This is a genomic window from Paenibacillus sp. USHLN196, assembly GCF_037144955.1.
GTDB lineage: Bacteria > Bacillota > Bacilli > Paenibacillales > Paenibacillaceae > Paenibacillus > Paenibacillus xylanexedens_C.
On record NZ_JBBCYH010000005.1, the window covers coordinates 394,420 to 452,090 of the forward strand.

At 44.9% G+C, this 57,671-nt stretch carries 57 protein-coding genes (2 of these 57 only partly in view); 11 read left to right on the forward strand and 46 right to left on the reverse strand.

Annotated features, from left to right (window positions below):
- From yqeH to spoVAC, 8 genes are all read right to left on the reverse strand, one after another.
- A protein-coding gene (gene yqeH / locus WFI24_RS15265; protein WP_145323357.1) for a ribosome biogenesis GTPase YqeH crosses the window boundary here: on the reverse strand, positions 1-27 show its 5' portion. It extends 1,101 nt beyond the left edge of the window; only the first 27 of its 1,128 coding nucleotides appear in the window; the start codon lies at positions 25-27; the stop codon falls past the left edge of the window.
- Entirely contained in the window at positions 24-551 is a 528-nt protein-coding gene (locus tag WFI24_RS15270) for a YqeG family HAD IIIA-type phosphatase (RefSeq protein WP_145323359.1), read from the reverse strand. The genes yqeH and WFI24_RS15270 overlap by 4 nt, the downstream gene beginning before the upstream one ends.
- Positions 552-660: 109 nt before the next feature.
- Positions 661-2,874 (reverse strand): DUF4129 domain-containing transglutaminase family protein, encoded by a 2,214-nt coding sequence (locus WFI24_RS15275; RefSeq protein WP_336762039.1) that lies wholly within the window; start codon positions 2,872-2,874, stop codon positions 661-663.
- Positions 2,871-4,118 (reverse strand): DUF58 domain-containing protein, encoded by a 1,248-nt coding sequence (locus WFI24_RS15280; protein ID WP_336762041.1) that lies wholly within the window; start codon positions 4,116-4,118, stop codon positions 2,871-2,873. Before WFI24_RS15280 ends, WFI24_RS15275 begins: the two co-directional genes overlap by 4 nt.
- A gap of 3 nt (positions 4,119-4,121) precedes the next feature.
- Positions 4,122-5,078 (reverse strand): AAA family ATPase, encoded by a 957-nt coding sequence (locus WFI24_RS15285; RefSeq protein ID WP_062835567.1) that lies wholly within the window; start codon positions 5,076-5,078, stop codon positions 4,122-4,124.
- A gap of 206 nt (positions 5,079-5,284) precedes the next feature.
- Positions 5,285-5,635 carry a stage V sporulation protein AE gene (spoVAE, locus tag WFI24_RS15290; protein WP_336762044.1) on the reverse strand — a complete coding sequence of 117 codons (351 nt, stop codon included), beginning with the start codon at positions 5,633-5,635 and terminating at the stop codon, positions 5,285-5,287.
- A 5-nt stretch (positions 5,636-5,640) separates the two neighbouring features.
- On the reverse strand, positions 5,641-6,657 hold the full coding sequence (gene spoVAD, locus WFI24_RS15295; RefSeq protein WP_336762046.1) for a stage V sporulation protein AD: 1,017 nt from the start codon (positions 6,655-6,657) through the stop codon (positions 5,641-5,643).
- Positions 6,654-7,106: a stage V sporulation protein AC gene (gene spoVAC, locus WFI24_RS15300; protein ID WP_336762256.1), complete on the reverse strand. Its 453-nt coding sequence runs from the start codon at positions 7,104-7,106 to the stop codon at positions 6,654-6,656. The genes spoVAD and spoVAC overlap by 4 nt, the downstream gene beginning before the upstream one ends.
- A 636-nt stretch (positions 7,107-7,742) precedes the next feature.
- On the opposite strand from spoVAC, the gene WFI24_RS15305 reads away from it, so the two are divergent.
- Entirely contained in the window at positions 7,743-8,816 is a 1,074-nt protein-coding gene (locus WFI24_RS15305) for a M42 family metallopeptidase (protein WP_336762047.1), read from the forward strand.
- Between the two features lie 170 nt (positions 8,817-8,986).
- The gene (locus tag WFI24_RS15310; RefSeq protein WP_076214284.1) at positions 8,987-9,307 is read left to right on the forward strand and encodes a hypothetical protein; all 321 of its coding nucleotides are present in this window, start codon (positions 8,987-8,989) and stop codon (positions 9,305-9,307) included.
- Between the two features lie 232 nt (positions 9,308-9,539).
- On the opposite strand, the gene WFI24_RS15315 is transcribed toward WFI24_RS15310, so the two are convergent.
- Positions 9,540-10,247 carry a metal-dependent hydrolase gene (locus tag WFI24_RS15315; protein WP_336762051.1) on the reverse strand — a complete coding sequence of 236 codons (708 nt, stop codon included), beginning with the start codon at positions 10,245-10,247 and terminating at the stop codon, positions 9,540-9,542.
- A 276-nt stretch (positions 10,248-10,523) separates the two neighbouring features.
- Between WFI24_RS15315 and nirB the strand changes: the two genes are divergently transcribed.
- The 4 genes from nirB (at position 10,524) to WFI24_RS15335 (ending at position 15,003) form a co-directional block, all read left to right on the forward strand.
- The gene (nirB, locus tag WFI24_RS15320) at positions 10,524-12,953 is read left to right on the forward strand and encodes a nitrite reductase large subunit NirB (protein WP_145323373.1); all 2,430 of its coding nucleotides are present in this window, start codon (positions 10,524-10,526) and stop codon (positions 12,951-12,953) included.
- Positions 12,954-13,006: 53 nt separating this feature from the next.
- Positions 13,007-13,333, forward strand: a complete 327-nt coding sequence (gene nirD / locus WFI24_RS15325; RefSeq protein ID WP_336762053.1) for a nitrite reductase small subunit NirD — start codon at positions 13,007-13,009, stop codon at positions 13,331-13,333.
- A gap of 49 nt (positions 13,334-13,382) precedes the next feature.
- The gene (locus WFI24_RS15330) at positions 13,383-14,165 is read left to right on the forward strand and encodes a formate/nitrite transporter family protein (protein ID WP_145323377.1); all 783 of its coding nucleotides are present in this window, start codon (positions 13,383-13,385) and stop codon (positions 14,163-14,165) included.
- Between the two features lie 208 nt (positions 14,166-14,373).
- Positions 14,374-15,003, forward strand: a complete 630-nt coding sequence (locus tag WFI24_RS15335; RefSeq protein WP_336762055.1) for a YfbR-like 5'-deoxynucleotidase — start codon at positions 14,374-14,376, stop codon at positions 15,001-15,003.
- A 1-nt stretch (position 15,004) separates the two neighbouring features.
- Here WFI24_RS15335 and WFI24_RS15340 read toward each other — a convergent pair whose 3' ends face one another.
- Entirely contained in the window at positions 15,005-15,826 is an 822-nt protein-coding gene (locus WFI24_RS15340) for a response regulator transcription factor (RefSeq protein ID WP_336762056.1), read from the reverse strand.
- Entirely contained in the window at positions 15,819-17,696 is a 1,878-nt protein-coding gene (locus WFI24_RS15345) for a sensor histidine kinase (RefSeq protein WP_336762058.1), read from the reverse strand. The genes WFI24_RS15340 and WFI24_RS15345 overlap by 8 nt, the downstream gene beginning before the upstream one ends.
- A gap of 177 nt (positions 17,697-17,873) precedes the next feature.
- Here WFI24_RS15345 and WFI24_RS15350 point away from each other — a divergent pair, with 177 nt between their 5' ends.
- The 3 genes from WFI24_RS15350 (at position 17,874) to WFI24_RS15360 (ending at position 20,977) form a co-directional block, all read left to right on the forward strand.
- On the forward strand, positions 17,874-19,178 hold the full coding sequence (locus tag WFI24_RS15350; RefSeq protein ID WP_336762060.1) for an ABC transporter substrate-binding protein: 1,305 nt from the start codon (positions 17,874-17,876) through the stop codon (positions 19,176-19,178).
- 100 nt (positions 19,179-19,278) lie between these two features.
- Positions 19,279-20,151: a carbohydrate ABC transporter permease gene (locus WFI24_RS15355; protein WP_017687164.1), complete on the forward strand. Its 873-nt coding sequence runs from the start codon at positions 19,279-19,281 to the stop codon at positions 20,149-20,151.
- A gap of 1 nt (position 20,152) precedes the next feature.
- Positions 20,153-20,977: a carbohydrate ABC transporter permease gene (locus WFI24_RS15360; protein WP_336762062.1), complete on the forward strand. Its 825-nt coding sequence runs from the start codon at positions 20,153-20,155 to the stop codon at positions 20,975-20,977.
- A 167-nt stretch (positions 20,978-21,144) separates the two neighbouring features.
- On the opposite strand, the gene WFI24_RS15365 is transcribed toward WFI24_RS15360, so the two are convergent.
- Genes WFI24_RS15365 through WFI24_RS15380 form a run of 4 tightly spaced genes read right to left on the reverse strand, consistent with a single transcriptional unit; the run spans position 21,145 to position 26,303 of the window.
- Positions 21,145-22,473: an MFS transporter gene (locus WFI24_RS15365; RefSeq protein WP_336762064.1), complete on the reverse strand. Its 1,329-nt coding sequence runs from the start codon at positions 22,471-22,473 to the stop codon at positions 21,145-21,147.
- 21 nt (positions 22,474-22,494) lie between these two features.
- The gene (locus tag WFI24_RS15370; protein ID WP_336762066.1) at positions 22,495-23,130 is read right to left on the reverse strand and encodes a TetR/AcrR family transcriptional regulator; all 636 of its coding nucleotides are present in this window, start codon (positions 23,128-23,130) and stop codon (positions 22,495-22,497) included.
- A gap of 59 nt (positions 23,131-23,189) precedes the next feature.
- The gene (locus WFI24_RS15375) at positions 23,190-23,957 is read right to left on the reverse strand and encodes an ABC transporter ATP-binding protein (protein ID WP_336762068.1); all 768 of its coding nucleotides are present in this window, start codon (positions 23,955-23,957) and stop codon (positions 23,190-23,192) included.
- Positions 23,958-23,969: 12 nt separating this feature from the next.
- Positions 23,970-26,303 (reverse strand): ABC transporter permease, encoded by a 2,334-nt coding sequence (locus WFI24_RS15380; protein WP_336762070.1) that lies wholly within the window; start codon positions 26,301-26,303, stop codon positions 23,970-23,972.
- 314 nt (positions 26,304-26,617) lie between these two features.
- Between WFI24_RS15380 and WFI24_RS15385 the strand changes: the two genes are divergently transcribed.
- A complete protein-coding gene (locus WFI24_RS15385; protein ID WP_336762071.1) occupies positions 26,618-27,043 on the forward strand; it encodes an Rrf2 family transcriptional regulator in 426 nt (141 codons plus the stop codon).
- A 157-nt stretch (positions 27,044-27,200) separates the two neighbouring features.
- Entirely contained in the window at positions 27,201-28,058 is an 858-nt protein-coding gene (locus tag WFI24_RS15390; RefSeq protein WP_336762073.1) for an SDR family oxidoreductase, read from the forward strand.
- A 143-nt stretch (positions 28,059-28,201) separates the two neighbouring features.
- Here WFI24_RS15390 and WFI24_RS15395 read toward each other — a convergent pair whose 3' ends face one another.
- The 31 genes from WFI24_RS15395 to WFI24_RS15540 form a co-directional block, all read right to left on the reverse strand.
- On the reverse strand, positions 28,202-28,747 hold the full coding sequence (locus tag WFI24_RS15395; RefSeq protein WP_442956225.1) for an RNA 2'-phosphotransferase: 546 nt from the start codon (positions 28,745-28,747) through the stop codon (positions 28,202-28,204).
- A gap of 23 nt (positions 28,748-28,770) precedes the next feature.
- Positions 28,771-29,211 (reverse strand): Imm48 family immunity protein, encoded by a 441-nt coding sequence (gene imm48 / locus WFI24_RS15400; protein ID WP_336762078.1) that lies wholly within the window; start codon positions 29,209-29,211, stop codon positions 28,771-28,773.
- A gap of 179 nt (positions 29,212-29,390) precedes the next feature.
- Complete coding sequence (locus WFI24_RS15405; protein ID WP_336762080.1) at positions 29,391-30,287, reverse strand: nucleotidyl transferase AbiEii/AbiGii toxin family protein; 897 nt, start codon at positions 30,285-30,287, stop codon at positions 29,391-29,393.
- A 37-nt stretch (positions 30,288-30,324) separates the two neighbouring features.
- Positions 30,325-30,906 (reverse strand): hypothetical protein, encoded by a 582-nt coding sequence (locus WFI24_RS15410; RefSeq protein WP_336762081.1) that lies wholly within the window; start codon positions 30,904-30,906, stop codon positions 30,325-30,327.
- Positions 30,907-31,321: 415 nt separating this feature from the next.
- Entirely contained in the window at positions 31,322-31,582 is a 261-nt protein-coding gene (locus tag WFI24_RS15415; protein WP_336762083.1) for an SMI1/KNR4 family protein, read from the reverse strand.
- Positions 31,583-31,786: 204 nt separating this feature from the next.
- Entirely contained in the window at positions 31,787-32,473 is a 687-nt protein-coding gene (locus WFI24_RS15420; RefSeq protein ID WP_336762085.1) for an Imm3 family immunity protein, read from the reverse strand.
- Between the two features lie 12 nt (positions 32,474-32,485).
- Positions 32,486-32,899, reverse strand: coding sequence for a deaminase domain-containing protein (locus tag WFI24_RS15425; RefSeq protein WP_336762086.1), 414 nt, complete (start codon positions 32,897-32,899; stop codon positions 32,486-32,488).
- 16 nt (positions 32,900-32,915) lie between these two features.
- A complete protein-coding gene (locus tag WFI24_RS15430) occupies positions 32,916-33,143 on the reverse strand; it encodes an Imm3 family immunity protein (protein WP_336762257.1) in 228 nt (75 codons plus the stop codon).
- 583 nt (positions 33,144-33,726) lie between these two features.
- Positions 33,727-33,876, reverse strand: a complete 150-nt coding sequence (locus WFI24_RS15435; protein WP_336762088.1) for a hypothetical protein — start codon at positions 33,874-33,876, stop codon at positions 33,727-33,729.
- Between the two features lie 381 nt (positions 33,877-34,257).
- Positions 34,258-34,722 (reverse strand): DUF600 domain-containing protein, encoded by a 465-nt coding sequence (locus WFI24_RS15440; RefSeq protein WP_336762090.1) that lies wholly within the window; start codon positions 34,720-34,722, stop codon positions 34,258-34,260.
- A 15-nt stretch (positions 34,723-34,737) separates the two neighbouring features.
- A complete protein-coding gene (locus tag WFI24_RS15445) occupies positions 34,738-37,965 on the reverse strand; it encodes a DNA/RNA non-specific endonuclease (RefSeq protein WP_336762091.1) in 3,228 nt (1,075 codons plus the stop codon).
- A 2-nt stretch (positions 37,966-37,967) separates the two neighbouring features.
- Positions 37,968-38,402, reverse strand: a complete 435-nt coding sequence (locus WFI24_RS15450; RefSeq protein ID WP_221821865.1) for a DUF4280 domain-containing protein — start codon at positions 38,400-38,402, stop codon at positions 37,968-37,970.
- 15 nt (positions 38,403-38,417) lie between these two features.
- Positions 38,418-38,933, reverse strand: coding sequence for a hypothetical protein (locus tag WFI24_RS15455; RefSeq protein ID WP_100528552.1), 516 nt, complete (start codon positions 38,931-38,933; stop codon positions 38,418-38,420).
- Positions 38,933-39,421, reverse strand: coding sequence for a pentapeptide repeat-containing protein (locus WFI24_RS15460; RefSeq protein ID WP_336762094.1), 489 nt, complete (start codon positions 39,419-39,421; stop codon positions 38,933-38,935). The genes WFI24_RS15455 and WFI24_RS15460 overlap by 1 nt, the downstream gene beginning before the upstream one ends.
- 15 nt (positions 39,422-39,436) lie before the next feature.
- Positions 39,437-40,039, reverse strand: a complete 603-nt coding sequence (locus tag WFI24_RS15465) for a hypothetical protein (protein ID WP_336762096.1) — start codon at positions 40,037-40,039, stop codon at positions 39,437-39,439.
- Between the two features lie 36 nt (positions 40,040-40,075).
- The gene (locus WFI24_RS15470) at positions 40,076-41,491 is read right to left on the reverse strand and encodes a phage baseplate assembly protein V (protein WP_336762097.1); all 1,416 of its coding nucleotides are present in this window, start codon (positions 41,489-41,491) and stop codon (positions 40,076-40,078) included.
- Positions 41,492-41,655: 164 nt separating this feature from the next.
- Positions 41,656-42,120, reverse strand: coding sequence for an antitoxin YezG family protein (locus WFI24_RS15475; protein WP_336762099.1), 465 nt, complete (start codon positions 42,118-42,120; stop codon positions 41,656-41,658).
- 289 nt (positions 42,121-42,409) lie between these two features.
- Entirely contained in the window at positions 42,410-42,622 is a 213-nt protein-coding gene (locus WFI24_RS34515; protein ID WP_442956226.1) for an Imm3 family immunity protein, read from the reverse strand.
- Positions 42,623-42,854: 232 nt separating this feature from the next.
- Complete coding sequence (locus WFI24_RS15480; protein WP_336762101.1) at positions 42,855-43,556, reverse strand: endonuclease V; 702 nt, start codon at positions 43,554-43,556, stop codon at positions 42,855-42,857.
- Positions 43,537-43,995, reverse strand: a complete 459-nt coding sequence (locus WFI24_RS15485) for a toxin-antitoxin system YwqK family antitoxin (protein ID WP_289389923.1) — start codon at positions 43,993-43,995, stop codon at positions 43,537-43,539. The genes WFI24_RS15480 and WFI24_RS15485 overlap by 20 nt, the downstream gene beginning before the upstream one ends.
- A 455-nt stretch (positions 43,996-44,450) precedes the next feature.
- Positions 44,451-45,140 carry an Imm3 family immunity protein gene (locus tag WFI24_RS15490; RefSeq protein ID WP_336762105.1) on the reverse strand — a complete coding sequence of 230 codons (690 nt, stop codon included), beginning with the start codon at positions 45,138-45,140 and terminating at the stop codon, positions 44,451-44,453.
- A 23-nt stretch (positions 45,141-45,163) separates the two neighbouring features.
- Positions 45,164-48,772 (reverse strand): deaminase domain-containing protein, encoded by a 3,609-nt coding sequence (locus WFI24_RS15495; protein WP_336762106.1) that lies wholly within the window; start codon positions 48,770-48,772, stop codon positions 45,164-45,166.
- Positions 48,747-49,184 carry a DUF4280 domain-containing protein gene (locus WFI24_RS15500; protein WP_133385614.1) on the reverse strand — a complete coding sequence of 146 codons (438 nt, stop codon included), beginning with the start codon at positions 49,182-49,184 and terminating at the stop codon, positions 48,747-48,749. Before WFI24_RS15500 ends, WFI24_RS15495 begins: the two co-directional genes overlap by 26 nt.
- 16 nt (positions 49,185-49,200) lie before the next feature.
- Positions 49,201-49,731, reverse strand: coding sequence for a hypothetical protein (locus tag WFI24_RS15505; RefSeq protein WP_133385615.1), 531 nt, complete (start codon positions 49,729-49,731; stop codon positions 49,201-49,203).
- Entirely contained in the window at positions 49,713-50,819 is a 1,107-nt protein-coding gene (locus WFI24_RS15510) for a pentapeptide repeat-containing protein (protein WP_336762112.1), read from the reverse strand. Before WFI24_RS15510 ends, WFI24_RS15505 begins: the two co-directional genes overlap by 19 nt.
- Before the next feature lie 20 nt (positions 50,820-50,839).
- Positions 50,840-52,255, reverse strand: coding sequence for a hypothetical protein (locus tag WFI24_RS15515; RefSeq protein WP_336762114.1), 1,416 nt, complete (start codon positions 52,253-52,255; stop codon positions 50,840-50,842).
- Between the two features lie 15 nt (positions 52,256-52,270).
- Positions 52,271-52,909 (reverse strand): hypothetical protein, encoded by a 639-nt coding sequence (locus WFI24_RS15520; RefSeq protein ID WP_253502185.1) that lies wholly within the window; start codon positions 52,907-52,909, stop codon positions 52,271-52,273.
- A gap of 34 nt (positions 52,910-52,943) precedes the next feature.
- Positions 52,944-53,717: a DNA and RNA helicase gene (locus tag WFI24_RS15525; protein ID WP_336762120.1), complete on the reverse strand. Its 774-nt coding sequence runs from the start codon at positions 53,715-53,717 to the stop codon at positions 52,944-52,946.
- Positions 53,718-53,748: 31 nt separating this feature from the next.
- Positions 53,749-56,400 (reverse strand): molecular chaperone, encoded by a 2,652-nt coding sequence (locus tag WFI24_RS15530; protein ID WP_336762122.1) that lies wholly within the window; start codon positions 56,398-56,400, stop codon positions 53,749-53,751.
- 32 nt (positions 56,401-56,432) lie between these two features.
- Entirely contained in the window at positions 56,433-57,122 is a 690-nt protein-coding gene (locus WFI24_RS15535) for an iron-dependent peroxidase (protein ID WP_336762124.1), read from the reverse strand.
- Between the two features lie 7 nt (positions 57,123-57,129).
- Positions 57,130-57,671 carry the 3' end of a normocyte-binding protein gene (locus WFI24_RS15540; protein ID WP_336762260.1) on the reverse strand. The gene runs 751 nt beyond the window's last position, so the window shows 542 of its 1,293 coding nt (coding positions 752-1,293); its start codon lies beyond the right edge, outside the window — the gene reads right to left on this strand; it ends in the stop codon at positions 57,130-57,132.

Consider the following 57,671-nt stretch of genomic DNA (forward strand, 5'->3'; position numbering starts at 1 on the left):
AAGGTTGCCGTTATGCGGTTCTGTCATTTCTTCTTTTCCTCCTCAAGCCATAAGCCTTTCCTGCGTAAACTCGTTAGAGCAATCCGTTCCACGCGTCGATTGAAGCGGGTCATGAAGCCTTCGTCCCCAATGGAGATTGGCAGTACCAGAACGGTATATAGACCCATTCGGTTCCCTCCATAGACGTCCGTAAGCATCTGATCGCCTACTACAATCGTTTTTTCAGGAGTTAACTCCATCATTTTCATTGCTCTACGAAACGGTACATTCGATGGTTTGCGTGCACTATGCACAAACTGGATATCCAGCGGGGTCGCAAACAGGGATACACGATTCAAATTGTTATTGGACACAATCATCAGCTTGAAACCTGCCTCTTTCACACGTGCAAACCATTCAATCAGTTCGGGCGTAGCGTCAGGGGCTTTGGCTCCAACGAGTGTGTTATCCAGATCAGTTATAATTCCACGGTAGCCTTGAGCGTACAGCTCTTCCAGATTAATGTCAAAAACCGTGTCTACACGCAGCTTGGGCATTAACATTTTAAACAAAGAAGTCACCTCAGTTTCATACGACACACTATATCACAAATCCGTCTTTCCTGAAAATGCATACAGCGCCTAATGGCATAGAAAAAAGGAAAAACGGGACGGGCAACAACTATGCCCGTTCCGCTTTCAGTTCCTTCCGCAGCTTCAAGGCTGTCTGATAGACACCCTTCCAATCGTCGGCAGTTACGGACGCCGGACTGTAGCGAGTCTGTTCAAACTTCGTGAGAAGCTCATGCAACGTAGCTTCTGCAGCTGGCTTGGCCTGACTCCAGCGGGTTACCGATTCACGAAGTGTCTCGTCTCCGCTCCGGGTCAGACCTTTGCGTTTCACATATTGAATCCAACGCTCGGTCTCTGCCACCACCTTCTGTTCAGGGGTGAGCGGTCCACCTGTCCGCAGACGAAGCAGGAGGAATCGCAAGGAGAAGCGATTACGCCAGAACATATATGCTATCCACAATGCGATGATGGCTCCTGCAGCCCAGATGACAAAAGTCGGGATGGTGGACGAGGCCTGCTCTGGTGCAGGAGTCTGCTCTTCCTCTTGTACCGGCTCCTCTTCTGGCTGTTCTTCAGGCTCATCTACAGGCTGTACATCAGGTTGTTCCGTGAGCAAAGGCATATCAAATCCTGGGGTTGCTTCAACAGGAATCCAGCCATACTCACCAAAATAGACCTCTGCCCAGGAGTGTGCATCTGCATTCGTAACAGTGTAGGTTGTCTCAATCTCCGCTCCAGGTTGACGCGGAGCCTGCATGTCCGAATTCAGAGACAGTTGTCCAGGCGCATAACCTTTAACCCACCTTGCAGGAATGCCCTCCGAGCGCGCCATCATTACCAGCGCAGTGGAGAAATAGTCACAGTAGCCTTCCATAATGTCAAACAGGAAGCCTTCCACAAAGTCGCTGCTTACTTTTCGAGATAAATCCGGATTGTTCGTGTATTCAAAATTGGTTTGTAAATAGTTTTGCAGTAATGCTACTTTTTCATACGGGGTATTCGCAGATGCTGTTATTTCAGCTGCCAAATCTGACACCCGGTCAGGGAAACGGGATGGTAACTGCAAGTACATATCGTCTGCCGGATTACTGTTGTACAGATCTTCAAAAGACTTTGTACGCAGCTCATCCTCCACAATCACAGGAGCTTCCGACACGATGGTGTACGTCTTGGGATACTGTGGTTGCTGACGGTCTGTCACCACATGCAGTTCAGCCTGTTCAGCATTCCACAACATACGTTCTGCTCTGTCCTCGCCGTTAATCGAACTCACTTCAGCGATCGAATAAGCACCAAAGAGAATCGGATAAACATTATCATTCAGCATCGTTACATTCTGGATTACTTGTTTGGTATTTACATTTCCGGATTCATCATTCTCCAGAGGCTGTCCTGCTTCAACATTCTCTGTCGCACCCCGTCCCCGGTCATCCCACCCTGTACCTGTATACTCTGCACGTGTCTCACCACGCCAGTAACTACGCTCATTGGTGGTGACAGACATGACAGGAGTATAGTCGAAGTTGAACCCTCCACCAAGCTGATTGTCTTCCCTGCTGTATCCCGATTCGGTAGCCGCCGGAATATCAAGGTTTCCGTTACCAGCCTGGCTTGTAGAAGTACCGGTATAGTTACGCCACGCCGTATATGGGTCTGTCAAGGTGGGTGGAATCTCCGGCATATTGACGCTGGCCACAATAATTAAAGAAAAGATAATGGCAATATTGGCCAGGACTTTATAAGGATGACGGATGATTCGCTTCCAACCTTGTGGATACTGTAGCTGATAATTGCGGAAATGCTGACATACGAGCCATCCCATCCCTGCAAACATCACCCATGCGATTTCAATCCAGAGTGGGATCTGAGTGAAAGAATCGAGAATCCCCATCGAAATGATGTTGACACCCAGAAAAACAAGAATGCGACGTGTGGTGGTCACGAGGCGAAGGGCAGCTTCCAGCATCACCCATGCACACAGAGAGAACCAGATGTATGGCGCCATATGCAATATAAATTGCTCCGCTCGATCCGTTAAAGAGCCATAAGGGATGTACACCATATAATCAATTAGTGTTTTATGCAAAATGTAACCGACGACAACCGCCTTGATGATCGTCCGATATATCGTTTTGAAGGGCAGAATGACCTCCAGCACACAGACCGCTGCAAGTGTCCATAACACCAGAGAAGTCGTTTCCGTATACCACGTTTCCTGTGTAAATGAAATCCACTGCATTCCAATGAGGAAAATCCAGAGCAATGATGCTGCATGATACCAGGATCGTTTGCCTGTAACACTTTCAGTTCCTTTTGTACTCATACAGAACCTCCCCCCATCACCGTTGGAAGCTCCTGCAAATGAGAAACAGCGAATGACCTCGTGCCTCTTCCACGCAACATGGCATTCCACTCGGCACTCCGGCGGGATTCGCTGGTATCGATCAGAATATGACATGGAGTCATGCCCCGCGTATCGGCCCAGCGCAACAGTTCTAATATTTTCTCATCCTTCTGGGGAGAAATCACGACAAAGTAAGCTCCCTGAGGCAGTTGACGTGCGATTCTTTCCACGCCAGGCAACAGCTGCGTATCCTGTCCGTTATGTTGAATATCCACCAGATGATGCATCATTTTCTGCCGTTCCAACAGACTTTCACTGGGGGCCATGAAGGATGTCTCGTCTGCCAATGTCAACAAACCCATACCCATTCGTTCTCTCGCACCATACTCCAGTAGAGAGGCAGCTGTGGACACGGCAATCTCAAATGCATCCCCATGTTCATAACTTGATGCTAGCCCATCGAGAACCAGAATGGTTTTGGGTACCGACTCATGTTCGAACTCCTTGGACTTCCAGTTCCCTGTCTTCGCCGTGGCATTCCAGTGAATGCGGGAAAGTCGATCTCCGTATACGTAATCACGTACACCATTAATCTGGGTCGTCTCTCTTCGCGAGCGGGTTAGAGCCGTCTGAGGACCGGATAATCGTGATTTGCGGTCGTATAGCTGCCAATATGGAATAAATACCGTTCTTGGCAGTACTCGAAACTCACCTTTAGCCTTAAACTTCCCTCGATGTTCAATCAGTCCAAAAATGTCTTCACTGGCGCATTCTGTTTCTGAAAAAACATACTTGCCCCGCTCAAGTGGCGGTGTCTGGAAAGACAACTCGCCATTTCCTCGCATATTGGGAATCAAGCTTTCCTTGAACGACCAGGATTCTCCGTTATGCCGGTGCAGCATTTCACGTACTACAACATAAGGAAGCGGGAGGAATCCCGGAATAGTCAGACTCAGCTGTACTTGAACCTGATCGCCTGCATGCAGCAGTTCTTCGTGGTCTGGGCCAGAGGAGAGCTTACGCACTCCTTGAGCACGTCTTACTCCGCTAAATCCAGCAATGGCAAGATACACGCAGAGCAGGGTCACCATCGACAGCAACATAAGGGATGTCTTCCCGCCCTGAAACAAAACATAAGCCAGACAGCACATCCACACCATTGCGATGCTCCATACGCGTGGGTGGCGCAGCCCTCTATTCACTGTACTCAAAAGCGGCTTCATGAACTATTGCCCCATGGAGACGGGCACGCGAACCTGCTGAAGTACGGCATTCAGAACGGCCTCGGAACTCATACTGTCCAATCTCGATTCGGGACGGAGCACAATACGATGAGAGATCACATAAGGGGCCATCGTCTTCACATCATCCGGAAGCACATAATCACGTTCTTGCAAGAAAGCAAAGGCCTTCACGGCCATCATAAAGGATATGGCTGCCCGTGGGCTGGCACCCAGCAATACAGATGGGTGGGAGCGGGTTTGACGAACAACATCCAGCAGATAGTCCATGACGGGATCACCGATAAAGACTTCCTTGATCTCCTGTTGGATTGCCGAGATCTGATCCATATGGGTTACGGATTCAAGCCGATCTACAGGCTGGCCTAACTGATGTGTCTTCAACAGGGTTTTCTCAATCTCTTTATCGGGATAACCGAGACTTATTTTCAACATAAACCGGTCAAGTTGTGCTTCCGGCAATGTGTACGTACCTTCAAAATCAATCGGATTCTGAGTTGCACAGAGCATGAACGGATGTGGCAGATCATACGTATCGCCATCAACGGTTACACTGCGCTCCTCCATGACTTCGAGCAGAGCTGACTGCGTTTTCGTTGTTGCCCGGTTAATCTCATCAGCAAGCAAGATGTTGGTCATTACGGGGCCTGGACGGAAATAAAAACGCTCATCCTTCGGATGAAACACGGATACGCCCGTAATATCACTTGGTAAAATATCAGGATTACATTGAATGCGTCGGTACTCTCCGCGCATGGATTTCGATAATGCCTTGATCAACTGCGTTTTGCCAGTTCCCGGTACGTCTTCAATCAGAACGTGCCCGCCTGCAAGCAAAGCTGTAAGTAAAAGTTGAATTTCAAAGGATTTCCCCATAATGCAGGATTCCAGATTCGAACGAACTGCGGATATGATTTGGATCGACTCTTTGCGCACAGGCATGTGGTCTAACCTCCTAAAAAAGCATACAGATTTCCTTTTATTGTACATGATCCGAGGTCACGAGTACACTCGAAGGGAATCACAATTTGTTTCCAGCCCGTCAGATTCGCCGCAGTTTACGCATGAATACGACAAAAAGGCCCGGATAGAGTTATCCGAAGCCTCTGCTGAATCGCAATATGTTCAAATAGATTTCTCATTCTATGTTAGCCTTTGGGTCTAACCACCAATGCCGCGAGAAAAGAAAAGATGATCGCTGACGAAATCCCCGCCGCAGTCAGATCGAAAATCCCAGTAATCACACCCAGCCAGCCCTCTTTTTCCAGCTCCGTCAATGCCCCGTGCACCAAGGAATTACCGAAACTTGTGATGGGGATGGTAGCACCCGCACCTGCAAATTTAACCAAGGGGTCATACAGGCCAAATGCATCCGCAAGCGCACCTGACACAACAAGTGTACTCATGGTATGAGCTGGCGTCAGTTTAACCCCATCCATTAGAAGCTGTCCGACAACACAGATTAAACCGCCAATAATAAATGCCCACAAGAACTGCATTACCTTTATCCCTCCTTTTCTATGGCTACGGCATGAGCAATACAAGGAATACTTTCACCCTGCTGGTACGAAATTGGAGACAACAGTGCCCCGGTAGCAACGACGAGCACTCGCTTAAGATCACCCTTCTGCATTCGGTTCAAAATATGACCATAAGTTACGGTGGCAGAACATCCGCAGCCACTTCCCCCGGCAACAACATAAGGTTGTTTCTCCCGATCATAGATCATCAGGCCGCAGTCATTAAAAACCGTCTGTTCCATGGGAATGCCTTCTTTTTGCAGAAGTTCTTTCGTAATCGGCAGACCGACGGAAGCCAGATCCCCGGTCACAATGAGATCATAATAGCCGGGTTCCAATCCCGTATCCCTGAAATGAGAGATTATAGTGTCGGCTGCTGCTGGCGCCATGGCTGAACCCATATTAAAGGGATCTTTGATGCCCAAATCCATAATGCGTCCAATAGTGGCTTTGGTAACAACGGGACCATCACCAGTACGGGAGACCACACCACACCCTGATCCTGTGACGGTATATTGCGCATAAGGCGGCTTTTGGGAACCATACTCCGTCGGATACCGAAATTGTTTCTCCACCGTACAGTTGTGACTCACCGTTCCTGCAAGGACATAATCTCCAGCTCCCGAGTCAACAATCATGGAGGCCAAAGCTAATGTTTCCATGGATGTGGAGCAAGCACCAAAGACACCCAGATAAGGTGCACCCAGTTTTCGTGCTGAAAAGGAACTGCTGATGATCTGATTCATCAGATCTCCACCAACAAAAAAGTGAAGCTCTTCCTTGGTGATATTTGCATTTACCAAAGCCAGTTGAGAGGCCTGTTCGAGCAGTTTGCGTTCTCCCTTTTCCCACGTCTTCTCGCCGATCTCGAGGTTGTCATAGACATAATCGAAATCAGATGACAATGGACCCTCGCCTTCTTCTGGTCCAACAACTGCGGCTTTACCGATGATCCGCGGACGATTCTCAAACTGCCACGTCTGGCGACCCAATCGTTTCATAAGTGCCCACCTCCGAATCCCAAAAAGGCGTATACGATACCTACGACAAATGCCGCCACGACACCGAACACGATAACGGAACCAGCAAGCTTGAACATGTTGGCCCCTACACCGAGCACCAGTCCTTCAGCACGATGTTCCAGTGCAGCAGAGCACATGGAATTGGCAAATCCGGTAACCGGCACAGCGGTGCCCGCTCCTGCCCACTGAGCCATTTTATCGTATACGCCCAGACAGGTCAGAATAACCGATATAAGGATCATGACAGCAACCGTTGGATTAGATGCCTCCTTCGATGTCATGTCGAAGCCAGCCATAAAAGCCTCCTGAATGGCCTGTCCGATCAAACAGACGGTTCCACCAACCAGAAACGCCTTGAGACAGTTTTTCACAATCGGCCGAGGCGGCTCATGTTTTTTCGCGACTTTCTTGTACTCTTTTTCATCCATGGACAGAGACGATGATTTTTTTGAGCTTCCGGATGCAGATTGAGCTGACAAAATACAAGACCTCCTTTATGTGAATGAATCAACAGCTGCGGCTGATGAATGCCTATGTGTGTAATCCTCTATTCATTGTTTGTTAATGATCGGAAGGTTATGTATCCGGCGACAGACAGCATATGTTTCCAACAGGATCAAGCCGTGGAAACAAGATTCGATTATGCCGGATCTCCAGAGTTATTTGATTACGTCCTATAAATAAAGCAGAACGATCACGAGCAAGATAAAAAGAACGATAAACAGCACTTTTTCAGTGCCCTCTTCCGGAGGCTTCATCTGATATCCCGGCTCCTTCCTGTGTACTAACAAGCGATTATGAGCATGAAGAACTTCAAAAAATGATGACATCTCCTCCGTATATTCATATTCACTCGAGCGGCGTCAGGATTGCGACGACAGCGGAGAGACTGATAAAACTAAGGCAAGATACAGGCCCAAATTATGCCTTAAATACGTGACATAAACATGGACAATCACTTGCGCAAGGTTCATACTGTAATGTGACCAGTGGTTAAATAACAACAGGCGGGTAGCCGTTCTACTGTGACCTGATTTACATACCAACAGAGGAGTTGTAGACACATGAATGAAAAAACGATGGATATGTTCCGCACGTTAACGGAATTCCCTTCCGCATCCGGTTTTGAACGTGAGCTTCGCGGCTGGATGAAAGAGCAACTGTCCGCTTATACCGATGAATTCGTACAGGATCGTCTTGGGAGTCTTTTTGGTGTATTACGCGGGGAGGAATCAGGCCCTAAAGTTATGGTAGCCGGACACTTTGATGAAGTAGGTTTCATGACTACGGGCATTACGGAAACGGGTATGGTCAAATTCCGTCCACTGGGTGGATGGTGGAGTCAGGCTGTACTGTCTCAACGACTGGAAATTATCACACCTGATCGCCGAATTATCGGGGTGGTTGGTTCTACACCTACGCACTTGCTGGACGAATCCCAACGGAGCAAACCTGTGGATCTGAACACCATGTATCTCGATATTGGAGCGGACAACCGGGCGGAAGCAGAATCCTGGGGCATTCATCCGGGAATGCAGATCGTGCCGATCTGTGAATTCACACCTATGGCCAATCCGAAGAAAATCATGGCCAAAGCGTGGGATAACCGTTATGGAGTAGGACTTGCACTTGAACTGGTTGAAGCGCTGCACAAGGAAAAACTGCCTAATACGCTCTATGCTGGTGCAACGGTTCAGGAAGAACTGGGGCTTCGCGGTGCACGTACAGCGGCCAATCTGATTCAGCCGGATATCTTCTTCGCACTTGACTGTAGCGCGGCGAATGATATGACAGGGGATAAACAGTCATTTGGACATATCGGACAAGGGGCATTGCTTCGTATTTTTGACCCGGGTATGTTCACCCATCGCGGAATGGTGGAGTATGTGCAAGACACCGCTTCATCCAATCAGATCAAAATGCAATATTTCATCTCGCCAGGCGGTACCGATGCAGGTCAAGTTCACCTGAGTGGAATTGGTGTACCTTCAACGGTAATTGGTATCTGTGCCCGTTATATTCACACCTCTTCCTCCATCATTCACACAGACGACTATGATGCAGCCAAGGAGCTGATTGTGAAGCTGGTGAAAGGTCTGGATCGGACAACAATGAATACCATAATAAATAACGCGTAAAAGTTGACAAGAGACCTCCTAACTATATCGGGAGGTCTCTTTTTTATATCCACAACGATATCAGTTGAACACATTTACACAGAGGATTAATAGGCCGAACATTATAGGGAATTACACATAAGATACAATAACGGTAGATGATTCAAACACCAAACAGCGGGGGACCTGTTATGGCAGTGAGAAGGAATGGAAAATCGAATAAAGGTTCCAAAAAAACAAATGCTGCAAACACCCTTCTCAATGGCAACCTTAAAGGAAGAAATCTGGAACTTATCGTTGCTGCATTACTGGTAAGCGGGAAGTTAAGAGTGGATGCGGTCACGTTGTTTCGAGAAGCTACACTGGTCGTTGAACTGGTCGGACAATATAAAACGTTACAAAACATTACACCATCGAATCAAGACAAACTGGTGCAATTCCTGGATGAGATTGGTGGGGACATGACGTTGAATGATGTTATCCGGGCTTTCCAACAGAGAATCAATTCTTAACGCCAAGAAATGAGGTTGAAGTGATGTCTGACTTTGACGGAAATGGGTTCGCTGAGCTATTGATTATTGTCATTCTTGTTGTTTTATTTGTATTTGGTTCTTCCGATATTGACGATCTAACCGATTCACCATCTCAATCCTGAATTGGCGTACGTGATTACGCTCCATTCATTATGAAATGCATACCTATAAACGCCAGTCCACAATATGCGGGCTGGCGTTTCTTGGATGGCTATAGAAATAGCGGTGAGAATGCAATCCAGGCCAAAATAAGGGTAAGCACAATGCAGACATTCTCTACAACGGCCCCTCGCTTGGTTCCTGTACTCATCAGATTCACCCGTATGCGCCACTTGAACGGTGGTAACGGACGAATACCCCGATTGGTTAGTGAATCGGCCAACAGATGCATCGCATATGCCGTACCTCCCGCTACCCAAATCTCCGGTCCCTGCTGCTGGGTCGTGCTGTAAAGTAAGCCAGCCCATATTGCGGTTCCATAAAGGGTATGTGTCAGTCCCCTGTGAGTCAGGGTGGTGCAGAGCATTAACAGACTGCCTGCAATCAGATTCCATGGCGCGAATGAGTGACCATAGAAAACGAGCCCGAGTCCAATCGCAAACATCAGCACTTTGCGTAGTGAACGCGAGGGTAGAAATGACACAAGTGCAATGAGGATCGCAAGCAACAGGTTCCACGGTTTGGCATGAACATAGAAGTACACAAATACAGCTGTCGGCAAAAGAATAGTCTGTAACAGCCTAATCAGGCTATTAGGCAATGCTCTCGATACCAGCAGCGAATTCGGCTCATCGATGTCAGGCAATAAGGAACCAATCAGAGCAACCGTAACTGCCGGTGCAGTCACCGGCATACCAGCCAACTGAAGTACAGAAAGTGATACGCCTGTCCCGATCATCAGGTGGGATCTTCCCATCATGGTGCAAAAACTTCCTTTCGAAGAAATAGGGAACATACATAGCCCACTTTTGATAGTACAACGAAACCAAAACAAGAACAATAGTTCGCATTTCTTATTTGTATGAAAATAAATATCACTTTCTGTGATGGGGCTCACACTATTATATTTTTGACTCTTCTATCTTTATTAGTGAATTAAATCACATAAACTGTCGTCAACTACTTGTATAATTTCAAATATAAACCACTAAAATTGTTGGTAATGTACAGCGTCTATCCAAGGAGGCATACCCACATGAACGGAAAAAAAGAGAAACTCGTTATCATAGGTAACGGAATGGCAGGAATCAGTACCGTAGAACAAATTTTGAAATTAACATCGCGATTTGATATTACTGTTTTTGGCACAGAGCCCTACCCTAACTACAACCGAATTATGTTGTCCTATGTATTGGAAGGAAGCAAAACACTGGATGACATCGTACTGAATGATCTCCACTGGTATCAGGATTATGGTATTACCCTCCATACAGGAACAACCGTAACCCGGATTGATTCGGATACCCATGAAGTTGTGACGGAGGATGGAACTCGCTTCCCTTATGACAAAATCATCATTGCGACTGGCTCTAACTCCTTTATTCTCCCCGTACCTGGACATGACAAAGAAGGTGTCGTCGGTTTCCGTGATATCGCCGATTGCAATGTCATGCTGGAAGCTGCTAAACAGTATAAACGAGCGGCCGTTATCGGGGGCGGACTGCTAGGCCTTGAAGCTGCCAAAGGGTTGGTACAACTTGGCATGGAAGTTACCGTAGTGCACTTGATGCAGGATCTGATGGAGCGTCAGCTTGATCCGCAAGCTTCAGCCATGTTGAAAGCTGAATTGGAACGTCAGGGTATCCGGTTCAAGATGGGTGCGCAGACTTCCGAACTGCTGGGCGGCGAACGCGTTGAAGGGATACGTTTTGCAGATGATACGGTTCTGAATGTTGATTTTGTTGTCATGGCTGTAGGGATTAAGCCTAATACGGTTGTAGCCCGTGAAAGCGGTATGGAAGTGAATCGGGGCATTGTCGTGAATGACTATATGCAGACTTCACTTGAGAATGTGTACTCGGTCGGGGAATGTACAGAGCACCGCGGCGTATGTTATGGCCTCGTTGCCCCATTGTTCGAACAAGGCATGATTCTGGCGAAACATATCTGCGGGGTTGAGACGGCTCCTTATGAAGGTTCTGTTGTATCCACGAAATTGAAAATTTCGGGTGTGGACGTCTTTTCAACCGGTGAATTCATCGACAGTCCGGAACACACCGTCATTTCGCACAAAGATGACTGGAAACGAACCTACAAAAAGATTCTGCTTCGTGACAATAAAATGGTCGGTGCCGTGCTCTTCGGTGACATTACGGATTCTGCCGAATTGCAAAAGCTGATCAAAAATCAAACCGAAATGACCGAGGAATTGTACGGTTCACTCATGGGCACAGGCTGTGGCGGTCATAAGAAAGCAACCTCTGTTGAAACGATGCCCGAGGACGAGATCGTCTGCGGATGTAACGGAGTGACTAAAGGAACTATTGTCGATGTAATTACAAACCAGGGCCTGACCACTGTAGATGAAATCAAAGCCTGTACCGGTGCAACCCGCTCTTGCGGTGGATGTAAACCGGTTGTGGAACAGATTTTGCAATATGTACTTGGAGACAACTTCAGTACTGGAGCCAAACAGGGCATCTGCGGATGTACATCTATGGGACGGGATGAGATTGTAGCCGAGATTCGTCAAAAAGGGCTGCAAACGACCAAAGAGGTCATGAATGTACTTGGATGGAGTCAGCCAGAAGGTTGTTCCAAATGTCGTCCGGCAATCAACTATTACCTTGGCATGATTGCTCCGGACACGCACGAAGATGAGAAGGAATCCCGTTTTGTTAACGAACGCATGAACGCGAATATTCAAAAAGATGGAACGTATACGGTTGTACCTCGGATGTATGGCGGGGTAACTACACCGGCAGACCTCAAACGCATCGCTGACGTTTCCGTTAAATATGATGTTAAAGCAGTCAAAGTGACTGGCGGTCAGCGTCTCGACTTGATTGGTGTCAAAAAAGAAGATCTGACCAAAGTCTGGGCTGAACTGGATATGCCTTCAGGTTATGCATACGCCAAATCGCTGCGTACGGTCAAAACATGTGTCGGCTCCCAATTCTGCCGATTCGGTACACAGGATTCCATGGCTATGGGCGCCAGAATTGAACGCAAATTCGAACGTCTGGATCTGCCAGCCAAGTTTAAATATGCTGTCAATGGTTGTCCGCGGAACTGTGCAGAAGCATGTACAAAAGATATCGGTATCGTTGGTAACGACGGGGGCTGGGAAATCTTTATCGGCGGTAACGGCGGTATTAAAGCAAGACTTGCTGATTCCCTATGCAAAGTAAAAACGGATGAAGAGTTGATCGAACTGTGCGGAGCCATCATGCAGTATTACCGCGAGACAGGTAACTATTTGGAACGGACTTCGGAATGGGTGGAACGCATGGGTCTGGAACATATTCGCTCGGTTGTCGTGGATAACCTCGAAGAACGAAAAGCTTTGATGGAGCGGATTGAGTTTGCACTTGAGCATGTTGAAGAACCTTGGCAAAAAGCGATTCGCAATGAAGAAGGCCAAAGTAAGATGTTCCACGGAATCGAAGTGTCAGCTCGTCCATAAGTTGGCAAGATGAATCGGGATCCATGTTAAATAGATAAAAGGAGTGGTTCAAGATGACGACAAAACAATCAGGCACCTACTTCCCTGCCGGAGTAGTTGAAGACTTTCTGCCACGCATCGGAAGAGTAATTGAAATTAAGGATCATCAGCTTGCTGTCTTTCTGGCATCGGATGGCACCATCTTCGCTGCGGATAATCACAACCCCCACCCTAAGGGTGGGCCGCTGGCTGAAGGTATCGTGTCCGGACATTATCTGTACGATCCACTGTATGATTGGAAAATCGACCTGACTACCGGTATTGTGCAAGCACCGGACAACGGTCAAGTACAGATGTATCCGGTGAAAGTAGAGAATGGCCAAGTCTGGATTGCAATATAGCTCCATTGAAACATTCACAGATTGATGCAAAAAAATGGGGGAAACCGTGATGTATACACCAAGTGTTGAGGGAATTATTGAAGCTGCGGTTAAAAAACGCGATCAGATGAACGCAAGCCTGCCACGGTACATGGTTGCTGCCTTGATGGCGGGTGCTTATGTAGGGCTTGGCATCGTTCTGATCTTCAGTATTGGTGCTCCGCTCCTTGCGGCGCAGTCACCACTGCAAACCATGTTGATGGGCATGTCCTTCGGACTCGCGCTCACACTGGTCATCTTTGCCGGATCGGAACTGTTTACAGGTAACAATATGTTCTTCACCATGAGTACGCTGGCTGGCCGAACCACAGTGAACGAAACGTTGAAGAACTGGGGGCTCGTCTTTATCGGTAACCTGCTCGGTGCTATCCTGCTAAGTTTGCTTATTGTCGGTAGCGGCCTGTTCAAGACGGCTACGCCGGAACATCTGCTGTTTGTCGTCTCTGCCAAAAAAATGGCCGCTCCCGTATCGGAGCTGTTCTTCCGCGGCATTCTCTGTAACTGGCTCGTCTGTCTGGCAATCTGGATGGCCGCTCGCTCCAAAGAGGATATTGCCAAACTTGTTCTTATCTGGTGGTGTCTATACGCATTTATCGCAAGTGGCTATGAACACAGTGTTGCCAATATGACATTACTATCTTTATCCTGGCTATTGCCGAACCACCCGGATACGATCACTATGGCAGGCTGGTTCCACAACATGATTCCGGTGACACTTGGTAATATCATCGGTGGTGCCCTCTTTGTCGGCATGGCGTACTGGTACACTTCACCGGTACGAAAAAAGGCATAATAGTTGACCAGCTGCACTTATCTACGTTAGGTAGCATAACATTTGCACAGATGAAGCCACGATGGATGACGAACTCACGTTCAGTCATCCATCGTGGCTTTCTGGCTTCATTTTACATTCAATGTATACATCGTTAATCCGTGGTTAATATAACTGAAGTATAGTCAGTGTATACGCCCACCTAACTTGTAAAGGATGATCTCTTCTAATGGGAATTCATACGTACTTCAGATCACTGAATGATCTTGAACGCATTATTCGGACCCCTGGCAAATTCAAGTTCGAAGAACATTGTGTATCCGCCCATTCCTGGAAAGTGGTTCAGTACGCCAAAACGTTGGCCGATATTGAAGAACAGCAAGGCGTAAGCATTGACTGGAAAAAGTTATACGAGATTACCAGCAGTCATGACTATGGCGAAATCTTCATCGGTGATATCAAGACCCCGGTCAAACATTATTCACTTGAACTTCGTTCCATGCTTCAGCAGGTGGAAGAAGGTATGGTTGAACATTTTATTAACGAGAATATCCCGGAAGAGTTCAAAGAAATTTTCCGCAGACAACTGCGTGAAGGCAAAGACCAATCGGTCGAAGGACTGATTCTCGAAGTTGCAGACAAGATGGATCAAGTGTACGAAGCTTTCGCGGAACTGCAACGGGGTAACACGGAGAAAGAGTTCATCGTCATGTACCGTTACGCGCTCGTCAAGATCAAAAACATTGATCTCCACTGTGTCCGTTATTTCCTCAATCACATCCTGCCTGATATCATCGAAGAAGGTATTCGATCCCCGTTTGATATTCGCAAAATAACTGAAGAAGCTTTACTTCAATAAATTAGCTCAGGTCATCTGGATCCCCTTCATCCATGGACAGGGCTTTTTTTCGTTGCTGTAAGCTCAATCGATACTCGCTGGGATACATACCTGTTTTGTTTTTGAAAATCCGGCTGAAATAATGGGAATCACTATACCCTACCGCTCCGCCGATCGTCTTGATATCCATATTTTCGTGTGTGACGAGCATGCGCTTCGCTTCATTGATTCGCAAGCCTGTCATATATTTCAGCGGAGTCTCCCCCGTCACCTTCTTGAAGCACTTCCCCACATAGTCCACACTAAAATGCATCTGCCCCGCCATATCCTGGAGTGTAATCTCATGCATGTAATTCTGCTTCAGATACAGCTTAACGGTCTCTGCAATATCTTCCGGCTTCACCTGCTCATCCAGCACAGCGCTGACATGGGCAAGCGAATCCGTAGCGCTCCCGAGCTTCAGTTCCATTGCATCCAGCAGTGTACGAAGCTGTTCTTCGGACAATGGTTTGAGCAGATAATCCTCGACCTTGTAACTAATCGCCTGCCGTGCATATTCAAATTCATGATAACCACTCAGGATCACAATCTTCACATGCGGATAGGCAAAATACAGATATTTGGCCAGTTCCAATCCGTTCATCACCGGCATCTGAATATCGGTTACGACCAGATCAGGTACGGAATGTTCGATTAGCTGTAATGCTTCCTGACCATTCCTCGCTTCACCAATCACTTCGAACCGGCTGCCGAGCTCTCTGAATTTGCGCGATACATTACGACGAATCAAGGCCTCGTCCTCCACAATAATCGTTCTGTATTTGTTCGTCACGGGTTCAGTCATGCTCCTTTCGAATGGAACCGCCTATTGTAATCTGGACACCGCCGGAAGACTTGTTCGTAATCTGCATCCGAGCTGACGTGCCATACCACAATTTCAAGCGGACCCAGATGTTCTTGAGTCCCATCCCGTTAATCTCAAGCTCAGGCATACGTTCCCACTCCCGTGACTGTTCGATATAATGCAGTATTTGGCCAAGTGCCTCGGGTTCCATGCCAGGCCCATTGTCTTCCACGTGGATCTGCCAGGTCTCCTCTGCCGTATCCAACTCTCCAGTAATGACCAGTTTCCAAGGGGGCGTATCACTCAGTCCATATTTCATGACATTTTCGAGTAGTGGTTGTACCATTAACATTGGAACCTGAATATGTTGCAACTCAGGCGGAATATGGAACTCGTAGTGCAGGTCATCTTCAAACCGAATCTTCATACACTCCAGATACCGCTCACAATAATCCAATTCTTGAGACAGTGGAACGCCATTCTTGCCCGGAGTAGAGATATAACGGAGCATGGACGCAATATTTCCGCAGAATGCGACAATCTGCTTATTCATGCCTTCTTCCGCCATGATGCTAATATTTGTGATGTTGTTATACAAAAAATGCGGATTCATCTGGGATTGCAACGCCAGTAATCTCGCTTCTGTCTCCTGAGATTTCATCGCCAGCCTGTCCTGAAAAGACTGTACAAGCTGTTGATTCAACCGGATAAACGTATCATTCAGCTCATCCATCTCCCGGATGGAACCGGGATGCTCCAGCTTGAATAACTGGCCGGAATCCTGACCCGATACCAGATCGTTTTCACCCGTTTTCTGAATAATGCGCTGCAAACGATGTAGCGGCAAAGTGACCCTTTTGGAAATCAGATACGAGAGAACCAGAATCAGCATGAGAGTAGCTAACGTGGCACCGATAAACATCACAGCCATCCGGTTGAGACTCGCGAAAAGGGACTGCTTGGACTGCATGACAACAACAGTCCATCCCGTCTCCTGTGAAGTCATGTAGGTCATCATTTGCTTGGAATGATTCAGAGGATCCGTCACTTCCTGCATGGTATCGGGCGGAAATGTACGATTTTGAATCAAATCCACATCATCGAAATAGCCTGCTTGGGAATCATCGGCACCCGAAGAAAGTGGATATAACCGTGTATTTTGTTCATCCATCACATAGATGCGAAGATCGTCGTTACTCGCCTGCAAATCATTCAAATGCTGGAACAGAGTTCCGGCATCCTGCAAAATCTCAACTACGCCCTGGCTGACATAATTGCCATCTTTGTATACCCGGGTAAGTGAAATGTAGGGTTGATCCGCTTTCCCCTCGCCTGTTGGCATGGGCAAAGCTCCCCCCTGTAACAGACGGATCACCCGCCAGCCACTCCGCTCCCAGGTTTCCTTGTACCACGGTCGCTGAGTCAGATCCACCGATAGTTGACCGTTGAATGCCCCCGCTCCCAACATCTTGCCGTTCACGTCATAGATATTGGCCTGCTTGGCTGTATTCGAGCTACTGATGATCGCCAGAATGACGTCAATCAGTGTGGTTGTATCTTTGTACAATGCCGGATCACTCGTCATTGTCCGCTCACTGTCCTCCGCTGGTGCCAAATAATGACTGAAATGTTCCTTCACCAGATTGGAGTACACGATATTCATGGAGAAGTTGTTCATTTTCACCACTTCCTGATCCAGATTACTGACGATTGATACCCCTAATTGTCTCTGCTGTTCTTCACTTCGATGACGGATGTCACTGGCAAGAAAAACATACAGGAGTCCTGCCACGATGAGAGAAAAGATAATAAATACCGCAGAGTAATAGGCAAACAGACTTTGCTGAAGCGTTCCAAATCGATACCGCAATCCCCACACACCTCGTCCTATGATGATATCTGTCACACCATTCGAAAATGTCCACCCAACAGAACGCTTTTGTCTATTGAGCACATCCGCTGTTCACAGTAAAGTTATCCACATAAGAATACGCTTACATTAAGCGTTTCGGCAAGTGACAATTTTCTTTATATTCCGGGAGGTTCAATGATGAGAAAACGATTTCTATTTTCGCTTGCAAGTGTGCTCCTAATCTCCACCCTGCTACTTGCCGGGTGCAACTCAGGGAAAAGTGCGGAAGGTTCGGGCAAGGTGACACTCACGTTTGGAACGAGCCAATCGGGTATTCCGCGTACAGGCATCATGCAGACAATGGCCAAGGAATATGAGCAGGAGACGGGTGTCAAAATTGACTTTCAGGTTGTACCTGACGCACAGTGGCGTGATCTGATCAAGGTGAAGCTCGCTTCTGGCGAAGCACCTGATATTTTCAATGTCGATGTGGACCCACTTAGCATGCCGGCCAACGTAAGACCGGAGGAAAATGCCATTGATCTGACCAATGAGGAATTCACAGGTCGGATGTCCGAAGAGATTTTGCCCACTGTCAGTCACAATGACAAGGTGTACGGGGTTTCTTTTGCCCCATCGAAAATCTGGTATGTGTACTATAACAAACGTATCTTCGCAGAGCTGGGCATTGAGCCTCCTACATCCTATGCGGAATTCAAGGCAATCGGCCAGAAAATCAAGGATAAAGATATCATTCCGTTCTATCAGGCACCTGCCAGTGGATGGTATCAGGTTCTGCCTTTGTTCGAAACGGGACCTAACTATGAGCAAACGACAGCGGGAACATACGAGAAACTAAACAATAATGAGATGAAAGTAGCCGATATGACACAGCTCAAGACGGTCATTGAGCAGTTGAAGGAATTTGCGGATCTTGGTTATTTCGGTAAAGACTTCTTGTCCAATACGGTAGAAGCGGGAATTGAAGCGTTTGGTCAGGAAAAAGCGGCTATGCTGCTGCGGGTGCCAGGTACTGAAAAAGAAGTGTCCGAAGCGTATCCGGCGATGGAAGACAATATGGGATTCTTCGTGATGCCGTGGGGAGATAATCAGACGATTGGGGTGAACCCGGGCGGTTCGGCTGCCATGTTCGGTAACAAAAACAGTAAACATCCCGAAGAAGTGCTGAAATTCTTCCGTTGGATCACCGAGCATGATCATCTGCAACGTGTGTTCGATGAAGGTGAAGGTAACCTGACGATCTGCTGGCCAGAAATCGAACCAAAGCTGACACAGGATTATATCGATTATGAGAAAAATCATGAAAAAGGTACGGTTATGCAGGCCGCTGTGAAATACATTGATCCACAATGGATGGATATCGGCAAGGACCTGTCAGGCATGTTCGCTGGCGCAATGACACCGGATCAGATTCTGCAAAATATTGATAAACGCCGGGCTGAACAAGCCAAAGTGTTGAAGGATGAAGCGTGGCAATAACAGCGCAAATCTCAGATAAACATAAACGCTGAACAGCGTTACATGCAGCGGGCACTTGCTCGCTCATGTATTTTGGCAGGAAGGAAAGGTGTTACGGATTATGAATGCGAACAAAATCTATCCCTGGTATTTCTCATCCGGAGCGATTGTATTATATCTGCTGTTCATCGTCGCTCCCGCTCTGCTCGGCATCTATTATTCCTTCACCGACTGGAACAGCTATAGTTCGGAGAAGAACTTTATCGGTTTGGAGCATTTCCGCACCATTCTGGCGGGTGATCCGACCTATCTGCTTTTTATCAAAAACACAGTCCTGTTCACCCTCGTTACATCCATCGCCAAGACCGTGCTGGGCTTATTCCTGGCTCTGCTGTTGGTCAGCGGTGTAAAGGCTGCGAATCTGCACCGGATGATCATCTTCTCCCCACAGGTGCTGTCGTTCCTCATTGTTGGACTCGTGTTCAAAAGTCTACTCGACCCCAACAACGGGTTCGTTAACGTGACCCTGCGTTCCATGGGACTGGACGTTCTCGCCCAGAACTGGCTGGGTTCCCTGACCTGGGCCATGCCATCCATTATGGCGGTGGATACGTGGAAAGGCATGGGGTACATCATGGTGCTGTTCATCGCCGGACTGCTCGCCATTCCCCGCGATTACTATGAGGCAGCGTCCATTGACGGCGCCGGGTTCGGACAGAAGCTGTTCCGGATCACCATTCCGATGCTGATGCCTACGATTACCATTGCCACGGTGCTCAATATTACGTATGGATTACGAGTATTCGATGCCGTATACGTGCTGACTAATGGTGGGCCTGGTAATGCCACAGATGTGATTAACACGGCGGTCTATTCCTCTTTTGCCAAAGGGTATTGGGGACTCGGTAGTGCCCTGTCCACCATTCTGTTTGTCATCATGGCGATCATCTCCTTCTTCATCATTCGTTTGATGAACCGAAAGGTGGAATACTGACATGCGATTGAAAAAAAGTTTGGCTTCCATCGGGTTAAATGTACTCGCCTGGCTACTTAGCCTGGTAGTCCTGATTCCTTTTGTCGTCATTGTATTGAATTCATTCAAGTCGGACGCCGAGGCCAAAGTGTTGAAACTGACGCTGCCCGAGAAGTTTATTTTCGAAAATTACAAAACCGTCTATGAACAAGGACACTTGGGAGGTTCTTTTTTCAACAGTCTGCTGCACTCCGGGGCCTCTTCTCTATTATTGGTGTTTGTTGTAGCCTTCTCAGCCTTCACGTTATCACGTAACCATTCGAGGCTCAGCAAGTTCCTGTACTTCTTCCTGATTCTTGGCATTACACTCCCGCTCAACTACATTCCGCTGATGGAAGTGATGAAATCGATGGGCATGATCAATTCACACGTCGGCATGATTCTACTCTATACGGCCATGGGGATTCCGATCTCGCTGTTCATTACATATGCATTCGTGTCTAACATCCCGAAGGAGCTGGATGAAGCCGCGATCATGGACGGATGTAATGGGATCAAACTGTTCCTGCGAATCATTGTGCCTTTGTTAACCTCAGTGCTGGTGACGGTATTTGTCTTGAATTTCCTTAGTGTCTGGAATGAATTCACGGCCCCGCTTTATATGCTGAATACGGTCGAGATGTGGCCGATGACCCTTGCTGTGTATAACTTCTTCGGACAATTCAGTGCCCAGTGGAATCTGGTCAGCGCAGATATTGTACTTACGTCCTTGCCTGTGTTAATTGTCTTCCTCATTGGGCAAAAGTATATTGTAGGCGGCCTGACTTCTGGGGCGGTAAAGGGGTAATTGCTACGAAATCTGGCAACAAACGATATCCACAAACTTCTCTTATATAATTAAATCTGCTGACTGCACAGCACAAAAAGCCCTTGTCTGCTCATGGTGTAAATGTCTCTTCGTACAGAAGAAATATTCACAATCTGCGGACAAGGGCTTTCGCTGTAGAATTCAGATTAATCGTGCGCCAATCCCACAACATCGGAAGGAGTCGTTATATCCGTGCTAAGCTCCAGGGATTTGATCATTTTTAACCGGGATGTGATTAATGCGATCAAAATAACAAATAGACCAGCAATAATGAACAGGAAGGCAATACCTCTGCCCGGCCCAGTTCCAATCATTTGCCCCACTGAGGACGCGAGCGCTCCATCCTCCATCAACAGCGGATTAAACACATGGTCGGCCAGAAATCCAGCCAAACTGTACGCAATAATAAACCCGAGTTGTGACAGAATACCAATGATTCCCCATACCCTGCCCTGCTTTTCATTGGCAATATTGTTTCGCACCAGCACATCTGCACTCATGTTGACGAACGGCAGGGATGACAGAAACAGAAAGCCTGCGAAAATAATAAAATAAATGTTCGTGGATATCCCCAGAAGCGAGAAGGACAGACCGCACATAATCAATCCCATTACGAGCACACTTGCATATTTCTTCGTCATCGTAAATATGCCTATGCACAAGCTGCTAATCAACATACCGATGGCACTAACGGACTGAAACGTACCAAGTGTCTTCGCATCCGTGAAGGACAGGAGCATGGGACCAATGAGTGTCTCCAGGAATCCCAGATAAAAGGTAACCAGCGAAATAATCACCACCAGCAACAATACTCCCTTGTTAGTTACGACTTCCCTCCAGCCCTCTTGAATATCAGCGATCCAGTTTTTGTCTTCCTTATCATCTCGCTCAACCTTCATGCTCTTCCGAATAACCAGCACAGCCAGAATGGCAACTAGGAATGTCAGAATATTAATGACCAGAATGACTTCAATGGTTGTTATACTGAGCAGAATGCCCGCAATGATCGGTGAAAACAGAAACTTCGAGGATTCGGCCATCTGTACAAGACCGCTTCCTTTGGAGAATTGATCCTTATCCAGCAAGTCGGTGGCAGAGGCCTTATATGCCGGGCTTTGCAGCGCAGAAAATACAGAACTAAAGGCCACTCCCACATAGATATGCCATAACTGAATATCACCTGTGAGCATAATCGACAGAATGAAAATCAACCCTGCCGCCGATCCCAGGTCGCCGATAATCATCATCGTTCGACGGTCGAATCGGTCGGCCAGTACACCTCCAATCGGTCTAAGCAGGATGTTTGGCAGAAACGTACACAAGGTAATCAACGCAACACTTGTTGCCGTATTTGTTTTTTCGAAGGCATACACCCCCAGGGAGAAAGCCGTAAGTCCAATCCCAATCATGGAGATGAGCTGACCGAACCATACAACTAGAAACTTCCTAAATGATTTTTGAACCGTATGTTCCATGAATGATACTCCTTTTTTTAGCTAAGCTTGATGCGGAAAATAAAGACGAGTGACGTAAGCAAAGCTTCCTTTCTCTGCTCCCAGAACACGTTCCATAATATGCGTGAATGCTTCAACCTTTTTTTGGAGTTCTTCCTCCTCCCATTGAAAGATGCCTCGATCAAGTAAAAATTGGGACGATACAAGTAGAAATTCGATGGATTCCTTGGGATTAGGCGTATGAAACACCCCTTCTCGAATCCCCTGTTCCACCACCTCAGCCAAGATGGGACTTAATCGAATCACCGTCTCCACAAGACTCTTTTGGTGCATCTCTATATTATGAACACTGTGCAATTCCTCAATGAGATCATGCTTCTTGCCGTCAGGCTGATTCTGAGCCATCATGATGCGAAAAATTTTGTCATGGGCGTTCAACTTGGGATCTGACACGATGGACTTGGCCGATGCCTCCCCGCTGAGAATAAAACGCATGACGATGGCGTTCATGACCTCTTCTTTGGACTGAAAATAATAATAAAATGTGCCCTTGGCAATGTTACACGCTTGAAGGATATCCATAACCGTAGCTTTGGTATATCCCTTGGTTACGAACAGAATCTCCGCAGCATCCAAAATCTCGTTCCTGCGTTCTTCTGGATTTTTAATCAATCTCATATTCTGGCCTCCGATACATCGACCGACTGTCGGTCTATTGTAGTCATGAAGTTCTTTTTTTAGAACCCCATTTCAGTTAACCATTGTGCCAGATGGCTTTCCCTTGTTTTCAGATCCTGACGTTCTCTTGCATATTTTCCGATATTTTTGTCTGCCACCAGCTTACCGTCCATCATAAACAGCACACGTTCCGATCGAGCAGCAACTTTCACATCATGGGTTACGAGCAGAATGGTTGTACCCGCTGTATTAATATCGCCCAGAATATCCATGATCTCATACGTCGATTTGGAATTCAGCGCTCCTGTAGGTTCATCTCCGAATAGAATATCCGGATTATTAATCAACGCACGGCAGATGGCGATCCGTTGCAGCTGCCCACCCGAAGCTTGGGTGATGTTATGCTCAGCCAACTCGTCAATTCCCATTTTTTTCATGAGTGACATCGCCCGTGTATTAATCGTATCTCTGTTGCTGTTCTTGGCCAGATATGCGGAAAGTACGATATTGTCCAACAGATTCAGATTCTTGAGCAGATGAATATTTTGAAAAATGAACCCCATCTTTGTCAAACGTAGACTGGCTAGGTCACTCTCTTGAAATGCCGATATTTTTTTGCCATTAAAATAGACACTTCCAGCACTAATTTGATCCATGCCACTTATGTTATACAGTAAGGTAGACTTGCCTGAGCCAGATGGCCCCATGATGGAAACAAACTCTCCTTTTTTTAATTGAAGGTTAATATCTTTCAGGATACTATGTTCTTCATTTTCGCCGAGCGCTACAGATTTATTCACATCTTTGGCTTCTAGTATAGTAGTCATCGTTATTCCTCCCTATTCCACAATCATTTTGGATATGCTCGTTTCCTTGATCGATTGGATGCTAATCCATGCCGTCAGTACGATGGTGCCTGCAAGTAGCAGTGGACACAAAATATATGCCTGTAACGGGTTAACAACAAAAACAATATTCGAAGCACCAAACGTTGACATGATACCACTGACTAACAACGGGCCCAACGTATTGGATAATATCGTCCCAGCTGCAACTCCAACGATCAATATGACAAGTGACATCACCACATACTTCAACTTGATCTTAGACAAGGCAAAGCCGAGACTTCTTAGTACAGCAATATCGTTGTTGTCCTTGGCTACTAACATCTGAAGGAACAGGGATGTAATCAAAATGGAGATGAAGACACCGATAACCAGTGCCAAGATTGTAACCAATTTTAATTGTTGGATGGTTCCGCCTAGTGTTTGATCCAGATAACCTTGAAGATCGGTTACTTTGGCTGGAGAGAAAGACGTCTCATATTCAGCAATTTTGGCGGCCATATCCCCACGATCTTTCAGATCCAGACTGACCACGTACCACAACACGCTATCCTTGTTGTAAGGTAACAAGGCCTTTGCCGTTTTCCCACCATTCGTAACATCCTGGTATATTCCACTGACCGTCATCATCTGATCTTTGCCATTAACCAGCAAGGTTAGCTGCTCGCCTGTTTTCAAGCCCAGCTCACTGCTATTTGCATCGGATAAAGCAATTTCATTTCCGGTTGTTGGCGCATTACCGCTAACATAGGATAATGGAAAAATACTGAAATCCCCAGTTTCTACACTCAGATTGTCGTAACTTCCCTCCGCATTCTTAATCTTGAACTGACTCGTCACCAATGGGGAATACGTTCTGATGTCATTATCATTTTGGATCTGAGCTACCAGATTGGTATAACGCTGCTCTACATCGTCTGTATGCCTCAAGTCAATGCGAATATCGCTTTGTCCAACACCCATATAGGAAATAAAGCTTGGCGCCTGTAAAGTGTTCAGGAAGTTGACCGGCACAATCATGATAAATGAACTGACTACAAAGACGAATAATAATAATCGGAACATCTTGATTCGCTGTATGACTTCCTTCAGTCCAAGAAAGACAGGTACGGAAGACCAGCGATTGCGGGACAGACTGAGCCGGTTTCGAACAATCTGTGTATCTCCCAGGCTCCCGGTACGGAGTGCATCCACCGCGGAGATGGAACGAAAGCGCCGCAGTACCGTTCGACAGAACAGAATTACCATTGCAAATATCAAACCGGCGGCTACTAACGGAATCGCAAAATGCAACAGGGTTGCAGGTGCTTTTCCCATATACAACATGATATTTGAAACAAACAGTCTGTTAACGCCAAGTGATGCAATGTAACCCAGCACGGAAGCTAATCCGGCCATAAATACATACTTCATCAGATACAGATTCTTGATATCCTTCTCTGCGATCCCAATTGCTTTCATGACACTAATCTCACGATAATCCTCTTCAATGGTCGCAAGCATCGTGAATCGGATGCAGAGCATCGCGATCAGAATCAGCACAAGACTGACCAGAATAATGACGGCTGCAATGACTCCGTCGGTCATGGCATTCAATACCTGAAACAGACCATAGGTTACGACTGGACCCGCGTTAGGAAGCCCTGCATTTTGGTAGGCCTGGGTGAAATCTCCCGTCAGTCCGGGATCCGTCAACCGGAACTCAATAAGATACTCCATCTCTCCGACGCTCTGCTTCAGTTCCTGCAAATCCCCTGTACTTACAATAAAACGTTTGGAGTGCACAACCGATGGATTCATCTGAGCATCACGGACAAAATCAACGATGGTGTAAGAACCCACAAATTGACCATTATCTATCCGAACCTGGTCGCCCAAGCTCAATTTATTTTGCTGCATGTAATATACCGGAACCGCGATCTCGCCATCGTTAACCTGAATAATCTCACTGTCCAGATTCAATAAATAATCGAAACCCTGATTCTGTGTAACAAAGTCAATGTCCATAACGCTGTTCTTTTCGGACTCTGTTCCGAGAAACAGATTCGAGCCGTCAATGTTGACCATTTCCACAATCTGATGCTGCTGGACCATGGCATTTTCTTCAGCCCACGTGTTCACTTTGACCTGATCGATTTCCCCGGCATGCATTTGTACAAAGTGCGGTGTTTTGGATTCAGAGAACAGATATTGGATGGAACTCGTCAGTTCCATAATCATTCGTGACCCTGAAGATACCAGCAAGGCTGCCAGCAGGACAAAAATAAATAATGCAGCCGTAATCCCTTTCTTTCTCGTTATATCGTTTCTCAGCATTCGTAGCAGCATAAACGAACATGGCTCCTCTCATCTACAAGTAGTTCCTATTTATTTGGCAAAATACATGCCCAGCTCCTTTCATACAAGGTTATTCCAAACCAACGCAATTCATTTCACTACGAGACATCTAGCCAGATTATATAACTCTATTTTTAATTGTCAATTAAAACATATTTTTCTATTTTTCTATCGCTAGATTCACTTAGAGAAGCCAGCTATAAAGTATTTAAAGCATGCCCGATTTCACTTAAGAAGAAATAAAAAATAGGATTTGACAAAAGATCACTTTGTAACTATTATGGTTACAACGGTGGTGATCATCAATGAAACAAATCAGCAGTCGCTTTTCCATCGCGGTTCATACCCTGTCCCTGATCGCTGTTATGCCCAATGAATGCACCGGAGATATTATCGCTCAGAGTGTGAATACGAATCCCGTAATTATCCGGCGAATCATGTCCAAGCTGAAACAGGCGGGTCTGATCGACGTCAGACCCGGTGTAGGCGGTGCTTCCTTGTTGAAAGACCCGGCGAATATTACCCTTCTCGATGTATATCGAGCGCTTGAGGTCGTGGAGGATGGAGAACTGTTTAACTTCCACAAACACCCGAACCCGCAATGTCCGGTTGGTAATATGATTGAACACACCTTGCGTGCCGAACTCATTGAGGCTCAGACAGCTATGGAACAGCGCTTGAATCGTGTAACGATACAACAGATGATGGATCAGGTTCATGTCTCTGAATAAAAAAAGCTCATTGCGAGCTTTTTTTAACCTTTTCGTTGTAATCATACCTGTTATAACACCTTTGATTACATCCATATGCAATATACGTATACGGCTTGCTAGCTTGGGTTAAGTAAGACGTAGACAACCACAACACATATTATAGGAGGAATAGAAGATGAAAATTTTGGTTACTGGGGCAACAGGTCAATTGGGTTCACTGGTCGTAGAAGCATTGTTAAAAGCGGGTTCTGCCAAAAATTTGGCTGTAAGTGTACGTAATCCAGAGAAAGCGGAAGCTCTCCAAGCTCAAGGTGTTGACGTTCGTCACGGTGATTTCGATCAACCGGAGACGTTGGAAAAAGCCTTTGCGGGTGTAGATCGTCTGTTGCTCATCTCCACCGATGGTGACAATGAAACGCGTATTCGCCAACATCAGGCTGCCATTGACGCTGCCAAGAGCGCAGGCGTTGGCTTCATAGCTTACACAAGCGTTGTGAATGCAGAGAAAAACACCCTTTCCCTGGCTGAAGTTCACCGCGCTACAGAACAAGCTATTCGTGAGTCTGGCATCCCTTATTCCCTCTTACGCAATAACTGGTATCTGGAGAATGAAGCAGGCAGCGTGCAAGCAGCTACGCAAGGCGCACCTTGGGTTCATGCCACCAACGACAGCCAAGTAGGCTGGGCTACCCGCAGTGATTATGCTCATGCTGCTGCAGCTGTACTTGCAGGTGAAGGACATGAAAATACCGTATATGAATTGTCCGGCAAATTGCGCACTCAAGCTGAACTGGCTGCCATTGTTGGTGAAGTGCTCGGACAGGAAATCAGCGTGCAAAACGTGGACGATGCCGCTTATGCTGACATCATGAAAGGCGCAGGTCTACCGGACTTTGTCGTATCCATGCTCGTTGATATGCAAGGTGCCATCCGTGAAGGCGCGCTGGCAGTAGAGAGTGATACATTGGAGAAATTACTTGGCCGTCCGGCTCAGCCACTAAGCGAAGGTATTAAAGCGATTGTAGGCAAGTAAGATTGGGATATGAGAATTCCAAGAATTGAATTCTCTCTCCTCTATAGATAGAAGAGAATGAAATAGAAAACCCAAAAAGGGACACACCAATGAATATTGGATGTGTCCTTTTTGGGTATAGCTAACGATCAATAGTTCATCGCTCATTGCTTAATATAACGTGCCGGAATATGATCGGCCAGCCAGATATTTTCGTTTCCATGATAAAAGAGGATTCCGTCTATAGCCGCTTGGGCAGCATTAATTTTCAAAATGACAGGCTGATCATCACGTCTTCGTCCCACCTGAGTGGCTGTATCGATATCTGCGGATAGATGTACATATTGCCTTTGCCGCGGCTGTAAGCCATGTTCCATAATAGAATTCACTGCACGTGCGGGGGTACCATGGTAAAGGGTTTCCGGTGGCTCAGCAGATGACTTGGATATCTTATGGGGCGTCGAGTGTCCATACAATGCCCGAATACGGCCAGAACGGATCTCATGTCTCTTTTTCTCCGAAGCTTGGATCATCTGCTCTAGATCAGCTTCCGTTACTTCCTTCCACTGTGGACTTTCATGTAGAGCCACCAGCAATTGCGAGATTTCCACCCAACCCTCTTCGTCCAGCTCCAGCTCATACTCCCATGGAGCATGACGCAGAGCGTATGAGAGTTCCTTGCTTAATTTCATCAGATCCAATGCAATCATCTCCCCAATCTAATAAAACTCGTCTATTGCTGCGATTGAACCGCTGTTAAAATCTCCTGAATGTTACGTGCCAATCCCTCATCGTCTTCCTGATTGAACTGGCGGTGTCCGTCAATCCCACGTTGGATAATCGTATTCATCACTGGATGAACCTCCCGATCCGAAGCCACCCGAATCAGATCATCGGCAAAGTCGACGGCCTGCTGCTCACTGTAGTTAAACGGCTTAATCAGCATCCGGATACTTAGTGCATGCGCTTGTGGCTCTGCCAGCTGATCCCTGTTCGTAATGCCATACACCGCACCAAACCCAAAAGCAGCCATCACCTGACGCTCCAGTTCCGCCGTTTGTTCCAACGGTGTGCCCATCAGCTCACATATTTTGTCCACCATCTGCTCCAGCTCATTTGCCGCCGCAGCCAGGATTACGTCATTAATATCCTCAGCGTTGATAAATTCAGTCATATTGGTTTTCTCCATTTCTGCACCGTATTTAATCTTTTCTCTCAGACTCTATGAGAACATTGTATCGGAGATAGGGTATTCGTATCAAATTCATCTACGAATAAAGGCGAAGTGAATACTTCCAAAGCAGTTTTCTTACAGAAAGCTTTTAGCTCCGCTTCTTCAGTGCATGACGATCTCTATGTATGCGTGGTGCAGCTTGGTAAATGATCATATGCTTCACTGTTAATACCGACGTGATTCATCGTTTGGCGCAGCTCCGAAACAAATTCCATAAAATACACTTCAGGACTACGGCTTCCGGCATAATACTGCAGGTCATAATCGTAATTTAACCTCGAAAATACATCATGCAGATCGTCAACCAGTATCTTTTTCATATCCTCTCTCGTAATAGCTGGGTCCATGCTGCACTCGTTGGCCAGGGTCTGCATTGTCTCCTTGAGCGCCTGCTGATCGTATGACGGGTTAGACAACAGATGCTGCAAATCATACAAGTCTTTAAACCTGGGCCTGACTATCGTTTGATGCAGCTTCCATGCAATTTGGATGGAGAGTGGTACAGTGTAAGGAACGACGAAAGCTTCACCAACCATGGGTTGGTAGGATAGAGCAACAGACTCCTCACTCAAGTCGAGGTTAAAGGATATATCCAGATGCAACTCATCCTCATACTCATTTTCATTCCTTGGTTCACTATCAATATAAAAGGCAAGCTCCGTGTTCACCGTAGGAAAATCATCCGCCATCGCGTAGTCTATTCTGCGCCAGAAGGCGTTCTCACTAAAGCTTCGGAATACGATACCGTCATTCAGGTACATCTCCGTTACCCTAATCAACCAATCTGTAAATATTTCATTGGCCTGATGCTCAGTCTCAATTCGACCTGTATACAGAAAGTCGATGTCATCCACATAACGAATATCGGGATTCTCCAAATACTGTCTTGTTAATAGGCTTCCTTTTAATACAAATGGACTATTCACCAGAGAAGCGCGCTTTAATAAAGCTTCTAACACAACAATGAATCTCTCATCCTCATTTAGGAGGTGCATTTTTATGTTTTTTTCTGACACTCGTTCTCCTCCTCCATTCATCGTACTCAACATCCAATTAGATCCATCCACGATCCAGTTCTTCCCGGCTGTCATAGATGCACAGTTCATATTGCTGTTTTAACAGTTCGATCTTGTTCGTATGCAAAATGGCATGGATCTCTCCCACTCTACGATAAAAATGTTCTGCACTCTCATATTCACGGACTGTTACGAATCTCACTTTGCCATCTGCATTAAGTGAGTTCCGTGAGATATGTCCGCCTGAATCGCCGCACAACTGCTTCAATCTGCCCACATTATCAACATGTACTTTACCGTGCCATTCGAAATAAGGCTTGAACTGCGCCAGCATCGGCTGATCAAAATACGTTTCTTCCTTAGCCGGAATTTCCACCTTCGTCCGAACAACTGTGAATCCGTTATCCCGAAATTTCGCCCCAACTTCTTCAATAACATTCTTCACTTCTTCGTAATTCGTGCTATGTACAATGCCAGTAATCATTGGCTGATTAATATATTCACCTTTGTCCAAGATGATCAACACGGGCTTCACGTTCTCTTCATTACAGATGTTGATAAAGGTCTCTTTCTCGTTCTGCTTCAGATCACGCATGGTTACATGATATTCAAATTCCATCGGGTCACTTCCTTACTGGTTTTTGTCATCTGTCATTAGACAGATCTCTCTTCTCATCTTCTGTTAATTCTCCACGCACATCACTTAACTCAAATATTTCCACAGATCTTCTTTAAGTTTTACAATTCACGTTCAAAACGCTCCACTAGCTTCTCTACAAGATACTGACAACCGGGTCACGCATTAACATGAACTAGAACAACCTTATTCACTCAGCAATTCAAAAAATTCTAATATATTAGGCGCGACTTTTTGTGTCACATGAGAGAACACCTCCGACTCTTCATGAAAACAAATAACTACAGTAGGCTCTTCTGTTTCTCTAAAATCCAAACAAATAAAATCTCCTGAAAAAGCGCTGAAATAGGAACTACATTCATTCCCACTAAATCTTCATTATCAGTTAATCTATCACCTATTTGCGTAATAGAACTTCAATATCATACCATCCATTAATAGGATCAGACTCACTGTCATCCAATATACAAAGAAATTTCTCAATTATATATTCACGCCCATTAAAACTAAACTTATTCGTGATTGGCACAGCTCCATTATTCTCCTCAATAAGACTCTTATAAGTTTCAGGAAATGAAACTCTCAAGCTTCGCTCAACTACTTCTAATAATTCATTGTTAGGCAATGGAAAGACAATGGTATTAACATCCACTCTCATTTCTTTCACACCATATCTTTTAGATTTATTTCGTATTCCTTTGATTTTGAGTATGAAAAAAGCTCATTCCTACTCATGATTCAAGTGAGAAAGAGCCTTTTGGAAAGCTTATCAAGGTATTTGAATACCTATTTTTTGATAAATTTTACTACCTTGCTGCTGTTAATTACAAAAAAAATGGTTTGTACCAAAAATTTGAAATTATTACTCTATTAAACTTTGTATACGTTTCAATAGATCTGTTTTTTCATATAAATCCAATTCATCATTAACAGAATTTATTTTAAAGCTATTTATTTCATTAAGTAGTTCTTTAGAGATTGTTTGATTTTGATTTTTTTCCGATAAAATTTCAGCCAATGTCACATATACTGTAATCTTTGTACTAAGAGTACGGTCACAACTCCTTTTATATCGATACAGTACTTGCTCTATGACCTCATCCTTATTCACATTGCTGGTAATAAGCTCTGAACAAAAATCCCTAACTGCATTCGTTATCTCTGTGTAGTACCATCTTGCCTGGTTGCACAAATCTATAGGCATTAGTTTTATTTTTTGCAAAGCCTTATCTTTACGAATCGATAATTCATCAAATTGCTCTTGTGTTAATTGCCCATCTTTTATTTGATTTTCAATTCCCTCCAAATTAATTGATTCCAATTCATGTATAAGAATTTCTTTTGTTTTACTTAAAATTCTTGGGTTCTGTAATGAAAGCTCCACATATACAATAAATATTAAAGCTCTTTCCATTTCGTCAACGATGCTTTCGGAGTAAAATTCATTAAATGTCATGTTGATTGCTTCGTCATGACTATAATATTCTTTTTTATACTTTTCAACATCTCCATAAAATTCATCTATTAAATCTTGATATTGCCACGCCATATAAATCACCTCTTATTTTTTTTGAACTTTACTTCCACCATTATGAATAACTTCAATCGTTATGCCTGGATAATCTTTTTGAAAATCACTAATATTTTTATTACAACTTAAACACGTGTCATTTTCTGTAAATAGTTTCACTTTTCCCTTTATATTAGGATTTGGTGGACCAAGTTGCTTAGCAAGATCATTTATTATTTTATGCTCTGTATCGCTATTTCTTGGTATACTTTTCCCTAAACTATTAGGAGCATCCTCAGCTGGGTACCTCACTTCGCCTTTTGGTTTATATGAAAAACCATCATAATTAAACTCTGGTTGGTGTGGTGGTGATGGTCCATCAACTTGACTGTGTGCATAGAATTCTTTTTTCATCCCTTGAATATCAACTTCTGCATAGCCAAAGTTCGCTCCGCTTTTATTCAAAGCACCATTAGATAATCTACCTTTTAGCTCTGATTATTTCTTCTTCATTTATGGAGTCTGTGTTGATTTGATCAAAAAACTTATTAAGTTCATCTGACAATTCTTCATAGTACCAACATACCCTTGGAAAATAATCCACAGGTTTATTATCCAATTGTTTAAGTACTTTGTCTTTACGTGAAATTAATTCATTGAATTGATCACTTGATAATTTATTCTCTTGTTCTATTAATTTAGTTCGGATATTGTTTCCATCATATACTCCTTAAAAGTGTGTAGAATCCTTACATGAGAAACTAAAATTTCTGCAATGATAACACTTATCACCGCTTTATCTGTCTCACTTTTTTCATTGACATATCATATTCATTAAATGTCCTTGCAATAGCCTCCTTACTACTCATCTTTTCCTCTTCTTTAAACTCACAATACGTCTCAATTTCCGAGTACTCTTTATAACTTGTGTACATTTTTTAGAAATCTCCGAAAATTTTTTTTGAAGTCTTAGGTGGAATAGGAACATCACCATTGATACTATCCATCCCATAGTTCAGCAAAGGCTTCATCGCTCATGGGGGCCTTTAGCCTCCATGATAGATGTCTCATTTCATAAAGGCTTCAGTTCTTGTGCCTTCCAATAATCATAACTCCCTAGTTCCTCTACCGTGATATGAGGCCCTACGAAAAAAATATCGTTTTCTCCGGGTTTCCATCACATTACTGTAATAATCCAGCGAACTTTTCAGTTCCTGATCCACCTGTTATTTCGTCAATTTCTCTCGAATATAAACTGGAATTTCATAATATGTGGCACTAATTTCCTGATGTTACTGATGTAACTTCTTGAGTAGATCAATGGGGGAAGTCGATGTGGTCAGCTCTTTGGCGGCCGTCAGCATTTTACCCAGCATCGTCCATTTCGCTTCGTTCTCCTGCTGTTGGACTCGGTAAATCTGTTCGTGAGACAGTCTGGTCAATATATAGCCTCACAATATAATATTCAGGCTAGCGTACAAATTAGGTATAAAGTTTATAGTACTACATCAATTAGGGTAACGTACTTACAGTTGGGAGATTTCTAGGAAAATCAAGAAGAAAACGAAGATAACAAAAAACAGGTTAATCGTGGTAGTATCTGACCATAATCAACCTGTTCAATGTAAAAAGGAACAGCATTATTTAAGTTATACAATTCAAGGATTTGATGTGCATATAAATGAAATGACTACATCTTTATACGGTTTTACATTGGTTATATTTGTTATTGGTTGAACAATGGGATCATCTTCACTGCTAATTCTCAATATTTTAAAAGATTCTCATAGCTCTGCGTGATATAAAGTAGATGAGAAATCATCTTAAGCGCTATGTTCTTTTTGAATTTGCTCGAACCATTCCTTTGCAATGTCGTCTGCAGTTTTTACAGGATCATTTGAATAAACCAGTTCATATTTATATTCTGCTTTAAGGCTATTTTTTGTAACATCATATACCAATTTTATTTCAGTTGGCATTTCTCTTTTGTGTTCGTCGCATGATCTATATATCTTTTCAATATCATCATTAATAATATTCAAAACACCTTTTTGTCTTTCGACTGATATGTCATATAGAAAACCATAACTACCATCTAATGCATCGTTAAGTTTGTGTTTCTTTACAAGCTTACCGTTAATAAAACAGAAGAAATCACTGGAAATAACGCTTTCCTCAAATGAACAATAGATATATATTTTTTCCGCTCTTTTTTGAACATACTCTAAACAAATGGAGACCATATCTGCTTGAAGTTCACTAAAAATATCTTCAAATACTTTGCTCATAGTAACCTGCCTTTTTTAATTTAATATACTCTTTGAAAAAACTTCCCCATCAATTTCATATTGCACATTAAATTTAGATGGGCGCACACTATCTCCGTCATATTTCACTTCAACATTTACTTTTACTTGTTTCCCTTCTTTAATCGCATTAGCCCATTGATTCTCAATTTTCTTATATTGGCTTAAATTCACATTACTTAGTTGTGAAACAAGGTTGTCAATTTCTGGTGAGCCACCAAATCTATCCCCTGCCAAATGACCCGCATGGTCGCCTGGCTCTTTGCCTGGAGTAACTGGATCATGAGGTAATCTGCTACCCCTCTCAGTTAATTTTAAATCGTCAGCAGTAAATTTTTCAAGTCTTCCCTCACTATCAGTTTTATAGATATATTCATATTCACCTGTTTTATATGTTACATTTGGCTTTAGCTTCCCATCTACTATATGACTTCCATCACGTATAACATCATCAACTTGACTACCAACATTACCCGTCCCCTCAGTTCCTTCCTTATTTCCCTTCGGTTTGCTTGTGTCCTGTTCTCCCTCTGGTTCTGGTGGCTTAGGTGGTTTAGTATCCACTTCAGAATTATCCTCAACCTTATTTGGCAGAGTTTTCTTCCATGAGTTCACGTCATTTGGAGTAGCATCTTTTTCTGGATTCGTCTTAGTTTCGGTATCTTTTGGTTTCTGTTTTGGTGGCTTCTGATCACTACCCGCTTGGTTAGGTTTAGTTTCAGTTTCACCTTCTGTTTTGCCACCAGAACTTGCTTGTCCCGTTTTTTTCGACTTATTCCCGCTCCAATCGCTTCCTCCACCAGAAACGATCCTCATTTTCTGACCGTCTGTCCATTTCTTCTTTGCAAATGTCGCTGCTGTTTTTAATCCGTTACCAACAACTTGCATGACCTTTCCTTCAATGTCTGGCGTCCTTACCCTTAGATTACCACCAATCATCGTTCCGTTCTCTATTAAATCGCGATGCATTTCATAATCGTAGATCATCTCTACGAATTTCTCATCGCTAATCGGATTGTAAATCAACTGTGTCAGATATTTCATCTGTTCCAATGTCAGGTCCTGACGCAACCAAAAATCGTAATCTTTTACTTCCTCGACGGTAATATTATGATATATGCCAGCCCTGTCTAATGCCCATGAAATTTCTTGGTAATAGGGCGAAAAGAAGGTTTGATGTTGAACATCGTCTTTCTCCACACTCTTGAAAAATTCCAGCGACTTCTGCAGGTCACGCTGGGCTTTTTCATGCGCCCACTTCTCACGGAAGTAACTCGGAATCTGCTCATAAGCAAGGCTAATTTCCTTGTTCTGTTGTTCCAACTTCTTAAAGAAATCAGTCACCGAAGTCGATGTAGTCAACTCTTTGGCGGCCGTCAACATTTTCCCAAGCATCGTCCATTTCGCTTCGTTCTCCTGCTGTTGGAGCTCGGTAAATCTGTTCGTAAATCGGTCCAGCAAATTCAGAGCCGAAGGCTTGAAGGAGCCTAACTTCGGCACGCTCGCGATGAGACCCGTTGCAACGGCAGCAATACCTACGCCGATGGCTGTCTGAGCAGCAATCCCCCCTAGAGCTCCCAGGATCGGAATCATAGCAGTGATGGCCAACGCAGCTCCAGCCAACGATCCATCTTTCGGGTTCGTCGTTGATGCCTGCGTCACTGCAGCAACCTCTGCGGCTGCTGCGGCCTGAGCCGCTTCGTACTCCTCAATCGGCATCAGCGGTGGCTCCGGCTCCGGAGGCAGATCCGCCACATGAACAGGCGCTTTGTTGCTGCCCTCCTGTTGCAATAGACCTGCTCGTACGTTGGCCTCCCCGTCCAAAATGAAGCTACCACCCCCGCCAAGCAGCCAAATCGCTTCTGGTGCTGTGGCTTCGATCTGTCCGGCTGCAAGCAGGATATTGCTGCCTTGAATGGACAGATTGCCTGGACTATCCAATACGATCCCCTGATCATTCAAGGTAATCGTTAACCCGGATCCGGCTTGCAGTGTAACCTCCTCAGGCGACATCCCGATAGAGCTTCCGGCAGGATGCCCCCAGACTTTATGCTCTGTCCCTCCGTTAGTGGAACGTTTACCCTCAGAGATAGAATGACGAATGTACGCTCCGGATTCAAGACTACTTGGAAAATATAATTCCACCTGATCCCCGATCTCCGGCATCATGTATAATCCGCTATGCCCTTCCGCAGCATAAACTGGCGCGACCGGATAGGGGCAGGCGGAGCCTTGCGTCATCGGGCCCTCATCCATGGGTAATTTGATCTGAATGTGATCATGAATCACGCGGACCACCTCGCCGTACAGCGATAACCCAATCAGGTCCGATAGATTGCATCTAGGTACACGAATGTGGTCTTCGAGTACCATGCGATATGTCGTCATGAGCAACCCGGATTCCAGTCGCGAATGGGCATACACCACGGTCAGCTCTCTGCCATCCGGAAGTTCGACCTTGTCTCCCAACGCATAGGTCTCGACACTTTCCACCGTATATTGCAATACGCCTTGCGATCCCTTGGGGCCCTGAATAATATATCGATCTTCCGTTCCGGAGCCGTGCCAGTCGATTCCGGCCAGCTCCTTACGAAACTGATAAGGTTGGTCTTCTGGCCATTTCCACAACGTACCTACTGGCAAACCGATATACAGTTTTGGTGATGCCGCTGTGATTTCGGGGACCAGCACTGTACCGAATCGCGAGGCAAGCCTGCGTAGGAACATCCAATCGGTCTCTTTATATTGTAATACAAGTCCGCTCAATGAGGTATTTCCTGTAACCTGATCCATGACATCCGAATAGCGGTAAGAATTCATAATGAATTGAATGAGTTCTTTGAACGTCCACCCTCTGTTTTGAAAGGCTCTTTCCTCAATTCGCATATCCATTTGATAGGAGTTGGACAAGGCTTCAAGTTCGAATCGATAGACCCCTCCCGACAAATGAACCGAGAGCGATGTCATTACGCCATGGAAGAGTCTCCTCACTGATCTACCATTTTTATCGACTTGTCTGAGTACGATAGATTCCCCTTCAGCCTGAACTTGAAGAATGCCCGGCCCATCCTCTTCCGGAATTATACCGCTGACGTAGAGTTTCGCATGCTCGTTCACTTGGCGGGTAATTTGCACGCCTTCTAACCACTGAGCACGATAAGGCCAATATAGATGAATTTGCTCATAACCGATCTGGTCGAGTTTCTTCTCCGTAATTTCATTCATCGTCAAAAGTCCAATTGCTGTCCGTCATTCTCTATGACGATATCTCCGCCATACAGACACTTGTGCGTACAGTGACTGAGCAGTGCAGCTTTCCCTTCCACCTTGGTATCTCCCTTTCCATGAAGCCAAGGCATGGTCAGCACGGGAACGCAAGGCGCTTTCTTAACCCCATAGATGTCAACCATCGTGCTTGCCGCCACTACTGGATTAACTGGATTGGAACAGTTACCGAACGATCCAATATGAATACCTGGAACATAATCCTCGACAGTCATCTTCGCCTTCCCCTTGATATATACGCCATGACTGAATGGTATCTTCAATCGTGTACGCTGCGTCCCACAATTGCATTTAAGTATTGCTCCTGCAACGACATAGCTTTTAGAGGCTTCTCCAGCCGTATGAATCTGGGCATCATGATCTTGACTTCGCGCCATCATAACCTCTCCTTTCTAATTCGTTTGTTCCAAGTCCAACGGAATGAATTGTACTCCTGCGACATCTCGCCGCAGAATGCTCTCCGACAACGCCAGATTGACAATGATCACGGTTTCGCGCAGCTCCATCAATTGGAACAGGGGTAACTCCGGGAAATCTCGCTTCAGTACGATCCGCTCCAGACTTCCATCCATACGCCGACGGGTATGAGGAGATAATACGTTTGCCAGTGCAGGAGGGTGAATGGCCCAATACGTCTCTTGGGTCATTCGCTCCTTGTCCGTTAATACGGTAGCCCTTCGCTTGAGCTGAGGACAATACAAAATAAGTGTTTCAAGCAATTGATCTGAAACCAAGGGAACCGGCTGTTCCAAATAATCCGTATAATCCACATGGAATCCGCTTCGCACATAAAGGTTAATGGCTGTATGCTCACTGCCCGAATCATGAAAAGCCTGATTCCAGGTCCTGCGTTGCAGTTCACCAACAGGCTCAGTCTCTACGCGGTGTATCCATCTGGGATCGGCCATTAGACGAAAGTATCGGATAACCCTCGCCTCCTCTCGGCATCGTCAAAAATCGCACCCTCCACATCAGCACCCTCCCATAACGTATCTGTTAGATTAGCTCCACGGAATATGGCTCCACGAAGGTGTGCCCCTCGGAAGTCAGCACCTGAAAGGTTTGAATTCTCGAAGTTAAGCGCATCGTATTCTGGACCTTGAGCGAGTCCTTCCGGATGTCCTACCTCCCCTATGATCTCCCTGAAAACAGCTCTTTCCAGAGAACACCCGCTGAAATCTGCCCCATATAGAATGCTTCCGGTGAAATCGGTATTCTCCAGACTACAATTGCGCCAACGTGTCCCTATCAAGATACAGCGTTGAAAATCGGTAGAATGCATATCGATACGGTCAAAACGGCTGTAACGAAAATCTAGATCGCTGCATTCCATCTCGCTCATATCCAGTCCCTGAAAGTGCGCGTACATAACCTCCAGACCATCACTTTCTTCCAATGCTTCACCAATCTCCTAAATGCTCCTATTCCTTCGATCAAGACGAAATACGCACTCGCTGGCATCCAAGTATTCTCCCACACGTACTTCGAATATCTGTTCCAGATCCATAAGGGAGTTCCATTCGAAGTCCTCCAGAGCGCTACAGCTACGGCGTATAAAATGTACAAGATACCGATTCACCAACGCCGCTTCCTGTAGCATGATGCGGTCCAGTTCTACCACTGTAACGGTTCCTTGATAGTGAGGAAGTTCTTCTCTTAATCCATTGAGCATCCGTTCAAGACACTCATAGGCCCAGTGGGAAGAATAGAATGAACGGATGGGTGTTCGATCCAACAACCATGAAGCATCATATGCTTCGACCAGGACATTCATCGCCCCTCCAAGAAGTTCTGTTCGCAACATAGAATATTGAATGTAAGCGATCGGCCCTTTCGCCCCACGCTTTTGGGCGTCGCTGACTTCCTGAATCATCAACCTGAAATGACTTAGGAACTCGGCTGTCAATTCCGTATACCTTGTATGCAGCGTATGCTGCAAATCATCCATAAGTTTGGCCCGCGCAGGTTTTACCTGATGGGTATAAAAATGTAATATAGATTCCTTGCGATCCATTGGAAATTATCCCTCCTGCCCATACGTCACCCTATACTAGTTGGCTTTCACTTCTGATCCACTCATTTTTGCTTGTCCATCCAATTTGAATGTCCCTCCCCCGCCTTCCAGCAACAATTGCGAATCGGCAGATAACGTTATTTTCTTCCCGGCTTTGAGCGAGATATTGCCCCCAGCAGACATCCGAATCTGCTGGCTTCCGATGATCTGAATGCCCTCGTCCCCGCTGAGACGAATGAACACCTCGCCCTCTTTGCTGCTAATGGAGATGGAATCTGGGGTCAGTCTGATTTCTTTGCCATAAGGCGTACGGAAAATTTTATGATCCGGTTTGTTTAATTGGTTCGTTCCAGTTACCTTATTATCCAGACGGGGTGCTCCTGTCGCATAGGCCTCTTCTTCGTTTTGCGTTGGAAAATATACGGCCACCGGATCACCCACTTCAGGCATGACATACCAACCTGTCTGCCCCTCTGCGATGTATGGCGACTGATACAACAGCCACAACGCTTCCTCTTCCTCCTGTTTTTCATCACAGTCCAGCTGAACTCTTACATGACCACCATGCACTGAAAGGATGCGACCAAGTAATGAGCTTCCGGCAATTATCGAATTGTAATATGTCTTTTGTCTTAGTCCTCTATGAAGGCAAAGTACATATTGGTGCTTCACTATTCCTCCCACAAGCTCGGTGTATGCCTCAGTCACATATAGGCTTCTGCCTCGGAAGGTAATATGATGTCCAAGCTCCATCACCTGATCTGTCTCGATTTCATATATAATGAAATCTGATTCGTTGACCTTTAACGTATCGTTTTCGGTAAAGTACATGAATGGTGCCATATTTTTGCGGATTGTATAACGTGTATTGTCCAGATCGATTGAATTTCCGTGCTCAAAGACGCCAAAATAAAATTTGGGGCTGTCAAACTGAGCGGCCGGCATTAAGCTCGTGTGAAAGCGAGAAGCAAGTCTCCTGAGAAATGCCCAATCCGTTTCTTGATATTGCACGGCAACCTTGCCAATCTTGGCTCCCTCGGTCCCCTCATCGATCACGTCCAGTCCCGGATAATCCTGATCCAGTTCCTTTAACAAATCGGGTAACTTCATTTTGATATTTTGAAATGTACGCGTTCGTTTTGTAATGTCCATCCGGTATGTATGTGAAATGGCCTCCACGTGGAGCGTATATACGCCTCTGACAACCTTCACTTCAACAGATAGTGGAATGCCTTTGAACAGAGGCTTCTTATTGCCATCCTCATCTTTTTGCCACACTTCAATTGGGGTATTCTTATCCGTAACATCGACATAGCGATCCTTCCATTCCTCGGACACCATGCCCTTAAACACGAGCCGAGTGTGCTCATTCATTTTTTTCCGGATCGTCAGTTCTTGCAAATGCACCAGTTCATATGGTTCAATAATCAGATTCTCATAAGTCAAACTCATGTTGCCCATCTCCTTTCAACTTCAATGGATCGCAAACATTTGCGAGTAACTTTGGATAATAACAAAAAAACAGGACAATTATGGTTGTATATAACCAAAGTTGACCTGTTCACATGTAATGCAATTGTTTTTCATTAGGATAATTCTACAGCTATTTATTATGACTATTTATAATTCTCTACAAACTGTTTATTTTTTTCTTTTTCAGGAAGCAAACCTAAATATTTATACTCAAAAATCATTTGTCTTTGAGTTGGGGTCACCTCTGAAGCTATTACGTCTTCATAATCATAATGAATTTTTAACTTACCAGGATGCTTTAATGTTAAGGTTAAATTTGTCCACGCCTCTTGATCATAGTCTATAAAAATTTGTCTTAATTCTTTAAATTTTGTTTGTAATTCTAATAATAAGTTATCATAAGTTTTTTCACTCAGTCTATATTTTTCAGGAATATCATGAGAGTATATGAACTCCTCATTCTCATAAGTGTTGAAATAGAAGTATACCTCTCTGGATCCATCTAGTATTTCGGCGTACAAGTAAATCTCATTCCAGTTATCACTAGGTATCATACTTAGAATATGCTCTGCTATCATGGGATAAAGAGGATCCATCTGTTGCTCCATTATTCCTCTAACCTCCAATTTAATTCTCTATTGTAATTTTTCTTTGTCCTACTCCATCTATCGAGTACTCTACTATCAAACTATCATTGATTAAACACATTTACATAAAAATTCAAAATATAGCGATCGTTCTATCACCAATTCTAGTACTTGTTTTCTATTTTCCACTTTGAACAAAACCTTCGTTTACCAAAGATCAAAATTGCTGGGTTTGAATACCCATTTTTCTCCTTCATCCACAGTGCAATCACGAATAAAATGAAACAACAACATTAATGCGAATTCTAATCTAGTAAGTTGTTACAGTCCTCTGTTCAATATTCTCTAATATTACCTTTCTGCGTGTATTAAGATAATTAAATTGTTCAAAAGACAACTTATCCTTTAGCTGATGATGACTCAAGTCTTTCAATTCTTTTAACAAATACTCTTTAGATTTATAAGACACCACTACATACGTTAATAATATCTCACCGTAAACTAGAACTATTATGTTTTTCAAAAATACCGAGATTCATTGTTGTTTCAAATTCGTTAAGTATCATCTTCTAAATAAGGATACTACTGTTTTACCGATATCCACCATCAAATCAGCTTACCTGAACGCTCTCTCAGAGTTTCTAATGCTATAAAAAAACACCATAATATAAGTATATTACTCATATTATGGTATTCGGTATGATTATTAAATAATATTCAAACACTACAGGATTTACACAAACTATTTTACAGACTCATCTAAATCTTTCCCTCATTTTTTTTGTTTCTAAATCTGCTTGTCTGACTGGTACAGGGAGTCTAGTTTCCTTATTAATTAACGCTAATGTAAGGTCTGTAGCAGTATCAATACTTATCCAATTACCACAGGAGACGAAAATGGGCTTTACACTTTTATGTGTTCGTAATGCTCTCCCATAGATTTTGTTATTTATCACAATATCAGAGAAAGCCCCTTCTTCTTCATCGGGCATAATAAAATCAACCCCGTCAATTTTCAAGTAGCTTTTTGCAATACCTATTGTTGGTTTATTTAAATAAAAGGAAGCATGCGTTGCAATCCCCATATTCCTAGGGTGTAAGTACCCATTTCCATCAAACATAACGATATCTGGTTCATTAATTAAGGTGTTAAATGTTTTTAAAATTAATGGTAATTCTCTGAAAGATAAATATCCTGGTATATACGGGACCGCAATTTCATCTGTCATAGATTTCGTCTCTATAACATTTTTCGTCATAAAATCCACGACACATATACAACAAACTGCAATTGTCGTTTCATTTTCCTCCCAATATGCCAGGTCAATACCTGCAATCAGCAGAATATTTTCTTTGTGGAAATCATTTTCTAATTTTATTTTCCGAGTTAAATCATACTGAATTTTATCAAATTCATCTATTATTTTATTCATTAACTTATTTTGCACGCGCATCATATTTTTCGATCATTTTCTTTTCAAATTCACTTGGCTCTAATTTTTCATTAATTAGTACCCCTTCTATATCCCACTCTCTATATGTTATGGCAAATCCATATTTGTAATTCGCGATTGATTTATGATTACCATTCTCAAACCAAGAGATAAATTCTCCTGTTATTACACCTTTGCTCATTTTCTGGAAGCTTGAAATTCTGCCAGATTCATAATAGTTCACATAGTCTCCATCAGCCAATCCATTTTTATAGTAAGAGTAATATGCTAAATTCCCATTATCGTATCTTTCATATAAAAGACCAGATATAGGTTTCCCTCCATCCTCTATCGGTTTATCAAAAACTTCTTGCCCACTATTTCCAGAAAAACAAACATCATCAGTAAATTCTATACCTGTTAACAATACATCTTCCATTCGCAAAATATTAACATCAATCATTTAATATCATCCACTCCATTTAGATTATTTGGGTAAATCAGATTCTATTTTAAAATCCCGTAAAATATAATTACAGTGCGGACATGTTTGGAATGGTATATCGATGACTGGCTTTGATGAGCCTCCAGGTTTTATCACATATATTAAGATATCATCAATAGTAGCACTCGGATTATCCAATAATGCCTTATTAGCTGCATACACCTCAGCATGCGATCCTGAACCATGTGTATACAAACTATAGGAATCATAAATGTCGTCTGGCATATTTTCTATTCTAAAATGTACCTTATGAGATGGACTTTTTTTAAAGTGTCCATCTCATAAGGTACACTTTAGTTTGGATTTTTTGGATAATAAAGGGGGATAAAAAACCACAATACAGCGTTTAGCTCGCATTGTGGCGTTGTTGTTTGTATCATTCTAAATACAGATCGTTGAAAAAACAAATTTATCTATAAATTTTGAAGTTTAGTTAAGACTTCCTTGATTCGCATAGAAAGATCCAACTTTTCATTTTCTGACAATTGTTCCCCCACATCATTCATATCAAATTGCTCTAATTCATTTTTTATTTTCAAAAACTCCCCTTTAGCATTAATTCTATATCTGATAAGTAGTTCTGCAAGTGTTGTTCTAACAACTATTTTTTCACTTAATGTACTCCTACATTCACGCTCGAATCGTTCCATTATTTCCTCAACCAGCTCAATTGCATCTTTCTTCTCATTGAATAAAATCCCAAAGTAATTTTTAACTTCCTTTTCTATTTCAAAGTAGTAATATCTTGTATTCGGACTATAATCTACAGGTATACTTTCAATTCCATCAAGCACCATATCTCTTCGTTCTAATATGTCCTGATAATCATCTGGAGCTATTTCATGTTGTAAATTATTTAAATCTAGAGAATTTAATGCATCAATTATCTTTTGTTTCGATTTAACAAAAATTTTCGAATGTGTTAAATGAATTCTCCCTTCCGCAATAGACAATACTGCTTTTTCCATTTCACCTCTTTTATCCATACCGAAGTATGCCTCACATGTGCAAGCAAGAGCTTCAGGACCACTCATTCCCTCACTTTTAAAATAAAAATAGTTTTCATAAAAAGCTCCAAATAAAGCCTCATAATTTCGTTTCACTTTATGTCCTCCCAATAAATTTCTTATGGCTCAACTATCTTATCACCATTATGGATTACCTCAATATCAATATTGGGATAATCTTTGTGAAACTTCCCTATGATTCTACTACAACTTCCACATGTATCTAATTCAGTAAATAATTTAATTTTCCCACGAGCTTTTGATGGATCTGGCAATTTATCAAGTCTAGATGCCAAATCATTGAGAATTTTATACTCAGTATCATTGTCTCTTAATCTTACATTACCACTCCTATCTGGCGCTTCAGTAGCCTCGTACTTTGGTTTTGTTGGTTTTAATGAATAATCAGCATAGGTCTTTTCCTTATTATCCCCGTTCAAACTACTATGAGAATAAAATTCATTCTTGTCAATTCCTTCAATTTCTACCTTCGCATACGCAAAATTTAGATCACCTTTAATCCTATTAGAAAGCTTACTTCTTAACACTTTAACTTTATCAATAATAAAACCTTCTGTTTCTAAATCAATTACTCTTGTTGGGAATACTTTTCCATGACTTACCTTAGGAACATCACCCGTCCCCTCAGCCTCTGATTCACTTTCTTGTCTTTCTTGTCTTTCTTCCTCTTCACTTTTACGTTTTTCCTCCTCTTTTTTCTTTTTATCATCTTTTCCTTTTTTCTTCGATGAATCTTGCTTCCACTGATTATGACTGTTGGGAATCTGATTATCTTTCTTGTTAGCGCTAGATGAGCTTGTTCCTTCACCCTCGCTCGACTTTTTCCCTGTACCTGTATTTGATCCTGCAGTATCCGGTTCTCCGGATGTTTGGGTCTTCTTACTGGTATTCGGAGTTGGATCCTCTATCTTGCCACTACCTGATGATTCTGTTCCTTCACCATCGCCAGGCTTCTTCCCTGTACCTGAACTTGAACCCGTACTATCCGTTTCACCTGACGATTGCGACTTCTTACTGCTGCTCGGGGTCTGATTCGGTTTCTTGCCATTGCTGGAGGAACTTGTTCCTGCCCCGTCACTTGACTTATTCCCAGCGTTCGAGCTTGTTTTCCCTCCAGAACCCACTTCCCCGGCAGTTCCCGACTCTTTGGGCTTGTTTTTTCCCAAGTTGCTCCAAGGCTGAAACCGGATGACCTGGCTCTCCTTATAATAATCGCTGACGGCTTTAACAATCACATCTTTTGACTTTTTCACAAATGTTTTTGTTTTACTTGTAGCCGGTTTGTCTGTCGTCGTTGTTCCTTTAGAAGCAGCACTTGGAGAACCCGTTGTTCCTGGATGGTCTGAGGGCTCTGGTACACCTGAAGAACCCTTTTTCGTGCTTACTCTGCCCGTAAATCCATTGAACTCTCCGTCCAACCCTTTCATAGTCATCTCATGTTGCTCGAATTCACCCATCAAGGTAGATAATTCTTCTTTACTCATGGGAGCCATAATTCGCCGGGCAAGATACTTCTTCTGTTCGACCGTCAGATTCTGTTTCTGCCAGTAATTATAGTCACCCATTTCCTCTGCGGTGATGTCTATTCTTCCGATATCTCGAGCAATGCCGTTATGATAAGGGTTGAAAAATAGTTCATATTTAATGTCATTCTGCTTCACATTCCCATAATACACGAGTGCTTCCTTCAACTCTTGGTCAACCTGTTGATGAGCCCAATGCTCCCTCGTATTGCCTGGAATCTGATAATACATCTGGCTAATTTCCTTTTCCTGCTGATGCAGTTTCTTCACAAAATCCAAAAAGGAAGTAGCCGTGCTTAACTCTCGTGCTGCTGAGACAACTTTACCAAATAATTGGTGCTTGTAAGCCTCTTCTTGCTGCAGCTTGCCCACGAAATCACCATTCAGATGATTCAGAAGTTGTAGGGTCGAAGGCTTAAAGGATCCTGCACTTGGGATGTTCCCGATCAAGCCGATTGCTGCAGCGCCAACGACAACGGCCTGTGCTGCAACCGCTGGTGCACCTCCAAACATGCCCAAGACGGGGATCATCCCCGCCATGGCGACCGCTGCACCAAACAGGGAGGCCTCCTTCATGTTAACCACGGAAGGCTGCATAGCAGCTGCTTCGGCTGCAGCTGCTGCTTGAGCTGCCTCATATTGTTCAAGCGGAATAAGGGGCGGCTCTGGCTCTGGCGGCAAATCGGCTACCACGACGGGTGCCTTATGGCTGCCTTCCTGTTGCAGCAGTCCAGCACGGACATCAGCTTGTCCATCGAGAATAAAGCTGCTTCCTCCGCCAAGGAGCCAAATTGCTTCAGGGGCGGTAGCTTTAATCTGACCTGCTTTAAGCGATAGACTGCCACCCTGAATCGAGATGTTACCTGCACTCTGCATCATGACACCCTGGTCATTCAGTGTGATGACCAATCCAGCTCCAGCTTGTACGGTCACCTCATCCGATGACATACCAATAGATGGTCCGTCAGGGTGGCCCCACATTTTGTGTTGCGTTCCACCGGAAACCGAACGCTTGCTTTCGGGTACTGCATGACGAATATAAGCCTTGGACTCGCGACTTCCAGGAATGTACAGTTCCACCGTGTCACCAATCTCTGGCATTAGGTAGAGTCCGCTGTGACCTTCGGCGACGTAAGATGTCGATAAAGGATATGGACAGCAAGATTCTGCTTTAATCGGACCATCTTCGATATACAGTTCCATCTGTACACGATCACCAATAATGCGGATTACTTCACCGTATAAGGAGAGGCCAATGAGATCCAGAAGATCGGATCGTGGAACCCGAATATGTTCTTCCAACATCATACGATATGTAGTCATGAGCAACCCGGATTCCAATCGGGATTCCGCTTGAGTTACCGTTAATTCTTTCCCGTCAGGCAGTTCGACTTTATCACCCAAAGCATAGGTTTCATAACACTCCATCGTATAGATGAGCGCCCCCTGTGTACCTTTGGGATCCTGCATCATATACCGATGCTGTTCATCCCCATGCCAATTCAGATGGCCCATTTCTTTCTTGACATGATATGGACGATCCAGAGGCCATTTCCACAACTTGCCCATGGGCAACCCGAAGAACAATTTCGGTGAAGCTGCGGTCACCTCAGGCACCAGTACGGTACCAAACCGGGAAGCCAAACGTCTCAGAAACATCCAGTCGGTTTCTCTATATTGTAAAACAAGTTCTCCCAATTGGGTATTCTCTGTGACATTATCAATTACATCCGAGTAGGTATACGCCTTCATCACGTATTTAACTAATTCGCCATAGGACATCGCCCTGTTCTGGAATGCTCGCACGGATATTTCAATGTCCATCTGATATGTATTCGATATGGCCTCTAGCTCGAACCTGTATATGCCACCAACCAAATGTACAGTTAATGAAGTCATCACGCCATGAAACAGACGCCTTACAGATTTCCCCATTTGATCTAGCTGTCTTAGTACAATCGGTTCTCCTTCAGCCTGGACATGAAGGATGCCTGGTCCATCTTCCTCCGGTATAACGCCGCTAATATATAACTTCGCATGCTCATTAATCTGTCGGGTAATTCGGATTTCTTCCAGCCATTGCACTCTATACGGCCAATATAAACGGAGTTGTTCGTATCCGATGCGTTCCTGTACCTTTTTCATGGATTCGTTCATCTCAAAAATCCAGCTGCTGTCCGTCATCCTCGATGACGATATCTCCACCATACAGACACTTATGCGTACAGTGACCAAGTAGAGCAGCTTTCCCTTCCACCTTGGCATCTCCTTTGCCATGTAGCCAAGGCATAGTCAATACAGGTACACACGGTGCTTTCTTCACCCCATAGATATCCACCATCATACTGTTGGATACAGCCGGATTCTCCATATTGGAGCAATTTCCAAATGATCCAATATGGACTCCAGGTACATAATCTTCAATCGTCAACTGAGCCTTGCCTTTGATGTAAACGCCATGACTAAATGGGATCTTCAATCGGGTACGCTGTGTACCACAACTGCAATGCAGAATCGCTCCGGCAACCACATAACTCTTGGAATCTCCTGTAGCAGGTTGAAGACTGATCTCACTCTCTTGATTACCTTGTGCCATTTCGCCTCTCTCCTCTCTATATTGTCTGTTCCTGCTCCAGACGGACCAGCTGAATCCCGGAAAAATCCCGACGCAGCAGACTCTCTGCCAAAGCTAGATTAACGATGATGACAGATTCACGAGGTTCCTTTAATTGAAACAAAGGAAGTTCAGCCTTACCTCGATCCAGAACAATCTGTTTCAGACTTCCATCCAGATGACGTTCCGTTTGGGGAGAGAGCACATCCATTACCGTTGGATAAATAGCCCAATAGGTCTCCTGGGACATACGTGCTTTGTCCGTCAACACTGCTGCCCTGCGAATTAAGCCGGGATGGTACAACGTAAATACTTCCAGCATTCGATCCGATACCAGAGGTACAGGACGCTCCAAATAATCGGTGTAATCTACATTAGGTCTGCTTTTGATTGAAAGGTTAATTGCGGTGTGATTACTACTCCCCTCCTGAAAAGAAGCATTCCACTCTCGACGCTGTACCTCACCAACCGCTTCTGTCTCTACACGATTTGTCCATCTGGTATCCTGCATCAGCCTAAAGTATCGCATGGCGATTCCTCCTTCACCGACTCCTCAAATATCGCATCTTCCAGATCTGCCCCATCCCATAACACGTTGGTTAGGTTTGCTCTACGAAATATAGCTCCACGGAGTCGCGCTCCCCTGAAATCTGCTCCGGTTAAGTTGGCATTCTCGAAGTTGATACCTGAGTACCCAGGACCCTGTATTCGACCATCAGGATGCCCTTCTTCCCCAGAAATGCCCCTGAAGATAGCCCTCTCCAGTGAACATCCATTGAAGTCAGCACCGTAGAGTAGACTGTCAGCAAAATTGGTATCTCTCATATCACAGTTATGCCAACGTGTGCCTACCAAGACACAACGTTCAAAATCTGTTGATTTTAATCTGATGTCATTAAACCTGCTATACCGGAAGTCTAGATCACTGCATATCATCTCTTCCATGTCCAGATCGTGATAGTCCGCATACATCCCACCCAAACCATCACCCTCTTCAAGCTCCCTGCCGATGTCTTCCAAGTTCCGTTCTCGTTGGTCCAGGCGATACACACATTCACTGGTATCCAAATACTCCCCTACACGAACCTCAAATTCGGGCTCCACCTGCATATCCGATATCAGTTGGGAATCAAGGAGCTGATGGAAACATTGACGAATAAAATAAATAACATAGCGGTGAACCAAAGTTACCTCTTGAAGTCGTATTCGATCCAGTTCAACCATCGAGATCATCCCCTGATAATCAGGAAGTGTCTTCTTCAAACGATCAAGCATCCGTTCCAAACAATCAAAGGCCCACTGGGCATCATATATTGCCTGTATAGGCTCTCTGTCGAGAAGCCATGACATATCACTGGCTTCGGCAAGATAATGCATCGCTCCCGTAGCGACTTCTGTCCGCAACAAAGAATATTGGATGTAAGTAACATTCCCTTTGGCACCAATCTGTTGACTGTGCGTTACTTTACTAGTTAATTCCTCGAAATATCTTAGGAACTCCGTAGTCAACATTGGGGATTGGCTATTTAATGTATATTGAAGGTCAGCCATCAGCCTGATTCGTTCAGGCTCCACTTGATTCGTATAAAAGTGCAGTAGTGATTCCTTCCGGCTCACTGACTTTCCTCCTTCCAACGTTAATTAGATTTCACTTCTGTCCCGCTCATTTGAGCCTGACCATCCAGCCTTATTTTCCCTCCTCCTCCTTCAAGAAGAAGTTCTGATCCAGCAGATAATGTAATTTTCTTTCCTGCTTTTAGCGAAATGCTCCCTCCTGCTGACATACTTACTTGCTGACTACCTGCAATATGAATACCTTCATTTCCACTAAGTCGAATATAGACCTCTCCTTCTTTACCGCTAATGATTACAGCGTCTGGAGTAAGACGTATCTCTTTCCCATGAGGAGTACGAAATATTTTATGATCAGGATTGTTCAGCTTGTTGGTGGATGACGACTTGTTATCCAGTCGTGGAGCACCTGTGGCGTAAGCATCTTCTTCATACATCGTTGGAAAATATACAGCTATCGGGTCACCAATTTCGGGCATGACATACCAGCCGGTCTCTCCCTCTGCAATATACGGAGATTGATACAACAGCCACAGTGCATCTTCCGTCCCTTGTTTATCATCACAATCAAGATGTACCTGAACCTGTCCACCATGTACACCGATAACACGCCCCATTAATGAGCTTCCAGCAATCAGCGGATTGTAGTACGTCTTTTGCCGCAATCCTTTGTGAAGACTCAGCACATATTTATGCTTTAGAATACCTCCGGCTAGTTCCGTATAGGCTTCCGTAAGATACAGACTTCTGCCACGGAATGAGATATGGTGTCCCAGTTCCATAACTTGATCTGTCTCCACTTCGTATACAATGAAGTCACTTTCATTCACATTTACAGTCTCGTTCTCTGTGAAGTACATGAACGGAGTCATGTTTTTGTGGACGGTATAACGCGTATTATCCAGTTCGATCGAGTTACCATGCTCATATACGCCGAAATAAAATTTGGGGCTGTCGAATTGAGCCGCAGGCATCAGACTCGTATGAAATCGGGAAGCCAGTCTTCTGAGAAATGCCCAATCTGTTTCCTGATATTGCACGGCCACCTTGCCAATCTCGGCTCCCCCGGTCCCCTCATCGATCACGTCCAGTCCCGGATAATCCTGATCCAGCTCTTTTAACAATTCAGGGAGTGTCATCTGGATGTTTTGAAACGTACGCGTTCGCTTCTTGACATCCATCAGGTACGTATGTGAGATCGCTTCAACCTGGAGCGTATATACGCCCCTCACAACCTGCACTTCTACAGATAAAGGAATGCCTTTGAATAGCGGACTTTTGTTCCCCTCCTCATCCTTTTGCCACACTTCAATCGCAGTACTCTGATCGGTAACATCCACATATCGATCTTTCCATTCCTCGGATACCATGCCTTTGAAAACAAGGCGGGTATGCTCATTCATCTTTTTGCGGATTGTCAATTCTTGCAGATGTACTAGCTCATAAGGTTCAATAATCAGATTTTCATACGTCAGGCTCATGGACTCAGCTCCTCTCTAATTCATTTCGACAATGAGTGTATCCAGAAGTGTACCACCGGGTTCCATCCAATTTCTCTTCTCATCGTCCGTACAGTTAAAACCATAAACAAGGACTTTCTGATCTAAAATGGTGAACACCATATGGTTATAAATTTGATCATTCAATCCCTGAACAACGAACTGGCAGTAACCCGTGGAAAGACCGGCATCCGTCACTCGAACGCCGTGTTTTTTCCATTCTCGTACAGGTTGAGTTGCACGAATCACATCAGCCATCGATTCCGTAAAGGAATTCAGCTCTTCCGGAGCAAGACGATGATCCAATGTCTTGAACGTAAAGTTGATCGTTCCCGAATCATTGGTATAGATCCATTCAGGACGATGGGACGACGGATATTTTAACTGAGCTTCTCTTTCTGTCACCAAACGAAATGTGCGGGGAAGAGACACCGTAACCTTGCCCTCGTATAGCTCCGTTCTTCTCAGATGTATCGTTTCCTGTTCAAGGCGTATCATGGTTATTGGCTCGAATGGTTTAACTTCTCTTGATTCAGGAGAGGCTTCAACATCTCTAGTCTCTGTTCCCTGATGAGGTTCACCGTTCAATGTTTTGCCATATAACATCGGGATGATTTTGCGATCCATATGTTCCATAAACGAATTCCATCCTCCCATTCACTTGAAAATTTCAATCCACAATCATACGATGTGGTCCACCCACCGGCATACCCGAACGTCCCGTTCCCCGACCTGCATTCGCCAGTATGCGATCCAGATATCGATGAATCTGCGCATTATCATATTCTCTGTACTCCAGCCCCAATCGACTGGCAATGTGATGCAAGATGACGCTACGCCCAACCGTTCCTTCATTGAGACACATCATGGCGAAGACCAGATCCTGGGGATCAGAGGTCCCCGTTCGAAGCAACCTCTCGGCATAATCCTTCATGACAACCGGGGATAAGGTGCTTGTCCCCTCGGCTGCATAAGGGACATGAATGACATGCAGCGTGTTGAACTCCGTTGCCAAGTCGGCAAAGGTCTGGTAGTCACGCCGCAGCCGGGCCCCTTCCTTCAGCTTGAATCGAGCCAGCTCCAACTCACTCGATGTGCACGTTGCCTCTTCATCCAAGAGCAGTTCCGAGTGGCTTATCGTCATGTCACTCACGGTCTCCTCCGCGGTAAACCGAAGCTTCAGCACATTGACCCGTCCCGTAGCTTGGTATGCCAGTTCCATAGGCACTGTCAGCATATAAAGCCTTCCTCTATACAGCACCATCCCAGGAGCGACGACCAATTTGTCCGGGAAGACTTCTACCTCTGCACCTGCAAGAATGCCATCTGCATAACCGCGATAGTACAGTTCGATGAAGTCTCTGGGGAAATCACGTAGTCCCTCCAACATGGATGTTTTCAGAATTCTTCCCTTGTTAAAATGCGGATACGAATATGTGAACATGAGCGGTGTTCCTCCTTTCTGCTCGTGGTCCTCACTTCATTCCGTCAAAGAAGTCCAGTTCCGACAAGTCTGTTTCAAACGGAAGTAGCTTCTGCGATCCCAGATACAGCCGTTCATTTCTACGAGCTACAGGCAACACATGGAAGCCCCAATGACGATCATCCGGAAAGACAAAAAACTTCGTCTCTCCATTCACGATGGAATCCGTATCATCTTGCGGAATTTTATCTCCATATCGATCTCGAATGTCTTCGTAGAGCACCTCTTTATAGAAATCCGGGCGGTTCGCATATACGAATTTTTGTCTCAGCTGGCCATCACTTCCGCTAAGATACAACTCCACTTCTGCCGTCTCGAATGGCCGGGAAATGCTGCCCGGAATACCATCACTCCGATCCAGACTGCTGATCAGCATTTTTTCACGTCCATTATGCGTGTAGGCACTTACGGTATACGGAATTACAGCGGCATCATGCGTGATGTCCGCTTGAACGCTTCCCGTTTTGCGGGCACTCAGATAACGAATCGCCCCTCGAAGACAGGCAAGTTTAAGATCAGGCACACGCCCTTCCGCAGGTTTTTGCCGAAACTCAATGCTTCTGCCTGGAACGAACTCTTTCAGTGCTTCCCGAAATACATCAATGCGGCAGGACTGACCTGTCAACTTGATAATCGAGTACTGGTTCATCCGCCCTTGCCGATAGAAATCATCCAAAAACTTACGAACCACCTCATAGATATCAGCCTTAATCAGCTGGGTAATTTCCTTGATATTGAACACCACATCGGGGAACTCATATTCATCCTTCAACTCCCCATTCCGTTCTACCGAGAGGAACCAACGCTCCATGGTGGTTATTTGCAGATCGCTGTCCCCGTCGCCCTCCATCTCCGAGTGGAATCGGTTACGCAAAATGCCGGTTTTGCGGAAAAATTGCTGCTTCATCTCTTCTGCGATTTCCCATAGAAAGTAGAAGTTGCCTCTTACCCGCAAATACTCATCCCGTGAACGATTCTCTCGGCGCGCAAACGCGGTAGGGATGATGTGTTCTGCCTCCTCATATCGCTGCTCCAGCTTCTGATAAACGGACTTTACACCCTCTTCGTCCACCTGACGGAACACATCCGCACCAGGTGCCTCAATCAGGCTATCAATATCCGTCACCTGACGGCGTCCGCTATAGTAGTCGGCGAATACAATTTTCATGAATTGCATAATACGATAGGTAATGTTGTGACCTCCGAAGTTCGTATCCCCATTTTCGTAGGTAGTATGGATATCGAGCTTGTACGCCATATGTCCATCCTCGATCGTAAAGGCACAGGAAGATAAATCCGTCGTTCCACCGCCACAATCAATCACGAGCGCATGATACGTCTGCCCTTCCATGAAAGCACCACGTTCCATGCCGTCAGCAAGGGTGTTATAGAGCACAGCCATTCCCTCATCCAGCGCATACGTCTGCTCAATCCGATAATCCGGAAGCATCTCTCTGAACATCTGCAAAAACTGTGTTTTCATCTTCACGGGACTGGTAAAGTGCACATGGCGAAACTTGCACTTGAACTGATGCTCTGCCGTTCGGATGATGTAATTCATGTATGCACGCAGCAGATCCATACGAGACACCATGGCCGCATTGCCATGAACATCGACGATTTCTTCCATTTTGTTGTAATTGTTCACCCAGCGCTTCATGCTGCGGAAGACACTCGCCCGGCTGCTGTACCCTCCCCGACGCATACTTCGCAGCGCTTCATAGCCGAACTCGTAACGAATGTTCGCTGGATCCGAACACTCCGCCACCCCAATGGCCGTAGGCAGGACCTCGATCCAATCCGGATCTTTGTATGTAGGATCGGGAAAAGAAACGTAGTTGATGGCATCCATACGGACTCGTCCATTCAGCAAATCCTGGCTGCTCGGCGCCTGAATATAACCGTTATGCAAATAGGCGCCTGCCGTCGTATTGGAGGTGCCAAAATCAATTGCAAGCACTGCTTCTGTCGGTTCAAGCTCCCGGATGTCCAGATCTGCCAGTGGGATCTGAGTATATTGAATATGAACCGGTGGAAGCGGTCTGCTGGAATAATAGGTCTGATAGAGATACTCCGAGTCGCGCTTACGGAAAAAGAGAAGACTGTACTGTCTGTTTCCCGATCTCTTCCAGGTCACCCCACTTCCTGCGGTCAAATAAAAGGTTCCCGATACGGAGTCGTCCTTAACCAGGTTGAAGATGCCACACAGCTCCATGCTCTCATTGACTAAAAGTACGTTGGATTCGGTTAGTCCACCCGGTGCCGTAACCACATATCGATCCAGCTTGTCCACGTTCAATCCTTCGTACAGAATCAGTCGTGCAGGCACACTAATGCCTCCATCACTGCTCATGGGCGCCGTCATATGACGAGAAATAGCCTTTTGTATCCGCTCGAATCCACCTTCAACAGACTGATCGATCCACAATATATCGTCCGCTCCCAGAAATTTTAAAATAATCCGAATCAGTTCTTCCCGCTCCGTCCGAGGGCCCAATCCCTCGATTAACCGTTCCTTGTAGCAAATGTTCCGTAATTGGAACGTGGTCATGTCCATCAATTCTTCACGCGTATAACGCATGGTTCCTCTGGAACGTTCCCTGCTCGTGGCGTCAGGATACAATCGGTATGAATAGCCGTTCATCTATACTTCCTCCTTACAACTGCTGGTGCTGCTTAATATAGAGCAATCCCGTCCTGTATCATCGTATAGTCCACATCCAGAATGCCAAAATGATGCCCCCAGTATATTTCCGTGTCGAACCGAACCGGCAGAAAGAGTTCAAGAATCAGTTCCAGCTTCTCCTTCGCTTCCGTACGTTCTACCTGACCAATATACAAAAGCAATTCATCCTTTTCCTCACAATTGGCATATAGGGTTGAACGCGGGAACATTCGAACAAGGGTATCCCTCAGCAGATGAACCGCCTCACCCGTATCATACAAACGGAGCATATTGCAGGCGATCACTTCCTGCTCCTCCTGTCCGAACAGCTCCAGTCGCCGCCGAACCCGATCCCCGTATACACCCGAATGCATATCCTTCAGAATGAAGCGAATATAATACTCCCTCTTGTTCATCCCCTGCATCAAATCCATATCCGCCAGAAAATGAATGACCAGATCAAAGAGCGCTTCCCGCAACTCCACCTGCTCTTCATTATTGATATCGAACAGGTCCCGGAAAATATCAAAAAAGCGATAATACGGATTGACTTCAATCGTGCCTTCCACGCCTGAAGCATTCAGGTTCGTTTGGCTGAGTTCCATATAAGGCGAATATACACGTGCTGGCACAAAGGTTACGTCGCGCAGATCGGTTCCATTACGCTTGGCCCGAATAATGAGATCCCAGATGTAATTCATGCTGTACTCACACCCATTCCCCTTCGCAGCAGTATTCCGGGAAAGCCAGCTGGATTTCGGATACCAGAAAGCTCAGCAGATCATCCAGAAAAATGGCCTGTCCCGGCTGCTTCCCGTGTCTGCTGAACCTTAAAATCATTCGATGTTTATCTGTTTCAACACGGACATGATCGCTAACAAATGCATTAAGTGGATACGTAATGCCCAAAGCAGGTCTTGGCGCCACCACTTGCACATCTTCCAGTTCCAACCCCTCTGCTGCCTGAAAAGCGTGAACCATGCGGGCAATCTCTCCTTTGGATCGTACAGAACGTCCTTCCTGGCGCGCATATTTACCGGCAAACCCTTCCCGCTTGTTATTGGAAAAAAGCGGATAGTCCATCCTGCCAACACGGGTTGCGACGGGACCAGCTATTTTCAGCACCGTCCATGAATCGGATTTTTCCAGTGGTGATACGATGGTGATATCTTCTTCCGATCTTTTGATATACCGAATATGCGATTCGTCTCCATCCACCAGATATCCGTGTTCCGTTCCGGTTTTGCGGA

Bases quoted from the DNA above. Each gene is read 5' to 3' on its own strand.
- WFI24_RS15275 (WP_336762039.1), bottom strand. From the start codon at position 2,874: ATGAGTACAAAAGGAACTGAAAGTGTTACAGGCAAACGATCCTGGTAT.
- WFI24_RS15280 (WP_336762041.1), bottom strand. From the start codon at position 4,118: ATGAAGCCGCTTTTGAGTACAGTGAATAGAGGGCTGCGCCACCCACGC.
- WFI24_RS15495 (WP_336762106.1), bottom strand. From the start codon at position 48,772: ATGACGGACAGCAGCTGGATTTTTGAGATGAACGAATCCATGAAAAAG.
- WFI24_RS15480 (WP_336762101.1), bottom strand. From the start codon at position 43,556: ATGATGCGCGTGCAAAATAAGTTAATGAATAAAATAATAGATGAATTT.
- WFI24_RS15310 (WP_076214284.1), top strand. From the start codon at position 8,987: ATGGCAGTGAGAAGGAATGGAAAATCGAATAAAGGTTCCAAAAAAACA.
- WFI24_RS15505 (WP_133385615.1), bottom strand. From the start codon at position 49,731: ATGCGATACTTTAGGCTGATGCAGGATACCAGATGGACAAATCGTGTA.
- WFI24_RS15395 (WP_442956225.1), bottom strand. From the start codon at position 28,747: ATGATTGCATTGGATCTGATGAAATTAAGCAAGGAACTCTCATACGCT.
- WFI24_RS15515 (WP_336762114.1), bottom strand. From the start codon at position 52,255: ATGAGCCTGACGTATGAAAATCTGATTATTGAACCTTATGAGCTAGTA.
- WFI24_RS15285 (WP_062835567.1), bottom strand. From the start codon at position 5,078: ATGCCTGTGCGCAAAGAGTCGATCCAAATCATATCCGCAGTTCGTTCG.
- WFI24_RS15535 (WP_336762124.1), bottom strand. From the start codon at position 57,122: ATGAATTACATCTGGGATCTCATTATTCGGGCCAAGCGTAATGGAACC.
- WFI24_RS15500 (WP_133385614.1), bottom strand. From the start codon at position 49,184: ATGGCACAAGGTAATCAAGAGAGTGAGATCAGTCTTCAACCTGCTACA.
- WFI24_RS15355 (WP_017687164.1), top strand. From the start codon at position 19,279: ATGAATGCGAACAAAATCTATCCCTGGTATTTCTCATCCGGAGCGATT.
- WFI24_RS15305 (WP_336762047.1), top strand. From the start codon at position 7,743: ATGAATGAAAAAACGATGGATATGTTCCGCACGTTAACGGAATTCCCT.
- WFI24_RS15315 (WP_336762051.1), bottom strand. From the start codon at position 10,247: ATGATGGGAAGATCCCACCTGATGATCGGGACAGGCGTATCACTTTCT.
- WFI24_RS15455 (WP_100528552.1), bottom strand. From the start codon at position 38,933: ATGGCCGATCCCAGATGGATACACCGCGTAGAGACTGAGCCTGTTGGT.
- WFI24_RS15335 (WP_336762055.1), top strand. From the start codon at position 14,374: ATGGGAATTCATACGTACTTCAGATCACTGAATGATCTTGAACGCATT.
- WFI24_RS15375 (WP_336762068.1), bottom strand. From the start codon at position 23,957: ATGACTACTATACTAGAAGCCAAAGATGTGAATAAATCTGTAGCGCTC.
- WFI24_RS15390 (WP_336762073.1), top strand. From the start codon at position 27,201: ATGAAAATTTTGGTTACTGGGGCAACAGGTCAATTGGGTTCACTGGTC.
- nirB (WP_145323373.1), top strand. From the start codon at position 10,524: ATGAACGGAAAAAAAGAGAAACTCGTTATCATAGGTAACGGAATGGCA.
- spoVAE (WP_336762044.1), bottom strand. From the start codon at position 5,635: ATGCAGTTCTTGTGGGCATTTATTATTGGCGGTTTAATCTGTGTTGTC.
- WFI24_RS15340 (WP_336762056.1), bottom strand. From the start codon at position 15,826: ATGACTGAACCCGTGACGAACAAATACAGAACGATTATTGTGGAGGAC.
- WFI24_RS15365 (WP_336762064.1), bottom strand. From the start codon at position 22,473: ATGGAACATACGGTTCAAAAATCATTTAGGAAGTTTCTAGTTGTATGG.
- WFI24_RS15485 (WP_289389923.1), bottom strand. From the start codon at position 43,995: ATGATTGATGTTAATATTTTGCGAATGGAAGATGTATTGTTAACAGGT.
- WFI24_RS15410 (WP_336762081.1), bottom strand. From the start codon at position 30,906: ATGGAATTTGAATATCATGTAACCATGCGTGATCTGAAGCAGAACGAG.
- WFI24_RS15450 (WP_221821865.1), bottom strand. From the start codon at position 38,402: ATGGCGCGAAGTCAAGATCATGATGCCCAGATTCATACGGCTGGAGAA.
- WFI24_RS15470 (WP_336762097.1), bottom strand. From the start codon at position 41,491: ATGAGTTTGACTTATGAGAATCTGATTATTGAACCATATGAACTGGTG.
- WFI24_RS15380 (WP_336762070.1), bottom strand. From the start codon at position 26,303: ATGCTGCTACGAATGCTGAGAAACGATATAACGAGAAAGAAAGGGATT.
- WFI24_RS15530 (WP_336762122.1), bottom strand. From the start codon at position 56,400: ATGAACGGCTATTCATACCGATTGTATCCTGACGCCACGAGCAGGGAA.
- WFI24_RS15520 (WP_253502185.1), bottom strand. From the start codon at position 52,909: ATGGAACATATGGATCGCAAAATCATCCCGATGTTATATGGCAAAACA.
- WFI24_RS15385 (WP_336762071.1), top strand. From the start codon at position 26,618: ATGAAACAAATCAGCAGTCGCTTTTCCATCGCGGTTCATACCCTGTCC.
- WFI24_RS15465 (WP_336762096.1), bottom strand. From the start codon at position 40,039: ATGGATCGCAAGGAATCTATATTACATTTTTATACCCATCAGGTAAAA.
- WFI24_RS15350 (WP_336762060.1), top strand. From the start codon at position 17,874: ATGATGAGAAAACGATTTCTATTTTCGCTTGCAAGTGTGCTCCTAATC.
- WFI24_RS15360 (WP_336762062.1), top strand. From the start codon at position 20,153: ATGCGATTGAAAAAAAGTTTGGCTTCCATCGGGTTAAATGTACTCGCC.
- imm48 (WP_336762078.1), bottom strand. From the start codon at position 29,211: ATGACTGAATTTATCAACGCTGAGGATATTAATGACGTAATCCTGGCT.
- spoVAC (WP_336762256.1), bottom strand. From the start codon at position 7,106: ATGGATGAAAAAGAGTACAAGAAAGTCGCGAAAAAACATGAGCCGCCT.
- WFI24_RS15330 (WP_145323377.1), top strand. From the start codon at position 13,383: ATGTATACACCAAGTGTTGAGGGAATTATTGAAGCTGCGGTTAAAAAA.
- WFI24_RS15475 (WP_336762099.1), bottom strand. From the start codon at position 42,120: ATGGAGCAACAGATGGATCCTCTTTATCCCATGATAGCAGAGCATATT.
- WFI24_RS15370 (WP_336762066.1), bottom strand. From the start codon at position 23,130: ATGAGATTGATTAAAAATCCAGAAGAACGCAGGAACGAGATTTTGGAT.
- WFI24_RS15525 (WP_336762120.1), bottom strand. From the start codon at position 53,717: ATGTTCACATATTCGTATCCGCATTTTAACAAGGGAAGAATTCTGAAA.
- WFI24_RS15415 (WP_336762083.1), bottom strand. From the start codon at position 31,582: ATGAGAGTGGATGTTAATACCATTGTCTTTCCATTGCCTAACAATGAA.
- spoVAD (WP_336762046.1), bottom strand. From the start codon at position 6,657: ATGAAACGATTGGGTCGCCAGACGTGGCAGTTTGAGAATCGTCCGCGG.
- WFI24_RS15445 (WP_336762091.1), bottom strand. From the start codon at position 37,965: ATGAATGAAATTACGGAGAAGAAACTCGACCAGATCGGTTATGAGCAA.
- nirD (WP_336762053.1), top strand. From the start codon at position 13,007: ATGACGACAAAACAATCAGGCACCTACTTCCCTGCCGGAGTAGTTGAA.
- WFI24_RS15440 (WP_336762090.1), bottom strand. From the start codon at position 34,722: ATGAGCAAAGTATTTGAAGATATTTTTAGTGAACTTCAAGCAGATATG.
- WFI24_RS15420 (WP_336762085.1), bottom strand. From the start codon at position 32,473: ATGGCGTGGCAATATCAAGATTTAATAGATGAATTTTATGGAGATGTT.